This window comes from uncultured Bacteroides sp. (genome assembly GCF_902491285.1).
Taxonomy (GTDB): domain Bacteria; phylum Bacteroidota; class Bacteroidia; order Bacteroidales; family Bacteroidaceae; genus Bacteroides.
Genome location: NZ_CABUHK010000022.1, coordinates 1 through 57,671 on the forward strand (window position 1 = coordinate 1; position 57,671 = coordinate 57,671).

Consider the following 57,671-nt stretch of genomic DNA (forward strand, 5'->3'; position numbering starts at 1 on the left):
TTTTTGAAGAGTCCCCTTGATTCATTAAGAGTCAAGGGGATTTCTGTTTTTATACACTTATACCGCTTCTCTATAACTTTCCAAAATAACATACATCTCTGAGTTTGTGCGCTTCTCCTTCTGCTTTTCCTGGCTCAGTTTGAAAACTTTCCTATCCGAATAACCATTTTTTGTTATTTAATCTTTAATATATCCGCTTTGGTATCCCATTTGTCGTTTTCGGTATTTACCCGTTTTCAGATGTCTTTTAGATTCCTTATATTTGCTTTCTCGCCTGATAAAATCAGAAAAAGTGTCATTTAGTTATTTTTTCTTTTCATCTTTCTCTTTTTTATCAAATTGATTTTTGTAAATTTGGCGAGAATCTAAGAAAGGTACACAATTAATATAGTAATAATACTAAATAACTCCTGTTGATATGGAAAACAAAATTCAAGAGTTGACCGATAAGATTTATCGTGAAGGCGTGGAAAAAGGAAACGAAGAAGCGCAGAGACTTATCGCGAATGCTCAGGAAGAAGCAAAAAAAATCATTGAGGATGCTCGTAAAGAAGCAGAATCAATTGTAAATTCCTCTCGTAAATCTGCCGACGAATTGGTGGAAAATACAAAATCAGAATTAAAACTGTTTGCCGGTCAGGCTGTAAATGCACTCAAATCTGAGGTCGCTACTATGGTAACTGACAAGTTAGTAACTACTTCTGTGAAAGATTTCGCACAAGATAAAGATTATCTGAATGCGTTTATCGTTGCACTGGCTTCCAAATGGAGTGTTGACGAACCTATCGTTATCTCGACAGCCGATGCCGAATCACTGAGAAAGTATTTCGCAGCTCATGCGAAAGCTTTATTGGATAAGGGAGTGACTATACAGCAAGTAAACGGTATCAAGACTTTGTTCACCGTTTCTCCTGCGGACGGTTCCTATAAGGTGAACTTCGGAGAAGAAGAATTCATGAATTACTTCAAAGCGTTCTTGCGTCCTCAATTAGTAGAAATGCTATTTTAAAAGAAGCGACTATGAGTAGTAAGTACTATTACTTGGTAGCAGGTTTGCCGGAACTTTCGCTGGAAGACAGCAAACTGAGCTATACAGTAGCCGATTTTAAAACTGAAATCTATAACGGATTGTCTGCTTCGGACCAGAAGTTGATTGACTTGTTTTATCTGAAGTTTGATAATGCGAATGTGCTGAAACTTCTCAAAGATAAGGAAGCGGAAATCGACAAACGGGGAAACTACTCTGCTGCGGAACTCACCGAATACATTTCTATTCTAAGAGAAGGCGGAGAAATCAGTCCCAAAGAATTTCCGGCTTATCTTTCTACATTTATCATCGATTATTTGAATACACCGGCTGAAAGCACGGTATTGCACGAAGACCATCTGGCTGCATTGTATTATGAATATGCTATGAAATGTGGGAATAAGTTTGTTTCTGCCTGGTTTGAATTCAATCTCAACATTAATAATATCCTTGTCGCGTTTACGAGCCGTAAATTCAAATGGGATATTGCTTCCAATGTCGTAGGAAACACGGAGGTATGCGAAGCTTTGCGTACGTCGAGTGCCCGCGACTTCGGATTGTCCGGCGAGGTGGATGTTTTTGAATCGTTGGTGAAAATCAGTGAGATTACGGAACTGGTGGAGCGTGAGAAAAAACTCGACGCTTTGCGGTGGAACTGGATGGAAGATGCCATCTTCTTTGATTATTTTACCATTGAACGTATTTTCGCTTTCTTGTTGAAGTTGGAAATGATTGAACGGTGGATTTCATTGGATAAGGAGAGAGGTAATCAGTTGTTCAGAAGCATCATCGAATCGCTGAAGAACGAAGTGCAGATCCCTGCAGAATTCAGATAATAAATTATTAAAAATATATGGCAACAAAAGGAACTGTTAGTGGCGTTATTGCCAACATGGTGACCCTCGTCGTTGACGGACCGGTAGCTCAGAATGAGATTTGTTATATCTCGACCGGTGGCGATAAGTTGATGGCGGAGGTGATTAAGGTTGTAGGTTCACATGTATATGTCCAGGTGTTTGAAAGCACCCGTGGACTGAAGGTGGGAGCCGAAGCCGAATTTACAGGACACATGCTCGAAGTGACATTAGGTCCGGGTATGTTATCAAAAAACTACGATGGTCTGCAAAATGACCTCGACAAGATGGACGGAGTTTTCCTGAAAAGAGGACAATATACGTATCCGTTGGATAAAGAGCGTGTATGGCATTTCGTTCCATTGGTAAGTGTCGGTGACAAAGTGCAGGCTTCTGCATGGTTGGGACAGGTGGACGAAAACTTCCAGCCGTTGAAAATTATGGCTCCGTTCACTATGGAGGGAACGGCTACCGTTAAGACCATCATGCCGGAAGGTGACTATAAGATAGAGGATACGATTGCTATCCTGACAGATGAGGAAGGAAACGATATCCCTGTGACTATGATTCAGAAATGGCCGGTAAAACGTGCTATGACGAACTACAAGGAAAAACCGCGTCCTTTCAAATTGCTGGAAACCGGTGTGCGTGTAATTGATACGTTGAATCCGATTGTGGAAGGTGGTACAGGCTTTATCCCCGGTCCGTTCGGTACAGGTAAGACAGTGCTTCAGCACGCTATCTCCAAACAGGCGGAAGCGGATATCGTTATTATCGCCGCTTGCGGTGAACGTGCGAATGAGGTTGTGGAAATCTTTACGGAGTTCCCCGAATTGGTTGACCCGCACACAGGGCGTAAGCTGATGGAGCGTACCATCATCATCGCCAATACTTCCAACATGCCGGTAGCTGCCCGTGAAGCATCTGTATATACAGCGATGTCACTGGCGGAATATTACCGTTCAATGGGATTGAAGGTTCTGTTGATGGCGGACTCTACTTCCCGTTGGGCGCAGGCTTTGCGTGAGATGTCCAACCGTATGGAAGAGTTGCCCGGACCGGATGCATTCCCGATGGATATTTCGGCTATCATCTCCAACTTCTACGGCCGTGCGGGATATGTGAAACTCGGCAATGGTGAAACTGGTTCCATTACATTCATCGGTACGGTATCTCCTGCCGGTGGTAACTTGAAAGAACCGGTAACTGAGAATACGAAGAAGGTGGCCCGTTGTTTCTATGCCTTGGAACAGGATCGTGCCGATAAGAAACGTTATCCGGCTGTGAACCCGATTGATTCTTATTCCAAATATATCGAATATCCGGAATTTGAAGAATATATCAAGAACCATATCAACGGTGAATGGATTGGCAAGGTAAATGAACTCAAGACCCGTCTCCAACGCGGTAAGGAAATCGCCGAACAGATTAATATCCTCGGTGACGACGGTGTACCGGTGGAATATCATGTTACTTTCTGGAAGTCGGAATTGATTGACTTCGTTATCCTGCAACAGGATGCTTTCGACGAAATCGACGCGGTAACTCCGATGGAACGCCAGGAAGATATTCTGAATATGGTGATTGACATCTGCCATACGGAATTCGAGTTTGATAACTTCAACGAAGTAATGGATTATTTCAAGAAGATGATTAATATCTGCAAGCAGATGAACTACTCGAAGTTTAAATCAGAGCAGTATGAAGGATTCCAACAGCAACTGAAGGAATTGATTGCCGAAAGAAGTATCAAATAGTAAATAGTAACTAGCTAAATAGTAAATATATAGATGGCAACAAAAGCTTTTCAAAAGATATATACCAAGATTACTCAGATTACCAAAGCTACCTGTTCGTTGAAAGCGACGGGGGTAGGGTATGACGAGCTTGCCACTGTGAACGGTAAACTGGCACAGGTGGTTAAGATTGCCGGTGACGATGTCACTCTGCAGGTATTTGAAGGTACGGAGGGTATTCCTACCAATGCCGAGGTGGTGTTCCTTGGCAAATCGCCTACATTGAAAGTAAGCGAGCAGTTGGCAGGACGTTTCTTCAACGCTTTCGGTGACCCGATTGACGGCGGTCCGGAGATTGAGGGACAGGAAGTGGAAATCGGCGGACCTTCCGTGAATCCGGTTCGACGTAAACAACCGTCGGAACTGATTGCAACGGGTATTGCCGGTATCGACTTGAACAATACGCTGGTATCCGGTCAGAAGATCCCGTTCTTTGCCGACCCCGACCAGCCTTTCAACCAGGTAATGGCAAACGTGGCGCTGCGTGCCGAAACGGATAAGATTATCTTGGGCGGTATGGGTATGACGAATGACGACTACCTGTACTTTAAGAATGTATTCTCCAATGCAGGTGCGCTCGACCGTATCGTGAGCTTCATGAACACGACCGAGAATCCGCCGGTAGAACGTCTGTTGATTCCGGACATGGCACTGACTGCCGCCGAATATTTTGCAGTAAACAACAACGAGAAAGTTCTGGTACTGTTGACGGATATGACCAGCTACGCCGATGCGTTGGCAATCGTGTCCAACCGTATGGACCAGATTCCTTCGAAAGACTCTATGCCGGGTTCGCTTTATTCGGATTTGGCGAAGATTTACGAGAAGGCGGTACAGTTCCCTTCAGGCGGCTCGATTACGATTATTGCGGTGACTACTTTGTCCGGTGGCGATATTACGCACGCTGTGCCTGATAATACGGGTTATATCACGGAAGGTCAGTTGTTCCTGCGTCGTGACAGCGATATCGGTAAGGTTATTGTCGACCCGTTCCGTTCGTTGTCCCGTCTGAAACAGTTGGTTACCGGTAAGAAGACACGTAAAGACCATCCGCAGGTGATGAATGCTGCCGTACGTCTGTATGCCGATGCCGCTAACGCCAAGACGAAGATGGAAAACGGTTTCGACCTGACGAACTACGACGAACGTACGTTGGCTTTCGCGAAGGATTATTCGAATCAGTTGTTGGCTATCGACGTCAATCTGGATACTACTGAAATGTTGGATGTAGCCTGGGGCTTGTTTGGCAGATACTTCCGTCCGGAAGAAGTGAATATCAAGAAAGAACTGGTAGATCAATACTGGCCAAAAGGCGAATAATAATAAACTTGTAATTAATAATTTATCATTAGTAATTAACAACGTGGCTATAAAGTTTCAATATAACAAAACCTCTCTTCAGCAGCTTGAAAAGCAACTGAAAGTGCGGGTGCGTACGCTTCCTATCATTAAGAACAAGGAAAGTGCTCTCCGCATGGAAGTGAAACGCTGCAAAACGGAAGCGGCTGATTTGGAGGATAGGCTCGAACAACAGATTCAAGCCTATGAAGCCATGTTCGCCCTTTGGAATGAGTTTGACGCTTCATTAATAAAGGTAAATGATGTTCATCTTGGCGTGAAGAAAATTGCAGGTGTACGTGTGCCGTTGCTCGAAAATGTAGAATTCGAGATACGTCCGTACAGTATGTTTAACGCTCCCAAGTGGTATGCCGACGGTATCCACCTTTTGGAGGAGCTTGCTCATACGGCAATTGAACGTGAATTTATGCTCGCCAAGCTGAATTTGTTAGAACATGCAAGGAAAAAGACCACTCAGAAAGTAAATCTTTTTGAGAAGGTGCAGATACCGGGCTATCAGGATGCATTGCGAAAGATCAAGCGATTTATGGAAGATGAAGAAAACCTGTCGAAGTCTTCGCAAAAGATCATGAAGTCCCATCAAGAAAAAAGGAAGGAGGTAGAGGCATGATTACAAAAATGAAGAAACTCACATTCCTGGTTTATCACAAGGAGTACGAAGGATTCCTGAACAGCCTGCGCGAACTTGGTGTGGTTCACATTGTGGAGAAGCAGCAAGGCGCTGCCGATAACACGGAACTGCAAGAGAATATTCGCTTGTCCAACCGCTTGGCGGCTACTTTGAAGTTGCTTCAGAATCAGAAGCATGAAAAGAATGCTGTGATTGCTGCGGAAGGTGGAACGGCTGCCCGCGGTATGCAAGTACTGGACGAGGTGGACGCCCTGCAGACGGAACACGGAAAGTTGTCCCAGCAGTTACAAAGCTATGCGAAAGAGAAAGAAGCGCTGGAAGCTTGGGGTAACTTTGAACCGGACGGTATTCAGAAACTGAAAGATGCCGGTTATGTGATCGGTTTCTATAGCTGTTCGGAAGGAAACTACAAAGAAGAGTGGGAAACGGAGTACAATGCAATGATTGTAAACCGCATTTCTTCCAAAGTATTTTTCGTGACCGTAACGAAGGCCGGACAAGAGGTGGACTTGGATGTGGAGCAGGCGAAACTGCCCGCATACTCTCTGTCGCGTCTTGAAGCGCTTTATGATACGACCGAACAGGCGATTGAAGAGAATGAAAAGCAGCTCGTCGCACTTTCCGAGACGGATATTCCTTCTTTGAAGGCAGCTATAAAGGAATTGCAGAGTCAGATTGAATTTTCTAAAGTCGTATTGAGTTCCGAACAGACTGCCGGTGACAAACTGATGCTGATTGAAGGATGGGCTCCTGCTTACAGCAAAGTGGAGATAGAGGCTTATCTGAATGACGCGCATGTATATTATGAGATTACAGATCCGATGCCGGGTGATGATGTGCCTATCCGACTGAATAATAAGGGATTCTTTGCCTGGTTCGAGCCGATTTGCAAGCTGTATATGCTTCCGAAGTATAATGAACTGGACTTGACCCCGTTCTTTGCCCCGTTCTTTATGATCTTCTTCGGGCTTTGTCTGGGAGACTCGGGCTACGGTTTGTTCTTGTTCCTGGGAGCTACGGCATATCGCTTACTGGCAAAGAAGGTAACTCCGTCAGCGAAGTCGATTATTTCGCTGATACAGGTCTTGGCTGTTTCAACTTTCTTCTGCGGTCTGCTGACGGGTACATTCTTCGGAGCGAATATCTATGATTTGGACTGGCCTATTGTTCAGCGTCTGAAACATGCTGTCCTGATGGACAACAATGATATGTTCCAGTTGTCGTTGATTTTGGGTGTTATTCAGATTCTGTTCGGTATGGTACTGAAAGCTGTGAATCAGACGATTCAGTTTGGGTTCAAATATGCAGTAGCAACGATTGGATGGATTATCCTGCTGGTTTCAACAGCCGTTTCGTTTTTATTCTCTTCTTCGGAGATGTTGCCGAGCGTGTTGTGGATAGGAGGTACGGCATATAAGGTTGTTCTGTGTATCTCAGGTGCTATGATATTCTTTTTCAATAGTCCGGGAAAGAACATATTTATGAATATCGGACTCGGTTTGTGGGATTCATACAACATGGTTACCGGCTTACTTGGAGACGTTTTGTCCTACGTTCGTTTGTTTGCCCTCGGACTCTCCGGTGGTATCCTGGCGGGAGTATTCAATAGTCTGGCAGTAGGTATGAGTCCGGATAATGTAATAGCAGGCCCTATCGTGATGGTGCTGATTTTCGTTATCGGTCATGCAATCAATATCTTTATGAATGTGCTCGGTGCAATGGTTCACCCGATGCGTCTGACATTCGTTGAGTTCTTCAAGAACTCCGGATACGAAGGCGGTGGCAAGGAGTACAAGCCGTTCAGAAACTAAAAACTGAAAATTAAAAATTAGAAATCGAGAATTAATATTTTAAGAATTAAACAATAAAAAATAGAATAAGATTATGGAAATGAATTTGTTTATCGCCTACATTGGCATCGCGGTTATGGTTGGTTTGTCAGGCATCGGTAGTGCTTACGGAGTAACTATTGCAGGTAACGCTGCTATCGGAGCTTTGAAGAAGAATGATAGTGCATTCGGTAACTTCCTTGTATTGACTGCTCTTCCGGGTACGCAAGGTCTTTACGGTTTTGCCGGCTACTTCATGTTTCAGACTATCTTTGGTATTTTGACTCCTGAAATTACAGCGATTCAGGCATCTGCAGTTCTTGGTGCAGGTATTGCTTTGGGACTGGTTGCCTTATTCTCTGCTATCCGTCAGGGACAGGTTTGTGCAAACGGTATCGCAGCTATCGGACAGGGACACAATGTATTTAGTAATACTTTGATTCTTGCCGTATTTCCCGAGCTTTATGCAATCGTTGCTTTGGCTGCAACCTTCTTGATCGGTAGTGCACTCGTTGCATAATTTTAGCAGGAATATTTCCTATAAAAGACTTTCAATCCCCTTGTGCATGCTGCTTTGCATGTGCAAGGGGATCTTCTTTTTTCTTTGTATGACAACGTTTCTTTCTTCTTCTTAACTCATATTTTTCGCATAAAGTATTATTTTTCAAAGAATAATGTGTACTTTTGCACTCGCATACTAAAAAGAGTTTTAATATATTATATGGTAAAAGATTTATTAACCCCCGATTATATCTTCGAGTCCAGCTGGGAAGTATGTAATAAAGTGGGAGGGATATACACTGTCTTGTCTACACGGGCAAATACGTTGCAGGAGAAGTTCCGTGACAGAGTTTTTTTTATAGGTCCTGATGTGTGGCAAGGAAAAGAGAACCCTCTATTCATCGAGTCGGATAATCTATGTGCTGCCTGGAAAAAGCACGCACTTGAAAATGACGAACTTTCTGTCCGTATAGGAAGATGGAATATCCCCGGTGAACCCATAGTCATTCTAGTCGATTTCCAACCTTTTTTTGAGAAAAAAAACGATATATACACAGAAATGTGGAATCGTTATCAAGTAGATTCGTTGCACGCTTATGGCGATTACGACGAAGCTTCTATGTTTTCGTATGCTGCGGGCAGAGTAGTGGAGAGTTTCTATCACTACAACCTGACAGAAACGGACAAGGTGGTATATCAGGCGCATGAATGGATGACGGGAATGGGAGCACTTTATGTACAGGAAGCTGTGCCCGAGGTGGCTACTATCTTTACGACCCATGCTACTTCTATCGGTCGTTCTATCGCTGGTAACAACAAACCGTTGTACGACTATCTCTTTGCCTACAATGGCGACCAGATGGCCGAGGAACTGAATATGCAATCGAAACATTCGATTGAAAAACAGACCGCGCACTATGTGGACTGCTTTACTACGGTTAGCGAAATCACCAACAACGAGTGTAAGGAACTGCTGGACAAACCGGCGGATGTAGTCCTTATGAACGGTTTCGAGGATGATTTTGTGCCGAAAGGAAGTACATTCACCGGAAAGCGTAAGCGTGCGCGTGCCTTGATGCTGAATGTGGCGAATAAGTTACTGGGAACAAATCTGGATGACGATACGTTAATTATCGGAACCAGCGGGCGATATGAGTTCAAAAACAAAGGAATTGATGTATTCCTGGAATCGTTGAACCGCTTGAACAGAGATAAGAACCTGCATAAGAATGTATTGGCATTTATCAATGTTCCCGGTTGGGTAGGCGATCCCCGCGAGGATTTGCAGGAACGCCTGAAGAGCAAGAAAAAGTTCGATACTCCGCTTGAAGTGCCGTTCATTACTCATTGGCTGCATAATATGACACATGACCAGGTACTGGATATGCTGAAATATATGGGAATGGGAAATCGTCCGGAAGATAAGGTTAAGGTTATTTTCGTGCCTTGTTATCTGGACGGTCGCGACGGTATCATGAATAAAGAGTATTATGATTTATTGCTCGGACAGGATTTGAGCGTGTATGCTTCTTATTATGAACCTTGGGGATATACCCCGTTGGAAAGCGTAGCATTCCATGTGCCGACAATCACTACCGATCTGGCGGGATTCGGACTTTGGGTGAACAGCCTGAAAAACCAGCATGGCATTAATGATGGGGTGGAAGTGTTGCATCGCTCGGACTATAACTATTCGGAAGTAGCGGATGGTATCAAGGATACGATTACGCTGTTTGCCGATAAGACGGAAAAAGAGGTGAAGGAAATCCGCAAGCGTGCCGCTGAAGTGGCGGAACAGGCTTTGTGGAAACACTTTATACAATATTACTATGAGGCTTACGACATTGCTTTGCGCAATGCTATGAAGCGTCAACTGAGTTAAAGGAAAAATTTATTCATCAATAAGTAAACAAAAACATTATGAAAATTAAAGTTAGTAATGTGAATACTCCCAACTGGAAAGAGGTTACTGTAAAATCACGTATCCCGGTAGAGTTGGAGAAGTTGTCTGAAATCGCACGCAACATTTGGTGGGCATGGAATTTTGAAGCGACTGAACTGTTTAGAGATCTAGATCCGGAACTTTGGAAAGAATGTGGACAGAACCCGGTGCTGCTGTTGGAACGTATGAGCTATGAAAAGCTGGAAACTCTGGCAAAAGACAAGGTGATTCTGAGAAGAATGAATGAAGTTTATACGAAATTCAGAGATTACTTGGATGTGAAGCCGGATGAAAAGCGTCCGTCCGTTGCCTATTTCAGTATGGAATATGGCTTGAGTAGCGTCCTGAAAATATATTCCGGTGGTCTGGGTGTGTTGGCCGGTGACTACTTGAAAGAAGCTTCCGACAGCAATGTGGATTTGTGTGCGGTAGGTTTCTTGTATCGTTACGGTTACTTTACTCAAACATTGTCCATGGACGGACAGCAGATTGCTAACTACGAAGCGCAAAACTTCGGTCAGCTTCCTATCGATCGCGTAATGGATGCGGAAGGCAAGCCGTTGGTAGTGGATGTTCCTTACCTGGATTATTATGTTCATGCTAACGTATGGCGTGTTAATGTAGGACGTGTCTCTTTGTATCTGTTGGATACGGATAATGAAATGAACAGTGAGTTCGACCGTCCTATCACTCACCAGCTTTATGGTGGCGACTGGGAAAACCGTCTGAAACAGGAAATCCTGTTGGGTATCGGTGGTATCCTGACACTGAAAGCATTGGGTATCAAGAAAGATATTTATCATTGTAATGAAGGACATGCTGCTTTGATTAATGTTCAGCGTATCTGTGATTACGTAGCTACCGGATTGACTTTCGATCAGGCTATCGAGTTGGTTCGCGCTTCTTCTCTTTATACGGTTCATACACCGGTTCCCGCAGGTCACGACTATTTTGACGAAGGCTTGTTTGGTAAATATATGGGTGGTTATCCTGCCAGAATGGGTATCACTTGGGACGACTTGATGGATCTCGGACGTAACAATCCGGGTGACAAGGGCGAACGTTTCTGTATGTCTGTCTTTGCTTGCAACACTTCCCAGGAAGTGAACGGTGTGAGCTGGCTGCACGGAAAGGTTTCTCAGGAGATGTTCTCTTCTATCTGGAAAGGTTACTTCCCCGAAGAAAGCCATGTAGGATATGTGACGAACGGTGTTCACTTCCCGACTTGGAGCGCAACGGAATGGAAAGAACTGTACTTTAAATATTTCAACGAAAACTTCTGGTTCGACCAGTCTAATCCTAAGATTTGGGAAGCTATCTACAATGTGCCCGATGAAGAGATCTGGAAGACCCGTATGACGATGAAGAATAAGTTGGTTGACTATATCCGCAAGTCATTCCGCGATACTTGGTTGAAGAACCAGGGCGATCCTTCACGTATCGTTTCGCTGATGGATAAAATTAATCCGAATGCATTGCTGATTGGTTTCGGCCGTCGTTTCGCTACTTACAAACGTGCACACTTGCTGTTTACCGACTTGGAGCGTCTTTCTAAGATTGTGAACAATCCTGACTATCCGGTACAGTTCCTGTTTACAGGTAAAGCTCACCCGCACGATGGAGCAGGACAGGGCTTGATTAAGCGTATTATCGAGATTTCCCGTCGTCCCGAATTCCTGGGCAAGATTATCTTCCTCGAAAACTACGATATGCAGTTGGCCCGTCGTCTGGTTTCCGGTGTTGATATCTGGTTGAATACTCCGACCCGTCCGTTGGAAGCATCCGGTACATCCGGCGAAAAGGCATTGATGAACGGTGTTGTCAACTTCTCCGTATTAGACGGATGGTGGCTGGAAGGTTACCGCGAAGGTGCAGGTTGGGCGTTGACTGAGAAACGTACTTACCAGAATCAGGAACATCAGGATCAATTGGATGCTGCTACTATTTACAGCATTCTTGAAACTGAAATTATGCCGTTGTATTATGCACGCAACAAGAAGGGATATTCTGAAGGCTGGATCAAGGTAGTGAAGAATTCTATCGCTCAGATTGCTCCTCACTATACAATGAAACGCCAGTTGGATGATTACTTCAGTAAGTTCTATTGCAAGCAAGCTAAACGTTTCGCTGCTTTGTCTGCTGATAACAATGCGAAAGCAAAAGAAATTGCAGCTTGGAAAGAAGAAGTGGTTGCTAAATGGGATTCTATCGAAATCGTATCTTCAGATACAGTAGAAGAACTGAAGAAAGGCGACATCGAAAGCGGAAAAGAATATACTATCACTTACGTGATTGATGAAAAAGGCTTGAATGATGCAATAGGACTCGAACTGGTGACGACTTATACGACTGCTGACGGTAAGCAACACGTTTACTCGGTAGAACCGTTCAACGTAATCAAGAAAGAGGGTAACTTGTATACATTCCAAGTTAAGCATAGCTTGTCGAATGCCGGTAGCTTCAAGGTGTCTTACCGTATGTTCCCGAAGAACCCGGAACTTCCACATCGTCAGGACTTCTGCTACGTACGTTGGTTTGTCTAATTGAAAGTAAAGTAGGGGAGAGTGAATCTCCCTGCTACTTTTATATATAAAATCAGCCCCTGCATTCTCAAAGATTGCAGGGGCTGACTTTTTTCAATCAAGAGACTGTTTCAATGCATGACAGTCTTTTTTTATTTTACAACTTCTGCAATTTTAGCTTGCAGCTCTTCTCCGTGCAGACCGCGGGCGATAATTGTACCGTCACCGTCGATCAATACTGTATGAGGAATACTGTTTATAGCGTAGAGTTGTGCACCTTTACTTTGCCAGAACTTCAGGTCGGACATTTGCGGCCAAGTCATGTTCAGTTTCTTGATGGATTCTTTCCAGGCAGCACCGTCCTGATCGAGAGATACGCCTACGATTTCAAAGTTTTTGCCTTTGTATTTAGCGTAAGCTTCTACGAGGTTAGGCATTTCGCGGCGGCAAGGCCCACACCAGCTTGCCCAGAAGTCAACCAATACAACTTTGCCTTTGCCTACATAATCAGACAGTTTCACTGCTTTTCCATCCGGTGTTTCCATTTCGAAATCAATGAACTTGGTACCTACGGCAGTTTTTTTCTGTGTTTCAGTCAGTTCTTTGATTCTTACGATTGTTTCATCGTTCTGGAAGTTAGCCGGAACCTGTTGCAGTAATGCTTCGTTTTCGGCAGTAGAGTTATTGTAGAAAGTCTGTTTGAACAAGAATACGCCAACCGGGTTGGTGATGTTCTTCTGTACAGCTTCCTTGATTGCGTTCTCGTACTGTTCCTGCAACTCGGTACCTTCTTTTTGCTTGGCTTCTTTTTGCTCGTCGCTCAAAGTGGAGTCTCCCATTGATTCGTAGATGGCATTCAGCTTTTTGCTGATGTCATTGATTTTGCTTCTGAGTTCCTGGTAAGCATCGTTGTTTGCAGTACCGGTGGCAGAGTCATTGCCTTTGGCCAGTGCAACGTTGATTTTCCCGTTTTCGAGGAAGAAATCAACCATCAAAGGTGTTCCGTTTACTTCACAAGTGACATAACGGCTGACAACGGAATCTTGTGTACCTTTGAAGGTGAAAGTTCCTTTGGAGATTACAGCAGTATCGAGTTTTGTTAAGTTTCTACCTGTAGCTTCCTGGAGATAAACGGTGTCACCATCGGCTGCGCCCTCTACTGTACCTGTAACAACATAGCCGGCTTTGTTTCCACCGGTACAAGCCACCATACCCAGGGCTGCTGTTGCAATAACTAAATAAGTTAATTTTTTCATGCTTTTGTAAGATTAGTGAATAAATATTTATGCAAAGATAGATTATTTTTCTCTCGGCCACCGAAAAACACTGTTATATTAGATTAACACGTAGGTGAAAACCGCAGAAATGTGTACCTTTGCAACCCAAACTTTAGTATGAATATGCAAGAAGATAAATCCATCATTGAGGTGAGCCATGTATCGAAGTACTTTGGCGATAAAACAGCATTGGATGATGTGACTCTGAACGTGAAAAAGGGCGAGTTTGTGACTATCCTTGGTCCTTCCGGTTGCGGTAAAACCACGTTGTTGCGTCTCATTGCTGGTTTTCAGACAGCTTCGGAAGGCGAAATCCGAATTTCGGGGATGGAAATAACACAAACTCCGCCCCATAAGCGTCCGGTGAACACGGTATTCCAGAAATATGCCCTGTTCCCGCATTTGAATGTTTACGACAATATTGCTTTCGGCCTGAAACTGAAAAAGACGCCGAAGCAGATTATCGAGAAGAAAGTGAAAGCCGCCTTGAAAATGGTAGGCATGACGGATTATGAATATCGCGATGTCGATTCTCTTTCCGGTGGTCAGCAGCAGCGTGTTGCCATCGCCCGTGCCATTGTCAACGAGCCGGAAGTGCTGTTACTTGATGAACCGCTGGCAGCGCTCGACCTGAAAATGCGTAAGGATATGCAGATGGAACTCAAGGAAATGCATAAATCTTTGGGAATCACGTTTGTTTACGTCACTCACGACCAGGAAGAGGCTCTTACGCTGAGCGATACGATTGTCGTGATGAGTGAAGGAAAGATTCAGCAGATCGGTACGCCGATTGATATTTATAATGAGCCTATCAATTCGTTTGTTGCGGACTTTATCGGAGAAAGTAACATTTTGAACGGTACGATGATTCATGACAAGCTGGTACGTTTCTGCGGTACGGAGTTTGAATGTGTGGACGAAGGATTCGGTGAGAATGTTCCGGTAGATGTGGTTATCCGCCCGGAAGACCTTTATATCTTCCCCGTTTCGGACATGGCACAGTTGACAGGAGTGGTGCAGACTTCCATATTCAAGGGGGTGCATTATGAAATGACGGTGCTTTGCGGCGGCTATGAATTCCTTGTGCAGGATTACCATCATTTTGAGGTGGGGGCGGAAGTCGGCCTGCTGGTGAAGCCTTTCGATATTCATATCATGAAGAAAGAGCGTATCTGCAATACTTTTGAAGGAAAGTTGCTGGATGCCACTCATGTGGAATTCCTCGGTTGCAACTTTGAGTGTGCTTCGGTAGCGGGTATAGAACCCGACACGAATGTCAAAGTGGAAGTGGACTTCGACAAGGTGATTCTTCAGGATAATGAAGAAGACGGAACGCTCACAGGTGAGGTGAAATTCATCCTTTATAAGGGTGACCATTATCATCTGACGGTGTTTTCCGACTGGGACGAGAATGTGTTTGTAGATACGAATGATGTATGGGACGACGGTGACCGCGTGGGTATTACCATCCCCCCGGATGCCATTCGTGTAATTAAAATAACCGATTAACAGGAAAGGAAGTGAATAAGAGGTTTTTAGTCTTTTTGTCATCACGTAAGAGTTGGACTCTCCCTTACATTATTTTTTCGGCGATCTTTGTGGTCATACCGTTGTTCTTGATTGTCGTGTATGCGTTTACCGACGATAACGGTCATTTGACTCTCGCCAATTTTCAGAAGTTCTTCGAACATCCTGAAGCGATCAATACCTTTGTCTATTCGATAGGTATTGCTATCATCACCACCCTTGTTTGTCTTTTGCTGGGTTATCCTGCTGCCTGGATACTGAGCAACAGCAAGCTGAACCGTTCCAAAACGATGGTTGTCCTGTTCATCCTGCCGATGTGGGTGAATATCCTGGTGCGTACCCTGGCTACGGTTGCCCTATTCGACTTTTTCAGCGTGCCGCTGGGCGAAGGAGCTTTGATATTCGGTATGGTGTACAACTTTATCCCCTTTATGATTTATCCTATCTATAACACGTTGCAGAAGATGGATCATAGTTATATCGAAGCTGCGCAGGACTTGGGCGCCAATCCCGTACAAGTCTTTCTGAAAGCGGTTCTTCCGCTTTCCATGCCGGGGGTGATGAGTGGTATCATGATGGTGTTCATGCCGACTATCTCGACTTTCGCCATTGCCGAGCTGCTGACGATGAACAACATCAAACTCTTCGGTACGACGATTCAGGAAAATATCAATAACAGTATGTGGAATTATGGAGCAGCGCTTTCACTTATCATGCTGTTGCTGATTGCGGCTACTTCCTTGTTCAGTACCGATGATAAGGACAATTCTAACGAAGGGGGGGGGCTATGGTAAAGAAAATATTTGCGCAGGCTTACTTGTGGATATTGCTGTTGCTGCTTTATTCTCCTATCGTGATTATCGTCATCTATTCCTTCACCGAAGCGAAAGTGCTGGGCAACTGGACCGGTTTCTCTACCAAACTTTATACTTCGCTTTTCACCACGGGCACGCATCATTCTTTGATGAATGCATTGGTTAATACGATTACTATCGCCTTGCTGGCTGCAACGGCATCTACCCTGCTGGGTAGCGTGGCTGCTATCGGCATCTTTAATCTGAAATCCCGTTCGCGCAAAGCGATTAGTTTTGTGAATAGCATTCCTATTCTGAACGGAGATATCATCACCGGTATTTCGCTTTTCCTTTTGTTTGTTTCTTTGGGAATCACGCAAGGATATACCACCGTAGTGCTTGCACATATCACTTTCTGTACGCCTTACGTTGTGTTGAGCGTTCTGCCCCGCTTGAAGCAGATGAATCCGAATATTTATGAAGCTGCCCTCGATTTGGGGGCGACTCCCATGCAAGCCCTGTGGAAAGTCATTGTGCCGGAGATTCGTCCGGGAATGATTAGTGGCTTTATGCTTGCGTTGACACTGTCTATTGATGATTTTGCCGTAACAGTGTTTACCATCGGCAACCAGGGCTTGGAGACGCTTTCTACTTATATTTATGCTGATGCCCGCAAAGGTGGTCTGACACCGGAGCTTCGCCCGCTTTCCGCTATTATTTTTGTGGTGGTGTTGGCGTTGCTTATTGTAATCAATTACCGGGCAGGGAAAGCGAAGAAAAAATAGTTATTCAATATGCCAATGCGCTGATATGCTAATTGCATGGCAGTACGTTTTCAGTATTGGCATATTTGCACATTGTAAAATTATTAATTATGAAAAGAATAATTCCTGCTATCCTGTTATTGCTGAGTTTGACGGGATGTTATAATTCCGGCGAGCCTCGCGAACGGGTTCTCAAAATCTATAACTGGGCGGATTATATCGGGGAAGGTGTTCTCGAGGATTTTCAGGCATATTATAAGGAACAGACTGGTGAAAATATCCGCATCGTTTATCAGACATTCGACATTAATGAGATAATGTTGACCAAGATTGAGAAAGGTCATGAGGATTTCGACGTGGTTTGTCCTTCGGAATACATTATTGAGCGTATGTTGAAGAAGCACCTGCTTCTGCCTATCGACACGAACTTTGCTCATTCTCCCAACTATATGAGAAATGTGTCTCCGTTCATACGGGAGCAGATTAATAAACTGAGCCAGCCGGGTGAAGAAGCCAGCCGTTATGCAGTATGCTATATGTGGGGGACTGCGGGAATCCTTTATAACCGGGCTTATGTTCCTGATTCGGTCGCAGCATCCTGGGATTGTCTTTGGGATAAGAAATATGCCGGCAAAATACTGATGAAGGATAGTTACCGTGACGCTTACGGTACGGCCATTATCTATGCGCATGCCAAGGAACTGGAAGAGGGGACTGTGACGGTGGAAGAACTGATGAACGACTATTCTCCGCAGGCTATGGAACTTGCGGAAAAATACCTGAAAGCCCTGAAACCGAATATAGCTGGCTGGGAAGCTGATTTCGGCAAGGAGATGATGACGAAGAACAAGGCTTGGCTGAATATGACCTGGAGCGGTGACGCTATATGGGCGATTGAAGAAGCCGATGCGGTAGGTGTGGACTTGGATTACGAGGTTCCGAAGGAAGGAAGTAATATATGGTATGACGGTTGGGTGATTCCGAAATATGCGAGGAATCCGGAAGCAGCCAGTTACTTTATCAACTTCATGTGCCGTCCGGACATTGCTCTGAGAAATATGGATTTCTGCGGATATGTAAGTTCGATTGCTACTCAGGAGATTCTGGAAGAGAAGATAGACACGACACTTACCTATTTTGCTGATTTGAGTTATTTCTTCGGACCGGGTGCCGATAGCATACAGATTGACAAGATTCAATATCCCGACCGCAAGGTAGTGGAACGATGCGCTATGATTCGTGACTTCGGTGATAAGACGAAAGAAGTTCTTGATATCTGGTCACGTATTAAGGGGGATAATTTAGGAGTAGGCATCACCATTCTCATCTTTGTCGTTGTTGCTTTGATGAGCGGCTGGATGATATATAAAAGATGGCAACGTTACAGTCGCCGGAAACAACAAAGGCGAAGAAGCAGAAGAAAAAAGGTAAAGAGGAATTAACGTTGGTTTTTTGGTACATATTAGCAATAAGACTCGGTAAGCAGAATGTTTGCCGAGTCTTATTTTTATGGTGTCATTATCGCCGTTTCATATTGCGGAGTACGTCTTTTGTTTCCTTGTCTACACGGAGAGACTCGATAGTTTTCTGTAATGCTTTATTGTAAGTCCAGTTGTCCAGTTTGCTCTGTTTCAAGTATTCCATTGTCTTTTCTGGGAATTTGATGAAGCAGATGGATAGCATCCAGGCCATAGCCATTCGTGCATAATAGGCATCATGGTTGAAAGTGTCTGCGTATGCCAGCAATGCATCAATATGTCCTTCATCTATATAATGGAAAAGCATCACAATCCCGAAGCGGATTTCGAACTCTTTGGGAGATGCGAGGTAAGGCTGAATAAACTGCCATACTGTTTCTTTTCCTTTCTTCACGGCTGTTTTCAGTTCACCGCAAAAGATGTCGCATACCGCCCAGTTGTCGATACGTGGAACGAACATGCTTACGTATCTCATCCGTTCGTCCAGCTCCATTTTGGCCAGTCCGATAATCATTCCCTGAAGCATTGTTTCTTCATAATATTTGGTATCGTTTGCTTCCACGAATATGCGCCAGTCTTCTCTCTTTGTGATTTCTTTAGCCAGTGTCCGTAACTGCGGGATACGTATGCCGAGGATATTTTCCACTCCGGGGACTAGGGCAGAATGAAATTCCTGATACTTGGAATCTACTAAATCCTGCAATTCTTTTCGAATGTTTTCTGTTGTTGTCATTTTGTACAGTTGGTTATATTTCACAAATATATAGAAAAAGAGCATGCCTTGCGCGCAGACATGCTCCATTTTAGTTTTTTCTTCCAGCGAAGGTTTATATTACTTCTTGACCATGCTGAAAGTGAATGTTGTAATAGGGAAATCGAGATAATTATCTTCTCCGATTTTTACTTCTGTTGCTTTGATAATGAACGCAAGTTTTTTGCCTTCATAAGTGTAAGCACCGTTCTTTTCTGCTTGAATCGTTACTGTTATAAGAATTTCAGCAGGTTCTTCACCCTCTTCCTGTGCTTGCACCGGTGCAATGAATTCTATTTTTAGTGGTTCAGGTTTTAGTTGAAGTAAGATGTTGTTTTTATTTTCATCGAAAGTCGGCGTATAGGAGATATTGTAGTTGATTTCACCAAGATTAGCAATGATGCCTTCTGCCACTTCATCGTTATCAATAATGCTTTTAATCAGGTCGTCAACCGGAAGTTTCTTAATCATAATCTGATTGTCTTTTACTTCGGCGGTAACTTCGGCGCCTGCCGGTTTCTCTTCCTCTTTTGCATTTTCCGGTGAATTGACAGGCTCGGATTCCGTCAGCATTGTGCCGGAATAAGTACCATCAACATCTTTTAGGGAATATACGGGAATGTTTGAATCATTGTCATCACTGCTACATGCTGTAAAAGAAGAAACTATGCTCAGTGCCATTGCAAACAAGACAAAGCGATTAAAACAACAAACTTTTTTCATTTTAGTTAAAGTTTTCATACTGTTTAAAAAATTAGATTATTAATTCTCAAAATTAAGGTGTACGTACATAGTGTAAATGCTACGGCTAATAGAATACTGCATGAAAGAATAAAAAAAGAAAGAATTTTTTGGATGAGTATTGTTATGAAGATCCCTGTTTATGGGATCTTCGGCTATATAACTCAGTATTTGTTTTATTGTTTTTTCGTGATAGACTCGCTCGGCGTTATCCCAAAATACTCTTTGTATTTATGACGGAAGTTCTTGAGGCTCTTCAGCCCGATCATTTCCGGAAGAACGCTGACGGAGTATTTCCCGCTTTCCAATAGCTCACGTGCTTTTTCCATGCGAATCCGGTAAATCAGGTATTTGGGTGCTTCTCCTGTCAGTGCTTTCCATTTATTAAAGAAAGCGGTTCTGCTCATATATAATTCAGAAGCGATTTCATCTATCGTCAGATTTTCCTTATCTATATTTCTTAGAATAAATTCTTTAACCTGATTGATGAGGTCGTAATTGCCCTCATCTAAGATTTCCTCTTCCTCAACCTCCAGAAATTGCTTTCCGAATATTTTTTGCAGGAATGATTTTCTGAGGAAACGGTTGTTTTTGATAAGGACATTCATTTCAATTTTTAAATCTTCGATATGGAAAGGTATACATAAGAATATGTCGGCGAGGGAACTTTCTCTTTTGCTGCGTTGTCCTATGTCTATGCGTGAACCATAAAGAATGATTGGAATAACAGAGGTTTCTCTCGATGTTTTTAGCCTCGATGATAGTTCGTTGCCATACATTCCATGAAGCATGATGTCGCAAATCACTAAATCCGGGTATTCCTCTTTTATACATTCTAAAGCATCCGTGCCGTTTCCGAAGCCTTTTACAATAAAATCCTTTGATAGACGTTCTTCCAGGTATAATCTGAATTCTTTGTTGCTGTCAGCAAGAACGACCAACGGTTTGGCGGAATTTCTCTTTTGTGAGTCCTTGCCGAACAAGGTATCTATTTTTTCTTCTACCGGATTTGACGCAATTTGTATGGCAGCATGTTTGGAGGCACTTTCCGGTGAATCTTTTGAAGGGAATACCAGAGTAATGGAGCGGTTGGAGTGATTAATCATAATCTTTCCATTGCATAATTTTATCAGCTTTTTGCAGAATATATTTTTCGCGAAATTGTATTCGAGTTCTTCTTTTCGTTTAGGCAGTTGCCAGTTTTTGCATTTGTAGCATTGGACTAGTTTCTTGTTTTCGAAATCAGCTATTTTTATTTGCCAGTTTTTGGAATTTGAGGTGATTAACAGGGTAATCGTTTTTTTTTGATCGGTATGGTCTATGGCATTTTTTATGAATTTGTCGATGACCGGTGATATTTTACTTTGGTCGAACCAGACGCTGGTATAACTGAAGTCTGTTTTTATATTCAGTTCTACCAGATTGTTGGCAGCATGTGTCTGTAAAGAATCAATTCTGTTTTTAATGAATATCCCCAATTCGTATTCTGAGGAATCCAGCTTTTCAGAATTTATGAACAATTGCTTCAAATCCATTAATCTGGTTAAATGTACATTGAGGTAAGCTATGTTTTGGATGGCTAATGATAACTCTTGTCTGATATTTTCGGTGCATATGTCATCATACGCTGTTTTTAGTGGCGTATGGATTAATGTAAGTGGCGTACGGATATTCTCAAAAGAGTCTATGAAATATTGGCTGCTTTCTTTCAGAAGATTTTTCTCTTTCTGTATCGTAATAATGTGGGCTATAATCCAATAGATTGTGATTCCTCCTGCCAGGAGTATTGAGGTGAAGTTGAGTTGATAAAGAATGAGTACCGCTATGCCGCCGGAAACGAGGGATGACGTTTGTATTAAGTATTTCATGTTAATTTGTTTTTTAGTGACGTCACTCAGATGAAATAGCCCCATTTCTTTCGTTGAGAAAAAAAGAGGAAATTCACTATCCTAATATTTTACATCATTTTTTGAGAAATGGTGAATATCCTCTAAGTAACAATTATTAATCAGTTCTATTTGTTGAACACTTTGTTTACTGTATAAAATTGATACGTTGGAGAGCGTATTGTGTATTGGGTATTATTGAGGAATAACTCAATAAATACCATTCTGTATTTTCCCATATATATATAAACTGAACAGATAATGCAGGTCAGGTTTTTATAAAAAGGTATGATTGGTCTGTTTCTACGAAGTAAAAATAATGATAAGTTCTAATAAGTAGATGCTACTGTTAGTCTTGAATGTTGAATAGTCGTGTTTTGGTATTAAAAATACGATAAGAGGTATGGTTTAATTAGGTTCTGTTGGTAGAATATCGTTTGATAGCCTGCAAAATAGCAAAAGAGATGTACCATTTTTCCATTAGGATGTACAAGTGCAACTCTATTGTTGTTTTATTACTTGGTAAGTTGTGCTATAAAAATGCAGTTTTCTTCTGATAAAAAGTGAAAAGACTATAGATGATTTTTGTAAACTTATAGAAAATAAGGGGCTAATGACTTAAAATGTTGATTATTAGCGCTGCCACATTTTTGTTCTTCCCCGTATAATACTTAAGATAAGAACAAAAATGTGGCAGTGTTTAAAGGTGAAAAATCTTCGGTTGTTACTACTCTTATTTGGGGCTCGAAGCTTTCCCACCAGTTAATCATATGAGCGTTGGAAGAGTTAGTAGCTTCCGAAGGATGATTATTCTTTATTTTTCTGTGTCACTTCGATACCTGCAGGCCATAGTACTGCTTTGTTGTAGGCTTTCGCATCATTTCCGTGACCGGAGTAATCTTTGGCTATGTCGCCTTCGCCTTCGTTAAACTTCCAGTAGGCGCAGAGACCGGGAGCGTTCTCGGGATCTTCTACGTTGTACATATTCTTGTAGATTTCCTGTTGTGTGCGGGCTGTGTTCCATATGCGTACTTCACAGATTTCACCATCGAGCTGTCGGCTCATGTCATCGGGTTCGCCGTAGGAGTGACCTATTTTGAACATGAACTGTTTGCCGCGTTCCTGCAGGCCGAGGTTGATGGCTTCGCCACTTCCGTAGTCTTCGGCGTGGCTTTGTTCACGTCCGTCAACGTAGATGGAGGCGGTGCGCGCTTCGGTGTCGTAAACCACGGCTACGTGATACCATTCATTGGGGAGCAGCAATTTGCTGTTGTCGGCATTGGGAATTTTGTTTTCCTGGGCGGCGAATTGTAATTGCTGCAAGGGGAATCCGGCATCACCGAGGCGCAACAGGCAGTATTGCTCGATGCCCATGATGGTACAGATGTTTTTCGTTTCGGAACCGTATTTGAAGTCGTTCACACGGATGATGGCTTCAAAGGTGAGTTGTTTCAGACCGTTCACGATGCCGGCAGTGGGACTGTTTTTGTCGAATCCGGGCACTTCGAAATAGTTATCCTTCAGGTTGACGGCGGTGGTGATGGCGCTGGAACGTCGGATGATGTAACAAATGGTTTTCGAGCCATCGAGGATACCAATTCCTCCTGTCGCTTGACTGATGGTGACGGGCAGTAGGTAGCCGTTGTCGATGGTGAGTTCAGTGAGGGCGGCGAAGTCGATGTTGACGGGGGCAGAGGTGGTTTTACCTTGCGGGATGATGGCTTGCTCGGTGGAGAAAGTGTAATATTTGGAGTCGAGCAAGGTGTAGTCTGTTTCTAGGCGGGCGTTGTAGGAACTTACCAAGGTGGGGTCTACTTTGAAGCTGACGTTGACATCGCTACCCGTCGGTTGCGAGAGTTGGGCGGCGATTGTTTGTTGTCCGGTTTCAATGAGACGGTTGAAGGTGAAGTTTGCCACGTCCTTCTGTTGGGCGACGTCGAGATAGACTACGTTGTCGAAAGGAGTGGCGTTGCTATAGTCTTTGTTGTCGCAGGCGGCTACGGATAGTAGCATAGCTGCTGCAAGGCTTGCGAAGGAGGCGTTAGTTAGGATGCCTCGGAGGGTTCTTGTTGTTTTCATGGCATTTGAATTTTTGTTTTTTTACGGGATTGATAAATATATGTCGTTTCGAATTTCTTCGTTGGGTTTTCTGTTTTCGTTAATGTCCGTCCATCGGGTGTTGCCGATGGGTGGACGGTATGTTGTTGATACTTTCTCTTACGGTGAAGCATTGTTATGAGAATTAGCTTTGTGCATAGCTGTGGGCTTTGGTTTTGAAATGAAAAAACGGGAGTGCTACCTGTGAAAGTATAGCTTTATGGCAATGCACTTTTGGACAGACACTCCCGTCTTTTTTTATTTGTTTCATTTGATGCAAGGACTGCTTTTAAATTCTTGCAAAAAAATCACCTCAGATAGGTGTACGCAACTCTGCTAGTAGTTTTTAGGATATGAAGTACCAGTATAGCTTACAGTTTTTCCACCCCATACTCGTGAAGCAAAATTATTCATTTTTCCGGAAGCATCACTATTGCGTACATTGAACATCATGATAGCGCCATAGCCGTCATAGTAATCTGCAGCTTCTTGAATTTGCCAGTCAGCAGGATAGCCTTGGGTGTATTGTATTGACATACTTGCCCACTTGCTGTCTGCAAATCCGGAAGGAGCGCTCCAATCGGTACCGAAGTTAGGCCACATGTAGTCAAGGGCATTCTTTGCATTCTGGTTGAAGCCAGTGGCGTAGCCGTAATGGAAAGCGGTAATCAATTTGCCGGACATTTTACTATTTGCACGTAATGCTGTGATCAATGCACTGAAGTTAGTACCACTAGGTGACGGAGTACCTGAAATTTTGCCGTATTCAGCATATTCGTCATCAAAGTCTACACCGTCAAGTCCGTTATCATAGACGCAATCAGCTACCTGGTTTGCAAATGACGTTATTTGACTGCTAGTTAAGTTTGCGAAACCAACACCTGTATGGTCGCCCAGCAAACCTAGTAATACCTTGATACCTTTAGCCTGCAAAGGTTGCACCAATGTGTTTTTATGATTCAAAATGTAAGTCTGGTTCGGGTTGTGATACAACTCAACAGTTGAAACTGTACCGCGAATGTTTGATGCGAACAATATCACATGATCCACTACATAGTCTTTCTCCGCTTCTGTACCGGTGAAGTAGTATTCACCCATATTCAACGGATTAATATCGTTTGTCTCGATATACGTCGTCAACTTCGGGGTTTTAAGGCTTACGGCACGAGTGCTGGCTGTTTCAGTATTCTGAGATTCTGTCAATAAATCTTCGTTGTTGCTGCAACTTGCAATAAACAACGCCATGAAAAGAACTAATAAATAATTTTTCATCTTTTTCTTTTTTTAAGTTAATAACTGAAATGAAAAAATGCAGTTTCTGTTTTTGTACACCTCCTTTTTTAAATGTTGCTATTGATATAAAGATTATGTATTTACTACTATAATATTAAATGTGTTTTCGTATTTACCAATCTTTTCTAAAAGGGTTCGCGTCAGGACCGGAGCTTGCTGTCGCATACAGTCTACCTGCTGTATAACGTGTGGTTCCGGCTTTTTGAGTGTCACTATCGAAGTTCCATGTATAACCGTCATCCATAAATCGGGAAATGCTATATCCGCTTATCATGTTTTCAGTCGCAGTTTCATAACCAGCATACTCTTGACCGATTAGGTCATTTCCGTAAACCAGAATATTGCTCTTTTTATTTCCTATAGTTTTCCATTTGGTTATAATTTCTGATGCGGGATCTCTAATTTCTTTATCATTGTCATTATAGCAAGGGACATTTACACTTCCGTAACATGATGCGTTCAATCCGGCAATGGACTTGCGCGTATATTTACTATAATCCTGGGGGCTACCTTCGAGATTTGGGTTAATGACTTGCAAGATTTCTGTTGGCGAAACGTATCCGTGCCATGCGTAGTCTATGTAGCTGCCTACTTTGATGCCTCCACATTTGTCGACATCATAGAAATATTCTGTTGCGTCTCCTTTATCAACTAGTGTCAGTAATTTGCCGGGCAAGGCTTCACTCAATTTCTTGATTAGCATGGGGTATGAAGTGGTGTTCATTTCCGGTATTCCTGTTTTGCCATATTTGCTGTCTTCGTCCCATAGGTTTATGCCGTCAAGGTCGTAACGTTCTACCACAGCTTTTACTTGGCGGACGAAGTCGGTTATTTGCGTAGCATTCATGTTGCAAAAGCCTATGCCTTGACCGCCATTCTCAATACAAATGCATATTTTACGATTGTGTACTTGAATCGGACGGAGATATTTATTACTATGTTCCAATACATAACCTAAATCAGTACCTAAAGTAAACATAACACGCTGACTGAGAGCATCGTAGTTTATCGTTGCTCTTTTTAAGTTTATAATATTCCCCAAACTATAAATCTTTCTGGATTGGCCCTTGGGCTGAGCAGTGATACCAAAAGCGTTGGCAATGTATGGCTGGTAGGTTTCTGTATTCACATAAAATACAGAAGTCAGATTGGGTAATAACTCCGGTATATCTTCCGGTATTCCCGGATTAGGTTCGATAGTTGTCGCTTTCTTTTCAATATATATTCTATAATATAGCGCTTGTTTTTCTGCTTGTGCTTCTACATTTGTTGCGGCTTTTTCTATGGTGAGTGCCAATAGATAAAGCGTTCCGATCTCCAATCCATCGGTAGAGATTGTCGCTTTTATAGCGGCAGATGTTTGCTTTCCGGCGGCTATGGTGAGTGTGCCATCGTTTTCGAAGCGCATGTTGGCAGTGGGGAACGTTTTTGTTTCGAGATTGTATTTTTCGTTGTAAGCGTCTGCCAACGCTTCGTTGGCAATCGCTTTCAGGGTGACAGTACTTGTAGCGGGCTTAGTCAATGTATAGCTGATGTATTCGTTGCTTTCCTCGTCTTCTTCATACAAGTCGATGTCTATTAGATTCGACAAGGTTCTTTCACTGCGTAAGATTCCTCCTACACTGTTCATTGGCGTTTCATCGGGTAGCGTACCACCGATTTGTGTGATATCTTCTGCGGTGCATCCCATCATTGCTAACAGTAACATGGAGAGCGCGAAGTATTTGAATGAGTTATTCATAAGATTGATTTTATAGTATTTATACATTGCTTTTTTATCATTAGTCTTGGTTCTCGGCAAACTAATATTCCATAATTACTATCCTCTTACTTTCGTTTTACATTGACGGGTTCATCGTCTGTATAGCCGTCCGGCAAGTATGATAATTTTTTTCAGGTTGATAATAATCTTCGCCTATGGAATATATTGCCATTCCCGCCAAAGGACCTAAACCGACTACGCGATTGGGCATTTCGAGCACGGCATTATGCCATTTCCCGTCTTCATCCGCTAATTTGCCGTTCATCTTGGTAGCGAGTACCAGTTGTGCCTTGGATAGCGTTGTGTGCATCTCTAGCGTATTTGCCACTAGCAGTTTCAATGCTACGGCTCTCTCTATATAGGCAGTGTTGAGCACCACGTAGTCCAGCTTTTCCATGTCGGCGGCATCCACAAAGCTAGGATCTCCTTCAAATACGAGCGCTTTTCCGGTAGCGGATAGTTTAGAGACAATCAGCCGTGCAGATGCCTTGCGGGCAGCCTGTTCGTCATCCGTTCCGCCGTAAAGAGGTAATCCGCTGAAAGCGAAACCATCCATTTTTAGTTCTGCAACAGTGGCTACCGCTTTGTCCAGCCATGCGCCCAGAGTAGCGTCATCGGGGAGTTCCGCCATCTTCTTGGCGTAATCTACGTGGTAAAGCACGCGGGTGCTTTTCTCTTGTAGTCCGGGAATGTCCTCACGGTCGGAAGCAGTGATGTTCTCTGAGTTTGCCAACGTGACAAAGTCCAGCGAATCGGGCAGTGAACGGAGATATTCGCCTTCGTTCTTTGAAGGCTCAACGCCGTTGTTGAAGTTGGCGTAGGTGATGTAGTGCGGACGTTCGAGTTTGTAGACGCGCAGTGATTCCGTATAGCGTGCCCAAAGTTCGGGATTTTGCTTACTTGGGTCCTGAATGGTGTAGTCCACTTCTTCCGGGTCTGTCCAGTCTTCGCAAGACGTAAACAGGAATCCTCCGGCTATTGCGACTGTCAGGAGACAAGCCATCAAATTGGATTTCAAATATCTGTGTTTCATATCTTTTTGTTTTTCAAGGTTTTACTTTCAATTAATTGTTCGGTTTGCAATCCCACCAGAGACGGATGTTTATTCTGTCTCCCCCCAACATATCTACGGCTTCTTCTACGTGTCCCCCGTTGAGGCTGTATTCACTGCCAGGGTATTGCAGGCGACGTATACCGATGTCGGTAAGTTCGGAATATGAGCTCTTATTGTCGACGATGGGCAGCATTTTAGGATAACCCGTGCGGCGGCGTTCGCTCCATGCTTCGATGCCCAGCGGGTAGATGGCAATCCATTTCTGCGTGATGATGCGTTCGAGATTCTCTTCGAAATGATCTGCTTTGGTGTCTGTGTTCCACGCGATTTTGATGTTGGACGGGGCACTGGTGTCGTATTTGCCCAGTGGGTCGGCATAGGCTGCGGGCACCATGCTGTTGTCGGCAGCATAAGCTTCAGCTCCCGATGCTCCGTGTTGGGCAAAGGAGAGGGCGATGCCTTGCTCGTAGAGGTCTTTGGCTTTTCCACCCATTGCCCATCCCCGCAACGCACCTTCGGCACGGAGGAATGCCACTTCGGCGGCAGTCATCCAGGTGTAAGGGTCGGTGGCGGTCATGAGGCGGTTGGAGTAGACGCTCTTCAGTTGGTCGTCGGTCACGCCTGTCGGCAGTGTGCCGATGCGGATGCCGTAGTAGCCCTCCTTGCTGCCGGCGGTGCCGTCTGTCTTGCCGTTGCCTTTGCCCATGGTGAAGTACTTTTCGCGGCGGGAATCCTGATAGCCGTTCATATAGCATAGGATGTCGGCGCCAATCCGATAGTCGTTCCAAGTATTGAAACAGAGGGCAGAACGGTTTTCGGCTACGTGAAACAGGGCGTTGTCGGCATTGTCCGTAATTACGCCCGCCGTCACTGCCGCTTCGGCTATCCGTTGCACTTCTTCTTTCATCTCAGGCACGTAGCAGAGGCGCATTGCCATGCGGAGTTGCAGAGAATGAAGGTATTTGCGCCATTTCTCCACGTCTCCGTAATAAACGTCGTCAAGCTTCTTCAGGGCATCGGGGGCGAGTGTGAGGTTGTCCTCAAATGCTTGGTCGGCCTCATCCAGTTCCTTGAACATCTGCTTGTAGATAACATCCTGCGAGTCGTAGGGAGAACTCAACGCGGCGGCTTCTCCTTCCACCACTATCTTGCTGTAGGGGATGGGACCGAACATGTCAGTAGTGCGTTGCATGATGGCCACACGCAGTACTTTGGCGATGGCTTGCGGAACGGGCACGTCACTCAACTTCATCAGATTGCGATAGTTGGGGTAGGTGTTGGTGAAGATGGTGGAAAAGGCTCCTTCCAACCAATCCGACTTGGGATTGTATGTTGAGAATTTTTCAATCCATCCGGTGTGCGTATCACTGAAATATCCGCCATAAGCGCCACCACACATGGCTTCCATGAATTGATACAAATGTTCCTGTGTAGGGATGACCTGTCCTTCAAGAGTTTTGAGCTTGGAACCTACATTATAATTGTCCCGCCCCATCTCTTCCTGAGTGGTTTCAAAAGGGTTGCGGTTGATATCACTGTCCATGCAACTACCTGCAATAAGTAGTGTGACGAGTGACATCACTGTCAGATTGAACTGTTTTATGTATTTCATGCTATTCATCGTTTTAGAAGTTAAGCTTAATGTTAAACCCGATGTTACGGCTGCTAGGCATCATGAAGTAGTCGATACCCTGGTAGAAGTTGCCGGTAGTGGCCACGCTTTCGGGATCGAACGGCGCTTTATTGTATATCATCCAAAGATTGCGGCCTACAAGCGATACATTGATGTCGCATACATTGCCTATCCAGCGACGGGGGATGGTATAGCCGATGCGCGCTTCCTGAAGGCGGACGTTCGTCGCGCTATACGTATAGTATTGGGGCAAGCCGCTGGAACCGGCAATGACCTCAAACCATTTTTGTGCATCTACTATGGTGCGTCCGTTGACGAGTACTCCACCGGCATCGCGGGCGGCGGCAGTTCTTTCGGAAACCCCGTACTCGTCCATGGCTGCCTGGGTAGCTGAATATACAATACCTCCGATGCGGGCGGAAATCAGGAATCCTACGTTGATACCTTTGTAAGAGAAGGAGTTGTTCCATGCCAGATTGGCTTTCGGGAATACGCTTCCTAGTTTGATGTCGTTCAGATTGCCCACTTTGGAGACGTTGCCGGTGGCGTCTATCTGGACTTTTCCCTTGTCATCGCGCACCACATCGGAACGGGTGTAAAGATCGCCCAACGAACCACCTTCTTTCAAAATGAATTCCGCTTGTGCCAATCCGCGTCCGTCAGATGTTTTCAGCGGAAGCCGGTCTTTATTGATGATTTCTCCGGTTTCGGGATGCACATAGTTTCTTACCAATTCGGTCAGTGTGTTCTGGTTGCTGGAAATGGTGAAGCTGGTGTCCCAGTTGAAACCGCTCCAAGTATGCCCGTAGCCTAACATACCTTCCACGCCCACGTTGCGCACGGAGCCTGTCTGCACATACAACTTCTCGTAACCGGAAGAGACCGAAAGCTGCGGGTCGAATGTCTGGTTGTGTGTATTGGCGTAATAGAAGGAAGCGCTTACTTTGAAGTCGCGGAACAGCGTTGCGTCTACGCCCACTTCCCAGGAGTTGGTACGTTCGGGATAGAGCGTGCCGATAGGGTAGATGGATTTCTCTTTCCATTGTTGCGAGGTAGCATCGTATGGGAAAGTCGGTATAGTCAGATAACGGGGGTAGGGAGAACCTACGGAACTGTACGAACCGCGCACTTTCAGGTAATCTACCCATTGGGGCAATTTTACCATTTCGGTGATTACTGCCGACAGACCTACCGACGGATAAAAGAAGGAAGGATCTGTAGTGCCGTGAATTTGTGAAGCCCAGTCGTTACGTCCCGTCAAGGTGAGGTAGAGCATGCTCTTCCAGCCTACTTCTACGTTGGCGAAGATGGAATACGTCACGTCTTGCCATGCTTCTTGGACGGCACGCTTCTTCACATTGTCGAGGTCGAACACGTTGAATAAGTTGGGGATTCCGTTTTCTTGTATCGGTCCACCGTAACTAAAGGTACTGCTGATATTGTTGCTCAAACTGGTACCGATATTGGCTACAAGGGTGAAGTCTTTGATGCGTTTGTTGATGTTCACCAGGAAGTCGGCATACGTTTGGCTGGTTTCATTCTTGGCAATCGTGTAGTGTCCTTGATTACCGTCGGTGAGCGTGGCGATGGTTCCGGCATAGAGTTTCTGCTCGTACGTGTTGTTGGAGTTGTCGATGCGAATACGTCCCGACAGGTTCAACCAGTCCAGTACATCGTAAGTTAGTCCGATGGACATCATGTAACGCTTCTTGTCATTCTCGTGGAGATTACGGTACGAAATCCAATAAGGGTTCTGCATGCGGAGATTACCTTCGCCCTGAGGCCAATATGGCAAGTTGATCTTGCGCGCATCGCTCCAGCGTTCAAAGACTTTCACCAATGAGAAGTCGTCGCTTCGAGGGAACAGGTAAGTCGATACCAGCGGGTTAGAATATACACCCTGATTGACCATATTACGGTCGTTCTGAATGATATAGCTAGCTCCGACATCGAGCTTCATCTTGTCGTTGAGGAGACTGGTTGTGTTGCGGAAAGTGAAATTATATCTGTTATACCTATTGTTGGGAATCATTCCGTCGGAGTTGGTCGCTGCTGCGGAGAAGAAAGTCTGGTTCTTTTCCGAACCGGCAGACAAGCTGACGGAATTGGAGTACACTGCCCCCGTTTCAAAAAAATCAGTGGGTTCGTATCCCGTACGGCTCGCGTTGTTCAGCTTCGGTCCCCAACTGAGGGTTGTAGAACCGTTTGCTTTGCCATAGCTTCCTGTTCCGTAGCGATTCTGGAATTTGGGCATTACGAATGGATTCATCCAGTCGATGCCGGTGGATACGCTTGCTTGCAGTTTTCCTACTTTTCCCTTTTTGGTGGTGATAACAATAGCTCCATTCGCTGCGTTGCTACCGTAGAGGGCAGCAGCTGCCGCACCTGTCAGTACGGAAATGCTTTCGATGTCTTCAGGATTGATGTCGGCAATGCTTTCTGTAGCACCTTTTGAATCGAATTCTGTGCCACCACCGCCACCGAAATTGAACATCGGTATGCCGTCGATAACATACAGCGCGTTACTGCTCTGCTCAATGGACTTCGTTCCGCGCATCACTACTTTACTGGCGCCACCTACACCGGATGAACTTGAATTGATCGTGACACCCGCTACTTTACCGTTCAGGCTATTAACGAAGTTTGCGTCCTTGATTTGAGTCAGTTCGTCCGATTTTACTTGCTGTACATTATAACTTAACGCCTTTTGTTCGCGTTTGATACCGAGGGCTGTCACTACTACTTCATTCAATTGCTTAGTGTCACTTTGCAATTTTACTTCATAGGTGTTCCTGTCTGTTATTCTCATAGTTTGGGGCGTGTATCCTACATACGTAAAACTTAATGCATTGCCCGGAGAAGCGGTAATTGTGAAATTGCCATCCATATCGGTGATAGCTCCTTCAGAGCTTCCTTCTACCTTGATATTTACTCCAATTAAAGGTTCATTGCTTTCGTCAACTACCTTTCCCGTCACTTTTTTGACAGGGGTTTCTTTAGGCTTGTTGTCCGGAATAATCATGATGTATTTCCCTTTGAACTGATAGGCGAACCCGCTACCTTTGAGTATTTGTACAAGGGCGTTTTCTAATGTTACGGCTCTTAGGTCAAGATTTAAAACAGGCTTGTTTTTTAATTGGGAATCGTTGAAACCGACAGAGAAGTCGGATTGTCTTTCTACTTCTTTAAGTGCCTCTATTACAGATATATTTTTCTTTTGAATAGTAATCTTGGCACTGTTTTGCGCAAAGGTGGGTGCTTGCATCAATAACAAACAGAAAAAAAGTAAAAAACTTCTTCCCTTTGCAGACTGGTTTACTATAAATTCGTAAATTTGTAGCATTTTCTTAGTATTAGATTATTAACTAATTTATTTCACGGTAATTAAGAGTAAAACTCTAATATTGAGAATTTTGATTTCATATCCGGGATAGAGTTCGGGCTCTGTTCCGGATACTTTTTTGCATGTTTGTAAAGGGTTAAAAAGGTTATTGGTATTGTTGTTCGTTTTTACTGTGATTTTGATTTCTGGATTATTTAGGAATCAGGTAACAGCGGTCCTCTTTTATTTTATAGTCTATCTGACCTACTACATTAACTATCACATCCATTACTTCCGATAGTGTTGCCCGGTCTTTAAAACGGAAACTGTATTTATCTTCTTTCAGATTCTTCAGGCGATACTCGAAAGTATATGGATATTTACGTTCTAATATGGTTATAATCTCTTTTATACTCATCTCTCTGAATACCAGCTCGCCACGTTGCCAGGCTGTGACATCATTCATATCGGGAGTGTCCAAATGGTGCTGGCGGGTGTATTTATGATAGGCCAACTGTTCGTTAGGATTTAAAATAACTTGAGATTTTAAATCATCATATTCCACGAGTACACTTCCCGAAATCAAGGTTGCCGCTACTATCGGATTCTCAGGGTATGCAGCTACATTAAATTCAGTTCCGAGTGCTGTTACCTGAAAATCATTCGACTTGACGATAAACGGGTGCTTCTTATCCGGCTTCACTTTGAAATTGGCTTCACCGATCAGAAATACGCTACGGTCTTTGCCTGTGAATTCCTTCGGATATAAAAGGGTGCTTTGTGAGTTCAGTTGTACTTTGGTCCCGTCGGGCAAGGTGAGAGTCCGTACTTCTGCTGTCGGGATATATTGCTGTAATAAATTAGGCTCTGTCTTTTTTCCTATGGTAGAAAGGTAGATGGAAGAAGCAGCTACTATAAAGAATACGGCTGCGGCTGCCTGCCAGATGTGGATCGGACGGATTCTCCGTTCTTCCCGTACGGAAGGAATACCCGCATTCTTTCTTAATTGTTCGTATGATTGATGTATATTGGGAGCTTTCCCTTGCTTGTATCCTTCTTCCCACAGATATTGCAATGCTTCGTCTTTCTCGGACACATATTCTTCGTCTACCAACCATTGGTAGAACTCCTGTCGGGTGGCTTCCGGGTAGTCATTCCCGGTAAATAAGGCTAGTATTTTTTGAAAATAGTTCTTCATTTTGAGATATTAATTAGAGCTGTTACATTAATATCTCAATTAACTAAGGCGGACTACTTAAAAAAAAGTGCGAAAAAAAGTAAAAAAGATATTTTTTTCATTTCAAGCAGGGTTAGATAGATGTGATGTTCTACCGTCCGGACTGAAATGTTCAGCTTTTCGGCAATTTCATTATTGCTCATAGTTTCAAATCTACTCATTTCAAAAACTTTTCTGCGCTGTTCGGGAAGACGGCTGAGGGTTAGTTTGATGATTAGTTGAATTTCTTTGTAGTATATGTCGTTAAGAGGATCTTCTGTTTGGGAAAGTTCTTCTACTAAGCTTTTCTCTATTACTTTTTCCTGATAGGCTGATTCTATTCTTTTATGTTTGATAAAATTGAGAGTCGTACTTTTGGTAAGAGTATAGACATAAGGTTTCAAATTGGGAACTTTTGTCCATATCTCGGGTTGAGTCCATAATTTTGTGAAAACATCTTGGGCAATGTCTTCTGCATCTTCTTCGGATTTAAGCAACATAAATGCGAAATATTTTACTACTGAATAATACTCAGCGAATATTATTCCGAATTGTTTTGCTAGTAATATGTTGTCTTGTTTTGTGGGCATTGAATTTATAAATTATTGGGAATCAAAAGCAAATGTAGACAAATAAAATTGAGATACGAAGAAAAAGCAAATTGTTTATGAAAAAAGGTAAATAAAAATAGTGACGCTATCCCTTGCGGATGGCGTCACTATACGAGTGGGATAGTGACGGTATCACGATGGGATAGCGTCACTATTTTTAAGTATGTTTTCTACCAGTTCCTTTTCACTGTGCGGTAGCCATAACAGGTGATTACAAGAAAGCAGATGAACGGGAGAATGAATGACACATTGACTGCCGGTAACCAGCCGATTTCTTTCATGTCGATGATGCTTGCCTGCAATGGAGGAAGGATAGAGCCACCGAGGATAGCCATTATAAGACCGGCTGCTCCGAATTTGGCATCATCTCCAAGACCTTTCAAGGCAATGCCGTAAATAGTGGGGAACATCAGAGACATACAGGCTGAAACGGCTATCAGGCAATATAATCCGTAGATATTCTGAAGAAAGATAGTGCCTAAAGTGAAAATTCCACCGAAAATAGCCAGAATCATCAATAATTTACCCGCATTCAGATAACGCAGAATAAAGGTACAGATGAAACGGCTGATACAGAAAATAACCATTGCGATGATGTTGTATTGCTGCGAGAGTACTTCCGCACTCTTTTCATCCATACCGAATTCCGGTGACATAAACAGACGGGTACCATATTGGATGACAAATGTCCAGCACATGATTTGTGCACCTACGTAGAAGAATTGGGCAATCACACCTTCGCGATAACGTGTTTGGGTAAAAATACGTTTTAATGTCGGGAAGAAATCTATTTTGTGGTTCTGATCCCCGTTCTTCGGCATTTTTACGAAGCGTATCAGAAGCAGCATCGCTACGATAACCAGCCCGATGATAAGATAAGGGGCGATTAGAACAGCAAGGTCGCTTTCTTTGATGGCCTGAAATTCATTTTCATTGAGCAGGGCGCGGTCTTCAGTACCCATCGGGTGTAATTTGGCTTGAATGAATTGCATGGCTACATACATTCCAAGCAGCGAACCCATAGGGTTGAAAGACTGGGCAAGATTCAAACGTCTTGTGGATGTTTCTTCCGTTCCCATGGAAAGGATGTATGGGTTACAGCTTGTTTCCAGAAATGAGAGTCCGCAAGTCAGGATGAAATAGGCAATCAGGAACGGGTAATATTCTCCTGTCATTTTAGCGGGGAAGAATAGGAACGCACCGAAAGCGTATAAACCGAGACCTAGCAGAACGCCTGCTTTATAAGAATATTTACGGATGAACATTGCTGCCGGAAAAGCCATGGCAAAGTAACCGCCATAGAAGGCTACTTGTACCAGTGCTCCATCAGTAGCACTCATCCGGAAGATTTTAGAAAATGCTTTCACCATCGGATTGGTAATATCATTTGCAAATCCCCATAACGCAAAACAAGAGGTAATGAGAATAAAAGGGATAAGGTAACTGACGCCATCTTTGGATAGGATGGACTGTTTGATGTGTTTCATGGTTCTTTCTGCTTATTTTATTAGGTATTATATAGATGGAACATTCTTTCCATTGGTTTCCATTTTTCCGCGGAACTCATTCCGGGAGCGGCTTGTTGGAAGATAGCCATGTATTCCTCCCATTCCTGTTGGCGGGGAAGAGTATTCAGGCGTGCCATTGCTGTGTCCCAGTCGAAGTCAACGGGAGTTTCGACAATCATAAACAAGCGTGTGCCAAGAATATAGATTTCCATTTCGAGGATGCCTACTTCCCGGATACCTGCAAGGATTTCAGGCCATGCTTCCGCTTCACTATGTCTTTTACGATATTCGGCAATCAATTCCGGCGAATCGCGTAAGTCAAGAGTCTGGCAATATCTTTTGACGGGGACGTTGTAAGATTGAACTTGATAACCGGTTTTGGGTGTTTCCATATACTTTTATTTTTTAGGGTAATATACTTGTGGTGTAACGCTTCGGCTTACAATCTCCCTTAGCTCCTGCAGGTTGCTGATTTCTCCCTTGGCCATTGCCTGTGTCAGGATATTGCCTATGGCTGTGGCTTCTACGGGACCGGCATAAACAGGGATATTGAGTGCGTCGGCTGTAAGTTGGTTGAGTAATTTATTCTGCGAACCTCCTCCAATGATGTTTAACTGGCGAATCGGAGAGGGGAGACAACGGTTGAGCTTTTCTACCGCCTGCTGATATTTGGATGCTAATGACTGGAGCACGCATTTAACAATTTCCGCTTTATTCTGGGGAATCGGGAGAGCGTGGTTTCTGCAATAATTCAAAAGGGCAGTCTCCATGTTCTCCGGGTTCATAAATTCCGGATCATCGACAGGGATGATTGTATTAATCTCTACTTCGGCGGCTTGTGGGATGATTGCATCATAACTTTGTTCTTCACCGCGTGCTTTCCATTCACTCATCAGGCGTTGTAGAATCCACAGTCCCGTAATATTTTGCAGGAACCGGATGCGACCTCCTACGCCCCCCTCATTAGTGAATTCGGCTTTCCGTGCTTCTTCTGTCAGTATAGGCTCATCCGTTTCAACGCCCAGGAGCGACCAGGTGCCGGAACTTAAAAAGGCGATAGGAGCTTCTGTTGCCGGAACGGCTGCAACAGCACTGGCTGTGTCATGTGAACCTACGGCAATCACATCTACTGCACCTAGTCCGGTTTCCCGTGCGATGTCTTCTTTTAACGTTCCCCGGATAGTGCCCGGTTGGATGATTTCACCAAACAGATGTTCGGGAAGTTCCAGTGCGTGAATTGTGTCTTGCGACCAGTCCCGACGTTTTGCGTCAAGCAGTTCCGAAGTGGAAGCGATGCAGTATTCATTATTAGCTGTTCCGGTCAGGTAATAACTGAAAAGGTCGGGCATGAAGAGAAGTTGGCGGGCAACTTCCAGTTGCGGGTCCCGGTTCCGTTTCATGCTATACAGTTGGAATAGTGTATTGATAGCCATGACTTGTATTCCGGTGGCAGCATAATGTTTCTGTTCATCCAGGATTTTGAAAACCTCTGCCGGCATTCCGTCTGTTCTTGCATCCCGATAACAGATAGGGTTACCTAGTAGATTTCCGTTCTTGTCAATCAATCCGAAATCCACTCCCCAAGTGTCGATGCCAATTCCTTTGACGGTATATCCCTTTTGTGCGGCTAATTTTAGTCCGGTTTTCATGTCTTCAAACAGGGCAGGGAAGTCCCAGTAAACATGATTCCCCAGTTTAACCTGGCGGTTGGAGAAGCGGTGAATTTCTTCCAATTCCAGCTTACCGTGGAGAAGGAAGCCGGCGATAACCCGACCGCTTCCTCCTCCAAAGTCTGCTGCTAAATATATGTTTTTGTTGGTATCTTTCATGGTATGGTATGTACGGATATTATTTTGTCTTCTTTCCTAATACATAGATTTCCAAATCTTCAATTTCTGCCGGTGTCAATACTGAATAATCACCGCCGGACTGAACAATGATGCGGCACGCCATTTCGAAGAAGGTAGCGCGTTCGTACACTTGGTCGAAGTCTTTTCCGCAGACCACTTGTCCGTGGTTGGTCAGTAAGACAGAGTTGTGTTCGAGCATGGCTTCCACTACTGCTTTGGCCAGTTCCGGTGAACCGGGGCGATAGTAAGGAATCACGGGAATCTCTGAGCCTACGTGGCAGGGGATTTCTGCTGTTACATTAAAATTGGTCGGTTTGTTTTTCATGCAGGAGATAGCTGTGGCATACTCCGACTGGAAATGAAGTACTACATTGACATCCGGGCGTTCGCGGAGAATACCCAGGTGGAAAGTACTTTCCATTGAAGGTTTTACACCGTTAGTAGGTGTTCCGCTTGCGATATTGCAAATAGAAACTTTCTCTTTTCTGAGGGTAGGAACCCAGGAGCCTGTGCCGGAAATAAGTGCTTCCTCACCGATTCGCCAAGAGAGGTTTCCGCTGCTGCAAAGCATTAGTTTAGCGTCTCCGTAACGATGCGCTTGTTCTATAAATTGTTCGATATGTTCGTTAGTAATCATAGTGTAATTTATTAAAGCCGTTTGTAGGGACAGAGGTAATCCGTCCCTATACATACGGCAAAGTTAATTTATTAATTGATATGGGGCGACTACTTTTTATTTATTTGTAGATAGGACCGTAAGTGGTACAAGCTCTGTAATCTGCTCCCTCTTTATCCATGCCGAATGCATTCCATGCTGCCGGACGGAATATTTCGTTATCTTCTACATTGTGCATGCATACCGGGATGCGAAGCATAGAAGCAAGAGTGATTAAGTCCTGACCGATGTGTCCGTAGCTGATAGCTCCGTGATTAGCTCCCCAGTTATTCATTACTGAATATACATCTTTGAAAGCTGGTTTGTCACACAGACGGGGAACAAACCAGGTAGTAGGCCATGTCGGGTCTGTACGCATATTCAGTTTCTGGTGGATTTCAGGGTCAATCTCAACTGTCCATCCTTCTGCGATTTGCAGGACAGGGCCAAGGCCTTTAATCAGGTTCAGACGCATCATAGTAACGGGCATACCGCCTTTTGACAGGAAGTTGGACGAGAAACCTCCTCCACGGAAGTAGTCACGGTCTGCCGGATACCAAGTGGTCGCTTTCAGACAGTTTTCTACGTCTGCGTCAGTCAGGTTCCACGGTTCTTTCATTACCGGGTTGCCTTCTGCATCCAATGACTGGCCGGAACCGTCGAGAGTCGTTGCACCGGAATTGATAAGATGGATGATACCGTTTGCTGCCAGACCGGTCAATTCTTTGCCGGTTACACGTTTCACGGCTTCAGGGCTCCAGTAAGTACGTACATCAGAGAATATTTGAGCACGGTTGGTCAGCAAGTGTCCGAACAGCATAGCTACACCGTTGCAGGCATCGTTTTCAGTAGCAACGACAAATGCTTCGCGGATACCGTTCCAGTCGAAAGAGGTATTAAGCAGGGCTTCGGGATAGTCACCGTTCGGATAGAAGTCTGTCCATTGGCGTTGTCCCTGGAAACCGGCTGCGATAGCGTTGTGTCCTAAAGCCTCTTCTTTGAATCCCAGCTCTTTCAGTTTGGGGTTGCCGGTCATCAGGTCGCGCATGATGATTGTCATTTTCACGATAAATTCCCAGTCAGCGTCTTTCTGTTCACGGGTTTTGCGTTTTTCGGGACGGTTTTTGAAGTCATCCCCTTCATTTACCTTGCAGTTCTTTTCTGTCCATGCCATTGCTTTCGCATATTCTTCATGGTCGTAGATACCTTCGTCCATACGGCGGATGATTTCTGTAAGGTCGATGGACTCATTACGCATACCCAAATATTCCTGGAAGAAATCAGGATTAACGATTGAACCGGCAATACCCATAGATACACTACCCATAGACAGGTAAGATTTACCTCTCATTGTAGCTACTGCCTGTGCGGCGCGGGCAAAGCGAAGAATCTTTTCCGCAACATCTTCCGGAATTGTATTATCATCCAAATCCTGAACGTCATGTCCGTAGATGCCGAATGCAGGAAGACCTTTTTGTGCGTGTCCTGCCAATACGGCTGCCAAATATACAGCACCCGGACGTTCTGTTCCGTTGAATCCCCAGACTGCTTTCGGATAATGAGGGTTCATATCCATTGTTTCAGCACCATAGCACCAGCAGGAAGTTACAGTGATAGTAGAACCTACCCCTTCTCTTTCGAACTTGTCTGCACAAGCTGCGCTTTCGGCAACACGACCGATAGTGCTGTCGGCAATAACACATTCCACAGGACTTCCGTCACCGTTTCTCAGATTGCTGCTGATTAATTCGGCTACTGCTTTAGCCAGATTCATTGTCTTTTCTTCAAGGCTTTCACGAACGCCACCCTGGCGACCATCGATGGTGGGACGAATCCCGATTTTCGGATACTTTTTCATGGTTTCTTTTTTTTTTATTATATAGTTAATTAATACCTGTGCTGAACTGTGCTGATAGTGTGGCAAAAAAAATTAGAGTGACTTTCGAAGCCTGACTTCAGTAGAAAGATACTTCTGTATAGGCGCATCGTTGAGGACGAAATTTGCCGCTTCGTTCCCCATCATTTCCCAGTCAATACTCAATGAAGTAATTCCTTCATCGATAACTTCGTAAGAAGGAATATCATTGTATGCCAGCAGACCGAAATCTTTTCCGCATTTCAGTCCTTCCAGCCTTCCTTGTTTCACTACCTTTACTACATCTTGTTGCTTGATAGCAATATAGGCTGTTTCTTTTCGTACCACCAGGTTTTCAATATCTTCCTGTATTTCATACGAGAATCCCTGCTCTTCGCAAAAACGGATAAAATATTCTTTGCTGCTTTGCGGGTGTTTCAGTCCTTTAGAGAACAGGAAAACGATTTGGCGGTATTTGTGCATTTTTTCTTTCAGTGACAATAATGCCTGATAGAATGACTCGTCAAAGTCCTGACAGATATAGAAATACTTCTTTTTTTCGAATTTGCCGAAGTCAAGTAGCAGTAACCTGGCAGGATTAATTTTGTTTAGGGCGGTGCTGAATTTCTCGTTATCGAAATTCATCACTATATATTTATTGTATTTTCCTACGGATTCACGGATGATGGTATTGAACAGTCGTTCGTTGTATTGATGAAACAATAAGTCTACCTTATAATTAATAGGCAGATGCTTGACGAAACTGTTGTATAGTGCTTCTTTAAAAGGAGTGTATTGGTCGAGGAGCAGTAAGACGTTTGTTACCTGACTCGTCACATAGTATCCTTTTCCGGGAGTGGAGTCAATCAATCCCCGTTCGCGTAAATCAAGGAAGGCTTTAAATACCGTATCACGCGATACTCCGTATTGTGCACTCAACTGATTGATAGAAGGCAAAGAATCTCCTTCAAGGAATTCTTTCCTGGAAATAGCCTGACTAAGAGTATCTGCTAATTGCGTGACCTTACTCGACTGTTGTCCGAATGTTGCTTTTCTATCAGTTCGTTTCATATTAATTTTATAAAAGATAACTGTGCTGAACTATGCTGATGCAAAGAAAGGCATTTTATTCTAAAAAGGACTAATTATTTATTATGTTTTATAGCATAAAATGAAATAAAAAAATCCCCTCCGGCGAACCGGAGAGGATTTATAGCTTTTTCCTGATTTCTTATTCGGAATCTGCCGAAAATTATTCAGCAGCAGCTTCTGTTGCAGGAGCCTCTTCAGCCGGAGCTGCGGCTTCTTCTGCAGGTGCTTCAGCAGCAGCTTTTTCAGCAGCCTCAGCAGCTTTCTTTTCAGCGAGTGCTTTTGCTTTCACTTCGTTGATTTTCTTTTCTGCTTCCAGACGTGCTTTTGCTTCAGCTTTCTTAGCTTCGTCTTGTTTAGCCTTCAAAGCAGCCAGACCTGACTGTTTGTTGTTTTTCCAAGCTTCGAATTTAGCTTCTGCTTCTGCTTCTCCGAATGCGCCTTTTGCTACACCGCCCAGAAGATGTTTCTTCATGTAAACTCCTTCACGAGAAAGGATGTTACGTACAGTGTCGCTTGGTTGTGCACCTTTCAGTACCCATGCCAATGCAGCGTCGAAATTCAAATCTACTGTAGCAGGATTGGTGTTAGGGTTGTAAGTACCAATCTTCTCAATAAATTTACCATCACGTGGTGCTCTGCTGTCTGCAATTACAATTGAATAGAACGCGTAACTTTTACGTCCGTGTCTCTGCAATCTGATTCTAGTTGCCATTTTAAATAATTGTTTTTAATGATTGATTTGAATTATGCTATTATCTCGTAATAGCGGGCGCAAAGATACGGCTTTTCTTTTGATTGACAAACATTTTGCCTCTTTTTTACGAATATCGTTTCGGATATCGGAACAGGATAGCGAGTAATGCGCAGGTTCCCATCGTGAAAGGATAGTAGAGATTGCCGATGATACTGATAGGGGAGATATTGGCGAGTCCCGCCGCAATCAGCATTTGCGCTCCATAAGGGATAATCCCTTGTATCAGGCAGGAGAACGTATCGAGAATACTGGCGGTCTTTCTCCGGTCGAGATGGAACTTTTGGGCAATATCCCTGGCTATCGGTCCTGTGGTGATGATGGCGATGGTGTTGTTGGCGGTACACAGGTTGGCGATACTTACCAAGGCGGCGATGCTCAATTCTGCGCCCCGTTTGCCGTTGACGTGGCGGGTCAGTTTCCGGATAATAAAGTCAATGCCGCCGTTATAGCGGATGGTTTCCAGCATACCGCCTGCCAACAGGGTGATGATGATGAGTTCTCCCATTCCCGTTATTCCGGTTCCCATAGCTCCGAACCAGTCGAAGACTCCGAAGCTTCCAGTAGCGATGCCGATGATTCCGGTCGTCAATATACCTATAATTAATACGAGCATTACATTCATGCCGGCAACGGCTGTTCCTAATACTATTATATATGGTATAACCTTTATCCATTCGATAGTCTGTATCTGCACGGGTGCGGTGATGGATAATCCCTGGAAGATATAAATGCCCAATACGATGATGGCTGCCGGAACTACTATCATGGAGTTTACTCGGAATTTGTCACGCATCACACATTCCTGTGTTTTCGTTGAGGCGATGGTTGTATCTGAAATAAACGACAGGTTATCTCCGAAAAAAGAACCGCCGACCACGACAGCTACCATAAAAGGAAGGGCTATCTCTGTCTTTTCCGCCAGTCCGACAGCAACGGGGGTGAGGGCGACAATGGTGCCTACGCTGGTCCCGATGGACAGGGAGATGAAGCAGGCGGCGATAAATATTCCTGCCAGCAACAGGTTATCGGGGAGAATATGCAGCGTCAGGTTGACGGTCGCGTCGATGGCTCCCATCTGCTTGGCGCTCTGCGCGAAGGCTCCGGCAAGGATAAATATCCATATCATCAGGAGAATATTCTTATTGGCAGCTCCCACGGAGAACTGATAGATGCGTTGGTCCAGTTTCAATCCTTTGGTAATGGCGATGGCGTAGCAGGAAGAAACGAGGAAAGCAACCGTGATAGGTACTTTATAGAAGTCGTTGACAAGGATAGAAGTCACGAGATAAAGGCATAAGAATACGAGCAACGGACTTAGTGCCCACCAGCTTCCGGTACGGTCTTTATGTATTTTTTCTTCAGTCATAAATAGAATATATAGTAATCGTTTTTCTGTTATTTTAAACGATTGTGCAAAAGTAATGTTTTTCAAAGGAAGTCGCAAATTATGAATGAGTATCATCAGGTCATAAAAATGAATGATAATTATTTGAGGAATCGATGATTTGCACTATCTTTGCTAATAAATGTGCATTTAATGAGGAAAGGAGTAATAATGAATACTATATCATTGGAATCAATGCAAAATGAGTTGATTCGTGAAATATTGAATACTGATAATATGCAGGTGCTGGAAAAATTGAAGAAAGTGCTCAAATATGATATAAAGGGAAGTGAAGCGATGCCGAATGTGGTTGCTGAAGCTGCCGAACCTTATAAAACAAAGGCCGAAATCATAGCTGATTTGAAAGAAGTTTGTAAAGACATGAAGTTGGCACGTGAAGGCAAATTAAAAGGCCGTCCGTTTGAAGATTTACTCAATGAATTATAAGATTAAAGTATATCGCTGTTTTGAAAAAGAAGTAAAGAAGCTGTCTAAGCGATATAAGTCGTTGAAGCAGGATTTGTTGGCTCTTTCTGCTGAATTGTTAGAGAATCCGGAGAAAGGTGTAGATTTAGGAAATGGGCTGCATAAAGTACGTATGAGTATATCCTCCAAAGGGAAAGGAAAGAGTGCAGGAGCAAGAATTATTACTCTTATCGTTACTCTTTCTGATGAAGAAAAAGAAATAGGCTTACACTACATTTACGACAAATCTGATCGCGAAAGTTTGACAGATAAAGAATTGAGGAATATCTTGAAAGAGAATGGATCTGTCTGAGACTCCTCTTTCTTAAAAACATTAATATATTAAAAAAAGAAAGTGTCTTGCCTCACGGTATATTTTGTGTGGGCAGGACACTTTCTTTAGTTTTATTTCATTTTCTCTTTTTCCGTTTCATCTCCTTCTTTTTCCGTCTCGGAAATTAAAAAACGGATACTCTTTCCCTTTTCCTCTATTTTCGCGCCGTTGATAACATAACTTATTTAGAATAGAATGACAACGACTAAATTCTCAGTATGTATTTTTTGCCTTTGCCTGTTTGCTTCCTGTGGGGGAGAGAAAAAGGCAGATGAACCTGTACGGGTGAAGGTAGCGGAAGCGGAAACCCTGATGCCCTCATCGGAACGTGAGTTCTCGTTTATATCAAAACCATTCAAGGAAACAGAACTTTCTTTCAGGGTAGGCGGCCCGATTGACCGCTTCGAGGTGTATGCCGGAAATTTCTATCATCGCGGGGATATTATTGCTGAAATAGACTCCCGTGATTTCCGTATTCGCAAAGAGCGTGCGGAAGCTGTCTACAATCAGGCAAAAGCGGAGTTTGAAAGGATTAAGGTGCTGTATGAGAAAGATAATTTATCGGCAAGCGCCTATGAAAAGGCACGTGCCGATTATACTTCTGCCAAGACTGCTTTTGAAACGGCAACGAATGAACTGAGTGATACCCGGCTGGTTGCTCCTTTCGACGGATACGTCGGAGAGGTGTATATCGAGAAGTTCCAGGATGTAAAAGCAACTCAACCTGTCGTTTCTTTCATTGATATCACTCAACTGAAGATAGAGGCGTATATCACGCAAGATATAGCGTTTCAAGCAGAAAAAATAAAAGAAGTAGGCGTCCGTTTTGATGTTCGCCCGGATACCGTATATCCGGCAAAAGTAGTGGAAGTCTCCAAAAGCACTACGCGGAACAATCTTTCTTTTCTGTTGACTGCGTTGCTGCCTAACAAACAGGGAGAATGGCGCGCAGGCATTTCCGGGAAGATGCTGCTTGAACTTCCGTCTCCATCATCGGCTCCGATGGTGACTGTGCCGCAAACGGCTCTCAGCCATCGCCCTAGTGAGGGAGATTATGTCTGGACGGTAGATGATGCGACAGGAAAAGTTTCAAGGAAAAAAGTGGTGTTGGGTGAATTGCTTCCGGATGGAAAAGTGGAAGTGAAAGGTGGATTGCAGGCAGGAGAAACGGTGGCTGTCAGCAAACTGCGTTTTCTGTCGGAAGGAACGTCGGTAGAAGTCATGAATAAGAAACAGGAAAAACCGGTAACTGCTCAAAAGTAAGTGGAAAAGTATGAAATTCGTTAAATATTTCTTGCAGAAAAAGTCGGTGACTATTCTGCTGTTACTGCTCGTATTGGGCGGCGGACTGCTTTCCTATGTGAAAATGGGAAAGTTGGAAGATGCTCCCTTTACAATCAAACAGGCATTGGTGCTGACTCCTTATCCGGGAGCTTCTCCTTCCGAAGTGCAGTCGCAGGTGACAGATGTTTTGGAAGAGTCTATACAGTCATTGGGGGAATTATACTACCTCAAGACGGAAAACCGCGCAGGGCTTTCTAAGATAACGGTTTACGTAAAGAAAGAAATCCGTGCGGACGAGATGCAGCAGCTATGGGACAAGCTTCGCCGGAAAGTCAATGATGTACAAACGAAACTTCCTGCCGGGGCAGGCCCGTCAGTAGTAAACGATGATTTTGGTGACGTATTGGGTGTTTTCTATGGATTGACCGGTGAAGGACATTCTTACCGGGAACTTGAAGACCAGGCAAAGCTTATCAAGAATGAGTTGCTCAAAGTGAAAGACGTAGCGAAGATAGAAATTTATGGTGTACAGTCTCCTACGATTGATGTTATCCTCAGCCCGTCTGTGATGGCGCGGAGCGGCATTACTACGGCGGATATTTCCCGTGCTTTCGATGCGCAGAACCGGGTGGTGGATGCCGGTGGTATTGATGCCGGAGTGAACAGGATACGTATCGAATCAACCGGAAACTTCTATTCGTTGGACGATATACGGAATCTGACTATCGTATCTCGTACAGGAGAACATTTCCGTCTGGCTGATATTGCCGAAATAAAAGAAAGCTATCAAACACCGCCCGCCAATAAAATGCGGATTGACGGAAAACCGGCGGTCGGAGTTGCCATCTCTACCGTTCCCACTGGAAATGTGGTCGATATGGCTGAAGCGGTTAAAGTTAAGATAGACCAATTCTCGGAGACGATGCCCGAAGGGTTTGAGTTGCAGACGATTTACGACCAAGGATATGAATCGGCCGTGGCAAATCAGGGATTTATCTTAAACCTGATTATTTCTGTTGTAACGGTGGTTGCTATTCTGCTTTTCTTTATAGGATTCAAGAACGGCATCCTGGTTGGTAGCGGATTGGTCTTTTCTATTTTTGCCACATTGATAGTCATGCTGACACAGGGAATAGCCTTGCAGCGTATGTCACTTGCCGCTATTATCATTGCTATGGGAATGTTGGTGGATAATGCCATCGTGGTTTCCGATTCGGCATTGGTCAATATGCAGCGGGGAATGCGTAAGCGGGTGGCTATCATGAGGGCTTGTTCCGCGACGGCATTACCGTTATTAGCGGCAACAATCATTGCTATTTTAACTTTTTTACCTATATATTATTCGCCGCACATTACCGGCGAGTTGTTGTCATCCTTAGTTGTAGTTATCGGCGTTTCGCTGATGTTCAGTTGGGTCTTTGCGCTGACGCAGACTCCTTTCTTTATTCAGGAGTTTGTCCGTCGGCCAAGACCCGACGAACTAAAGGCTGCTCTTTTTACAGGTAAATATTATGATAAGTTCCGTTCGGCTCTGGGGTGGGTGATTAATCACCGGTATGCCACTGTAGGATGCATGGTCGTGATGCTGGTATTGTCTGCCTGGAGCTTTAAATTTATCCCGAAAGTGTTTGTGCCCGCATTGGACAAGCAATATTTCACGCTGGATATGTGGCTGCCCGAAGGGACACGGATAGAAGAGACGGATAAGATGGCAATGGAGATGGCGGATTTTATTCGCGGGCAAGAGGAGACGGAGATGGTATCTACGTATGCCGGAAGGACACCGCCGCGTTATTATCTGTCTAATGTATCTTTCGGTCCTCAGTCCAATTATGCGCAGATACTGGTAAAATGTAAGACGTCGAAACTTTCCCGCCAGTTACATGCCCGTTTGCAGGATTCGATTTCAATCAAGTTCCCGGAACCGCTGATTAAAGTAAATAAGTTCGAACTGAGCCCGTTGACGGAAGCGGTTATCGAAGCCCGCTTCCTGGGGCCGGACCCTGCCGTGCTCGATTCGTTGGTCGGACAGGCGATAGAAGTGATGCGGCGTAATCCGAAAGTTGCGGATGCCCGTAATGAGTGGGGTAATATGTCGATGGTTATCCGCCCGGTGTACGACCCGGTGAAAGCCGGAGCGCTAGGTATCACCAAGGCTTCTATGATGGAATCAGTGAAGTCTATTAATGACGGATTGCCCGTTGGCATCTACCGGGATGATGAAAAGAAAGTACCCGTACTTTTGAAATCGGGCAATGTAGATATAACCGACACCGGCTCTTTAGGCGATTTCTCTATCTGGAACGGAGAAAGGTCGGCTCCGCTTTCACAAGTGACGGAACGGATAGAGACAACTTGGGAATTTCCACAGGTTCGAACCTATAACCGCCAACTTTCAATGGCTGCCATGTGCGGTGTGAAACCGGGATATACGATGGCAGAAGTACATGGGGAAATCCGGCAGGAAATCGAGAATATGCAACTTCCCGAAGGTTATACTTTCTTCTGGGACGCACAGTATAAAGACCAGGGAGAAGCAATGCAGGCTATCGCAAAATATTTTCCATTAGCATTTCTGGCATTGATTGTTATTTTGGTCGCTTTGTTCGGCAACTTCCGCGAACCGGTTATTATCATTTGCATCCTGCCCCTCTCGCTGATAGGTATCGCTGTCGGCATGTTGCTGACAGGCTTTGATTTCGGTTTCTTTCCGATAGCCGGTTGGCTGGGATTGCTCGGAATGATTATCAAGAATGTAATCGTACTGATTGATGAGATTAACGTGCAGCACCGGAGCGGGATTGACTTGTACACTTCAATCGTTGAGGCTACGGTTTCCCGAACCCGTCCGGTATTGATGGCGGCTACGACAACCATTTTCGGTATGGTTCCTCTGTTGTTTGATGTAGCGTTCGGCGGCATGGCCGCTACCATTATCTTCGGACTGACGTTTGCTACGGGGCTGACTCTGTTTGTCACTCCTGCACTGTATTCTATGTTCTATAAAGTAAAAGGAAAGTAAAAATGAAGAAAAGAATATTTTATCCATTGTTTTACTGTTGCGCTTTTCTGGCTTTACCCGCCATGGCGCAGCAAAGTCCCCTGCTGGAGAAATACCGGATGATGGCATTGGATTATAATCACGACCTGAAAGCGGCAGAAAAAAACATTGCCGCCAGCGTAGAAATAGAGAAGTCCGCACGCGCGGATTTGAAACCGAAACTTTCGGGAGCCGCCAACTTCCAGTACACAGGCAATCCGTTGGAACTGACCTTGGATGTCCCTTCCCTGGGATTGTCGAAGACGGTGGAAGGAAAGAACTTGAACTATGGAGCTTCTCTTTCCATCCTGCAACCGGTATATACAGGCGGGCGTGTACTGGAGTCTATCCGTATGGCGCAACATCAGCAGTCGTTTGCAAGCAACCAGGCGAACGTGCTGAATGATGCAGTCTGTTATCAGACGGATATGCAATACTGGAGTGCCGTAGCCCGGCGGGAGATCGTGTCCGTTGCCGAAGACTTCCGTAATTCGATAGCCTCTCTGGTAAAGACAATTAAGGAAAGGGTGGAAGTCGGGCTTGTAGACCCGCAGGACTTATTGATGGCGGAAGTGAAGCTGAATGAAGCGGAATATCAACTGCTCCAGGCACAAAGTAATTTTGAAACGGGCAGGATGGCATTGAACTCTATGATTGGAGTTCAACTGGAGAATACGACAGAACTGGATTCCCAGATACCATTGGTGGCAATGAACGATTCTCTATGGTTTTCCACCGGAATGACACGTCCTGAAATCCGGATGGCTTATGACCGTATCCGCATAGCTGAGAGTTCTAAAAAGTTGAACGATTCGCAATTCAAACCTCAATTCTATGTAGGAGTAGATGGCAGTTACTCGTCTCCCGGTTATAATTTCAAGAAAGACTTAGACCCTAACTATGCCGTTTACGCCAAAGTATCCGTTCCTATTTTTGAATGGGGAAAACGGAAAAGCGAGAAACGTGCTTCTTCCTTACGCATCGGAATGGCGGAAGATAATCTGAACAAAGTCGTAGATCAGGTGGAACTGGAAGTGGGTGTAGCGCGTAAGGCATTGTCACAAGCCATCGAACGTGTCCGTTTGAGTGAAAGTTCGTTGGCAAAAGCGGAAGAAAACGAGGCAAAAGCAGTGGAGCGTTACAATGAAGGAAAGGTGTCTGTGGTGGAAGTTATCGATGCGCAGACCTACCGGCAGACTTCCCAGGTAAACTATGTGCAAGCGAAAGCGGCGGCGCAAGGACATTACTCGGAATTAATAAAAGCCCTTCATGGCTATGATTATCGCTAAAAAATAGTAATTTTGTATGAGAAGAACCGGTTGTGATATGAATATGAAGTTGAATACCTTATTATATGTAGCGTTATTTTCAGGACTGGGAGTATTCTCTTTTCTGTTATTGATTAATTATGCTACCCTTCCCGATAAGGTTGCCGATGTATTTCATTCTGCCGGCACACTGACTTTCTTCATACTGGCATTTAATGTATTGGGATATGCGACGATGCGATTGAGTACATGGATGGATAATCAGTACGCGCTGAACCTGCACCGTCGTTGGAAATTAATATCCGTCTATATGGTCGTAATGGGAATGTTTTTCTTATTGAACTACGGTTTGCTGATAACAGCCAAACTGCTGGCGGGAGCGGCCCGTCCGTTTGTGTTTCCCAATGGCGGATGGCGGATTCTGATTACCGTGTGGCTGGTGGAACTGGTCATTTTGGGATTGCTGTTAGCCAATCGTTCCATGCGGAATGCATTGAAACTGCAACGGGAAGCGACCGCCCTGCAAAAAGAAAACAATACGGCACGTTATACTGCATTGCAAAACCAGTTGAATCCCCATTTCCTGTTTAATAGCCTGAATACATTGATTTCTGAAATCCGTTACAACCCTGCCAATGCGGAACTGTTCACCCAGCATCTTTCAGACGTGTATCGCTATACGCTTCAGTGCCAGAATCAACGGCTGACAACTTTGCGGGAAGAACTGGATTTTCTGAATTCTTATATTTTCCTGCACCGGGTGCGGCTGGGAGACTGTATCCATATTGATAACCGCCTGCCGGAAGTCTGCCTGGACTCTCAGATTCCACCGCTCACTATCCAACTGTTGGCGGAAAATGTGATAAAACACAATGTTATCCATATGGGAAAGCCGATGACCATTGAACTTTTTTATCTCGAAAAGGAGAAAGAACTGGTGGTCAGAAACCGGATACAGGCTAAGAAGAGTGCGACCGCTTTCGGTACAGGATTAAAGAATCTTTCTGCCCGCTATAAATTGCTGTGTAATCGTGATATTGTGATAGAGAATAATTTGCAAGAGTTTACAGTCAAAATACCTTTGCTCCATGAGTAAGATAAAAGCTGCTATAATAGAGGATGAGATTCCGGCTGCCCGTTTGCTTCGTGACACTTTGTCGGCTTTGCGTCCCGATTGGGAAGTACAGTTATTGCCGGGGAATATCGAAGAGGCAGTGGAGTGGTTCGCCCGGCATCCCCATCCTGACATTCTTTTTCTGGATATTCAGTTGACAGACGGTAATTCGTTTCTTTTTATAGAACAAGCCCGTCCTGAAAGCATGATTGTGTTTACCACTGCTTATGATGAATATGCGGTACGTGCTTTTACGGTGAACAGCATCGATTATCTTTTGAAGCCGATTCATGAGGAACGGCTGTTGCAGGCTATCCGGCGTTTTGAGGGACTGAGCAAAAACTATATCCATGATTTCAAATCTGAAAGCAGGATGATGGAAGTCTTGCAGCAGCTTGCTGTTGCGCAGGAGTCTTCTTCGTCTGCGCATAAAAAGTACCGCACACGTTTTTTGATTTCCAGTGGCGAGAAACTGCTTACTCTGCAAGTCAGTGACATTGCTTATTTTTATTCAGAGAATAAATTGACATTTGCCGTGACGCACAAGAACCGGGAATATCTTATTGATTTGGCTTTGGACAGATTGTGTGAGCAACTGGATCCCGACCGGTTCTTTCGCACGAACCGTCAGACGCTGGTCTGTATCGATGCCATCCAACGTATCGAATCCTACTTCCTGGGGAAATCAGTCGTCCATGTATTGCCGCCTTTCAAGGATAAAATCATCGTCAGCAAAGACAAAATGGCTTCTTTCAGAATGTGGCTGAATTATTAGACGACTGCTTGCCTTACAGCAGGATAATACGTTTCTGCATGATGTCGACAAGTTGTGCTTTCAACAAGCGGGCATTGATAGGCTTGGGCATATAACCGTCAAATCCGCTTTCCATCACCCGTTGTTCGTCCGAAGCAAAAGCAAAGGCTGTGATGGCTATAATCGGCACCTTGGCCGAATATTTTCGTATCTCCTTGGTAGCTTCATATCCATCCATGACCGGCATATTGATGTCCATCAATACGATTTGCGGATTGTACTCCTTAAACAGATTGACAGCTTCCAGCCCGTCCCAGGCATGTATCAGGTGATATTCATATTTTAGAATAGACTCGAACAGTTTGTAATTGCTTTCGTTGTCTTCGGCAATCAGAATCACCAGTTTGTCTTTCTCGATGCTGATGGTTTGCATTTCCTTTTGCGGAGCTTTTACTGCCGCCTCCGCCGGCTTGTAGGGCAATGTGAACCAAAACGTGGAACCGTTTCCCACCTCTGATTCCACGCCGATTTTACCACCCATATTATCGACGAGAGTCCGGCAGATTGAAAGTCCCAGCCCTGTGCCTTGCGCAAACGAGTTCAGCTTGACAAAACGCCCGAAGATACTGTCCTGTTTGTCCTGTGGGATACCACAACCGGTATCCGTGACATAAAAGTATAATTCATCATTTTGCCGTTTATAGCCGAAACGAATGCTGCCCCGGTCGGTGAACTTTATCGCATTTGTTATGAGATTGATGATTAACTGGGATAATCTGTTTTTCTCTATATGTGCGCAACAAGGCTTTTCTGGAGCTATAAATTCCAGTTTTACCTTATTCGACTTGAGCTTTAGCTGGCAACTGCTTTCCAAATCGCTCATTAAATCATTAATCTCGACATTGGAATAATTAAAGTCCAGTGTCCCTGCCTCTATCTTGGATAAATCCAGGATATCGCTGATAAGTTGCAGCAACAAAGTGTTATTGCTTTCAATGATACTCACGTATTCTTGTTTTTCCTCTTCCTCTTCGGTAGAGGCCAATATGCCTGAGAAACCGACGATGGCGTTGAGAGGAGTGCGTATTTCATGACTCATGTTTGCCAGGAAAGCAGATTTCAGACGATTTGATTCTTCCGCACGGTTTTTGGCATTCACCAACTCCTGTTCCATCTTCTTGCGTTCGGTTATAATCAGCGAAGAACCTACCAAAGTCAACGGATCTCCTTTTTCGTCTCGGGTTTCAACAGCAGCCTGGGCTTCTACCCAGTCTATCCTGTGAAGCCCCTTGTGGACGTTGACTATGCGGTATTCTTCCTTCACCTTATTCGAACGCCCCTCTATCAAGTCTTTGTAGGCTTGTTCTACCCGCATGCGGTCTTCTTTGAATATTTTGGAGAAATATTGATTGTCGGGCACTGCCAGTTGTTCCTCGGATATATCTCTCCCGAATGTGCTAAGTTCTATCGGTTTGTTGATGTCGCACAAAATCGTGCGGCTTTGCAAGTCCCATTTCCACGGCACGATATTGGCCACTTCGAGGGACATGGAAAGTTTATTGTTGATGGTACTTAGCTTTTGTTGTGCTTTGTGCAATTCCGTACTGTCCAAGCAGAATATGTCGATGATATTGCTATGTTGTGTCCCTTTGAGTATTACGTCATAGAAAATATCTATTTTCTTGAAGTAATAGGGGAAAGTTACCGCCTTGTTATCGTCGAGCGCTTTCTTGATGAAATGCAGAAATTCCGGCATCGACTCCGGGAAAATCTCACTTACCTTCTTTCCGATTACTTTTTCTTGGGGAAGGAAGTTCTTCTCGAAATGGGCATTGACTTTTCGATAAATCAGTTCGACAGGCATGCCTTTTTCATCCGTAACCAGTTCTTCCTGCATATACAGGATAGGCATATTGTTTATCAGGTTTTTGTAATTAGCCATGGCATCTATCTCCTTTTGTTGCATTTTCTTTATGATATTCAGGCTGTGGATACGATAGAAGAAAAACAAGGCAAGTATAAAGATAAAAGATAAAGAGCCTATGATGAAGTATTGGTTTTGTTCCCAAAATGAAAGTGGCTTATGTAGAAAGCGTGTGTTCGAAGGACACATGGAAGGGGAGAACCCTTTGCGGAGTAATATTGTATGATTGATAATAGGACGACCGTCTGACGGTATGTAGAAAGGAAGCTCCCTCGCTTGTTTTCCCTGAAGAATGGATGAAATGGCGTGGACTAATTTCTGATTGTATTTCTTTTGGTTGTAGGTATAGCCGCCTATCATTCCCCCGTTTTCTTCGGTAATATCTGTCATGTTCAGCGTGAAGAGAGGTGCGGTGGTTGTCACGATAAGTTTGTGGTCATTAGCTACTAATGACGAATTGCCGGCAAATGTAGTTTTATAAAACCAGGATGCGAATAATACGCCAGTCGTTTTGCTGTCGATACGATATAGGGAGTCGAGCAATTGATTGGTCGTCATTTTCTTGGGTGTTATAAACTGATACTCGATATGCGGATGGGACGTTTTTAATTCGTCCTCTATATCCAGATTGTTACTTAAATTGATTTCCCGTTCATCGCCGATAAATATAAATTTCTTGAGATTGGGATTTATGTGATTGATTAGCTGTACATTTTCACGAAGATAGAGATTGGAATACAGGAAGACCATATTATACGGATCAGCGAACTGAGCGATTGGAATACGGTCAGCCGGTGCAATTGCCTGTTTTTTAAAATAGGATTTCTGTGGTCCTTGAAAGTCTTCTTCCGAACAGAGAACAATAGGTATATCTCCCCAGAATTTTCTGTATTCATCTCTCAGTGTGAATGCAGGACTTCCCAATAACACCAATAACCGGGGGCGTGGCTGTGAGTATTTTTGAGAAATCATATTCCTGAAATCCTCCAAAATGGAATCGTTGTCCGTCATCAGTGTGTTCATATGTTCCGCATACATTGCCAGTTGAGAGTCCTTTTGGACATATTCCGATATGGTAGAAATCATGCGGCTACTCCATGGTGCAGATTCTGCATAAGAATTAATACATAAGATGTAATTCGGAATATCTATGTAGTTTCTTTGGGCTAAAAGGGATGGCGTAGACAAGAAGCATAGAAAAAAGAGCCATAGGCATTTTTTTATATCCATGAGAAATGTTTGTTTGTGGGAGCTTTATTTTATAGTTTTTATTATAGCAGTACAAATGTAGTGAAAAAACGGATTGAAAAACTATTTCTATGATTAATTTTGCCGGAATGCCTGTTTTAGTAGTTACTTTAAGCCTTTTGATATTTTTTAGGACAGAATTTACAGTCCCCTTTCTTGTCGGTATAAAGTGCTTCCATGCACTTCTTTTCTCTGAATTGTAGAATTTTAAGTGCTTGAATATTAGTGAAATATATCTATGGGCTTTCTTTTAAAACCAACAGGCCGTTCATTTAAAAGGAACGACCTGTAGCACACTGAGGAACGTACTTCCTCATAGGAAGAGTTTGTGAAATACTTATTTATTTTTCTGCCTTGCTTTTACTTTGTCCGGCATTATTTCAATACTTCGATAACTTGAGGCAGTATTGTCCAAATCGTATTTTCATCCTGTGTGGTAAAGAAATTACCGTCTATCTCTGATTGTTCATCAGTAACTGTTCCGTTTTGGATAGCCGGTTTCGCTAATGGATGAACTGCCACTTTTTTACCTTTCGTTACGCCTGCGAAGTCAAACATCATTGCACCGGCACAGTGTCCGACCATTATTTTCCCCTTATCTCCGAAGGCTTTGATTACTTCCATTAAATCTATATTATAAGGTTTGTCCGCATTCTGTTGAAATACAGGTACGGCATCGCCACAAGAGAAAACGAGTACATCGAATTCATCTTCGTGGCCTTTCAAATTAGCAATCACATCGTCTACTGTCAGGCTGATTCCTGAATTTGTTTTAATATCCTTCGTGTCCGATACGGCAAATACTTTATACGGAATGCCATTTTCGAAAAACGCTTCCAAATATTGGAATAATCCACAACCATTTACCGGATTCACTGCTAAAACTGCTACTTTCTTTGCCATAATCATAATTATTTAAATGAAACAATAGTTATTTTTAGTAAGTTTATTACTTTTGTGATGCAAATGTATCTTCCTTTGTGAAGAAAAGCAAGAACGCACCTATAAATAAGGAAGTTACATGGGAGTAACTATTGTTGTAACTCAACTAAATACAAAACGTTAAAAGATGAAAAACTTTCACCCGACAGGAAATTGTCCCGTAAGAGATGTGCTCAGCCGCTTGGGAGACAAGTGGTCGATGCTGGTGCTTATTACCTTGAACGCAAACGGCACTATGCGTTTCAGCGATATTCATAAAACAATAGAAGATGTTTCTCAGAGAATGCTGACGGTTACTCTCCGTACTCTTGAAGCTGACGGCTTGGTGGAACGGAAAGTATATGCGGAAGTCCCTCCTCGTGTGGAATATAACTTGACGGAGGTAGGAGGGACTTTGATTCCTCATATTGAAGGTTTAGTTGGGTGGGCTTTGGAGAATATGAATACTATTTTAGATAATAGGAAAATCAATCAATAGTGTTATCCTTTTACTCCCATAAATTTGAAAGGGACTGCTGTTTTAAACTCCTTGGATGTATTCCCATGATATGTCTCTCCGTTAGCGATAGATAATTTAAGTACCGGAGCTCCTTCCGATAAATCCAAATCCCGAAGATTTACCCAAAAGGTATTAGGAGTCAGACTTGATTCGAAAAAATATCTTAGGTTCTTGCTTTCTGAAACTGTTCGCCATTGTGTGGTGGAGATTTCAGGACTTTCGGGAGTTGAAATTCCATAAGGAACGGAAGCATTGCGCACGACACTGAAGACACTGGCAACGGCTATTCTTTCGTCATCGGTCTTAGGGACTGCGTTAATGTAGAAGCTGGCTCTGGCAAAACGGTCGGCGGCACGATTCGTTCCGGGGAGAAAGCTCAATCCACCTATTGATTTCCAGTATTCGCTAAGGGCTAACTGTTTGTCGTAGGTGGGGGAGTTGGTCATAACTTTATATTCTTTGCTATGATATACAGTCAGTTTTCCGCCTACATATTCAAAAATAGCACAGTCGCTTGTAGCGTCCGAAATAGACAAATGTAAAGTTGCCAAACGGGAACCGTCCGGCATCATATCCGAAACGACCTGAAAGGTGTCTTCGTCAATATAAGCAACAGCTTCTTCCACGGTTGCAAAATTATCCAGCATATATTGCACCCATGCTGTAATGGCAAGTCCCGGTTTATTTTTATCTCTTACCGGATACTCGGTTTCGGGTAGCCAAAGCAGATTGGCGACTAGTCCCTTCTCATTCATCCCGTCCGTACTGGCTATCTCGAAAGCAGAAGTCACTACGCTGCCGTATTTGGAAGTCCATTCCAATGAGTTTTCTCCAGTTTCTCCATTACGTTTCATTCCTCTGGGAAATACCCAAAGATTACTATGCATATCTGTTTTCCAATCCATAGAACGACCGGTGGCTACCATACCATTGGTTCCTGCGTAAACGACTCTAGTGCACATAATTTTAATTTTTAGTTATAGGTTTATTATTGGTTATTATACCTTGCGGTGACAAGTTAACAAGAATGTGCT

44 protein-coding genes are annotated in these 57,671 nt (G+C 43.9%); 21 read left to right on the plus strand and 23 right to left on the minus strand.

Features of this window, described 5'->3' with window-relative positions:
- The first annotated feature begins 418 nt into the window (after window positions 1-418).
- From RDN93_RS07805 to RDN93_RS07845, 9 genes are all read left to right on the plus strand, one after another.
- Entirely contained in the window at window positions 419-1,009 is a 591-nt protein-coding gene (locus RDN93_RS07805) for a V-type ATP synthase subunit E family protein (protein ID WP_308744978.1), read from the plus strand.
- 11 nt (window positions 1,010-1,020) lie between these two features.
- Window positions 1,021-1,863, plus strand: coding sequence for a DUF2764 domain-containing protein (locus tag RDN93_RS07810; protein ID WP_308744979.1), 843 nt, complete (start codon window positions 1,021-1,023; stop codon window positions 1,861-1,863).
- A 17-nt stretch (window positions 1,864-1,880) separates the two neighbouring features.
- On the plus strand, window positions 1,881-3,638 hold the full coding sequence (locus RDN93_RS07815) for a V-type ATP synthase subunit A (protein WP_308744980.1): 1,758 nt from the start codon (window positions 1,881-1,883) through the stop codon (window positions 3,636-3,638).
- A gap of 33 nt (window positions 3,639-3,671) precedes the next feature.
- Window positions 3,672-4,997 (plus strand): V-type ATP synthase subunit B, encoded by a 1,326-nt coding sequence (locus RDN93_RS07820; protein WP_308744981.1) that lies wholly within the window; start codon window positions 3,672-3,674, stop codon window positions 4,995-4,997.
- A 43-nt stretch (window positions 4,998-5,040) separates the two neighbouring features.
- Window positions 5,041-5,646: a V-type ATP synthase subunit D gene (locus tag RDN93_RS07825; protein WP_004297640.1), complete on the plus strand. Its 606-nt coding sequence runs from the start codon at window positions 5,041-5,043 to the stop codon at window positions 5,644-5,646.
- Window positions 5,643-7,478, plus strand: coding sequence for a V-type ATPase 116kDa subunit family protein (locus RDN93_RS07830; RefSeq protein WP_308744982.1), 1,836 nt, complete (start codon window positions 5,643-5,645; stop codon window positions 7,476-7,478). The genes RDN93_RS07825 and RDN93_RS07830 overlap by 4 nt, the downstream gene beginning before the upstream one ends.
- Window positions 7,479-7,551: 73 nt before the next feature.
- The gene (locus RDN93_RS07835; RefSeq protein ID WP_308744983.1) at window positions 7,552-8,016 is read left to right on the plus strand and encodes a V-type ATP synthase subunit K; all 465 of its coding nucleotides are present in this window, start codon (window positions 7,552-7,554) and stop codon (window positions 8,014-8,016) included.
- Between the two features lie 201 nt (window positions 8,017-8,217).
- Window positions 8,218-9,879, plus strand: coding sequence for a glycogen/starch synthase (locus tag RDN93_RS07840; RefSeq protein WP_374047377.1), 1,662 nt, complete (start codon window positions 8,218-8,220; stop codon window positions 9,877-9,879).
- A gap of 38 nt (window positions 9,880-9,917) precedes the next feature.
- Window positions 9,918-12,482, plus strand: a complete 2,565-nt coding sequence (locus tag RDN93_RS07845; RefSeq protein WP_308744984.1) for a glycosyltransferase family 1 protein — start codon at window positions 9,918-9,920, stop codon at window positions 12,480-12,482.
- Between the two features lie 131 nt (window positions 12,483-12,613).
- Here RDN93_RS07845 and RDN93_RS07850 read toward each other — a convergent pair whose 3' ends face one another.
- Complete coding sequence (locus RDN93_RS07850) at window positions 12,614-13,717, minus strand: TlpA disulfide reductase family protein (protein WP_308744985.1); 1,104 nt, start codon at window positions 13,715-13,717, stop codon at window positions 12,614-12,616.
- Between the two features lie 138 nt (window positions 13,718-13,855).
- On the opposite strand from RDN93_RS07850, the gene potA reads away from it, so the two are divergent.
- From potA to RDN93_RS07870, 4 genes are all read left to right on the plus strand, one after another.
- Window positions 13,856-15,247, plus strand: coding sequence for a polyamine ABC transporter ATP-binding protein (gene potA / locus RDN93_RS07855; RefSeq protein WP_308744986.1), 1,392 nt, complete (start codon window positions 13,856-13,858; stop codon window positions 15,245-15,247).
- A gap of 11 nt (window positions 15,248-15,258) precedes the next feature.
- On the plus strand, window positions 15,259-16,059 hold the full coding sequence (locus tag RDN93_RS07860; protein WP_022137161.1) for an ABC transporter permease: 801 nt from the start codon (window positions 15,259-15,261) through the stop codon (window positions 16,057-16,059).
- Window positions 16,053-16,844 carry an ABC transporter permease gene (locus tag RDN93_RS07865; RefSeq protein ID WP_308744987.1) on the plus strand — a complete coding sequence of 264 codons (792 nt, stop codon included), beginning with the start codon at window positions 16,053-16,055 and terminating at the stop codon, window positions 16,842-16,844. Before RDN93_RS07860 ends, RDN93_RS07865 begins: the two co-directional genes overlap by 7 nt.
- Before the next feature lie 89 nt (window positions 16,845-16,933).
- Window positions 16,934-18,265, plus strand: a complete 1,332-nt coding sequence (locus RDN93_RS07870) for an ABC transporter substrate-binding protein (protein WP_308744988.1) — start codon at window positions 16,934-16,936, stop codon at window positions 18,263-18,265.
- Between the two features lie 76 nt (window positions 18,266-18,341).
- On the opposite strand, the gene RDN93_RS07875 is transcribed toward RDN93_RS07870, so the two are convergent.
- The 19 genes from RDN93_RS07875 to RDN93_RS07965 all read right to left on the minus strand — a co-directional run bounded on the left by RDN93_RS07875 (window position 18,342) and on the right by RDN93_RS07965 (window position 43,747).
- Complete coding sequence (locus RDN93_RS07875; protein ID WP_308744989.1) at window positions 18,342-19,034, minus strand: DNA alkylation repair protein; 693 nt, start codon at window positions 19,032-19,034, stop codon at window positions 18,342-18,344.
- Between the two features lie 99 nt (window positions 19,035-19,133).
- Window positions 19,134-19,793 (minus strand): DUF4840 domain-containing protein, encoded by a 660-nt coding sequence (locus RDN93_RS07880; protein ID WP_308744990.1) that lies wholly within the window; start codon window positions 19,791-19,793, stop codon window positions 19,134-19,136.
- 176 nt (window positions 19,794-19,969) lie between these two features.
- Entirely contained in the window at window positions 19,970-21,661 is a 1,692-nt protein-coding gene (locus tag RDN93_RS07885; protein ID WP_308744991.1) for a helix-turn-helix domain-containing protein, read from the minus strand.
- Window positions 21,662-22,486: 825 nt separating this feature from the next.
- A complete protein-coding gene (locus RDN93_RS07890; RefSeq protein WP_308744992.1) occupies window positions 22,487-23,758 on the minus strand; it encodes a DUF1735 and LamG domain-containing protein in 1,272 nt (423 codons plus the stop codon).
- Between the two features lie 354 nt (window positions 23,759-24,112).
- Window positions 24,113-25,048 (minus strand): glycosyl hydrolase family 18 protein, encoded by a 936-nt coding sequence (locus RDN93_RS07895; protein WP_308744993.1) that lies wholly within the window; start codon window positions 25,046-25,048, stop codon window positions 24,113-24,115.
- Window positions 25,049-25,181: 133 nt separating this feature from the next.
- On the minus strand, window positions 25,182-26,810 hold the full coding sequence (locus tag RDN93_RS07900; protein ID WP_308744994.1) for a BT_3987 domain-containing protein: 1,629 nt from the start codon (window positions 26,808-26,810) through the stop codon (window positions 25,182-25,184).
- A 97-nt stretch (window positions 26,811-26,907) separates the two neighbouring features.
- Entirely contained in the window at window positions 26,908-27,864 is a 957-nt protein-coding gene (locus tag RDN93_RS07905; RefSeq protein ID WP_308744995.1) for a glycoside hydrolase family 18, read from the minus strand.
- Window positions 27,865-27,895: 31 nt separating this feature from the next.
- The gene (locus RDN93_RS07910; RefSeq protein ID WP_308744996.1) at window positions 27,896-29,497 is read right to left on the minus strand and encodes a RagB/SusD family nutrient uptake outer membrane protein; all 1,602 of its coding nucleotides are present in this window, start codon (window positions 29,495-29,497) and stop codon (window positions 27,896-27,898) included.
- A 13-nt stretch (window positions 29,498-29,510) separates the two neighbouring features.
- A complete protein-coding gene (locus RDN93_RS07915) occupies window positions 29,511-32,861 on the minus strand; it encodes a SusC/RagA family TonB-linked outer membrane protein (protein ID WP_308744997.1) in 3,351 nt (1,116 codons plus the stop codon).
- Window positions 32,862-33,051: 190 nt separating this feature from the next.
- Window positions 33,052-34,038, minus strand: a complete 987-nt coding sequence (locus tag RDN93_RS07920; RefSeq protein ID WP_308744998.1) for a FecR domain-containing protein — start codon at window positions 34,036-34,038, stop codon at window positions 33,052-33,054.
- A gap of 53 nt (window positions 34,039-34,091) precedes the next feature.
- The gene (locus RDN93_RS07925) at window positions 34,092-34,646 is read right to left on the minus strand and encodes an RNA polymerase sigma-70 factor (protein ID WP_308745000.1); all 555 of its coding nucleotides are present in this window, start codon (window positions 34,644-34,646) and stop codon (window positions 34,092-34,094) included.
- Window positions 34,647-34,837: 191 nt separating this feature from the next.
- Complete coding sequence (gene fucP / locus RDN93_RS07930; RefSeq protein WP_308745002.1) at window positions 34,838-36,154, minus strand: L-fucose:H+ symporter permease; 1,317 nt, start codon at window positions 36,152-36,154, stop codon at window positions 34,838-34,840.
- Between the two features lie 20 nt (window positions 36,155-36,174).
- A complete protein-coding gene (locus RDN93_RS07935; protein ID WP_308745003.1) occupies window positions 36,175-36,567 on the minus strand; it encodes an L-rhamnose mutarotase in 393 nt (130 codons plus the stop codon).
- 6 nt (window positions 36,568-36,573) lie between these two features.
- On the minus strand, window positions 36,574-38,004 hold the full coding sequence (locus tag RDN93_RS07940; RefSeq protein ID WP_308745004.1) for a rhamnulokinase family protein: 1,431 nt from the start codon (window positions 38,002-38,004) through the stop codon (window positions 36,574-36,576).
- A 19-nt stretch (window positions 38,005-38,023) separates the two neighbouring features.
- The gene (locus tag RDN93_RS07945; protein WP_308745005.1) at window positions 38,024-38,662 is read right to left on the minus strand and encodes a class II aldolase/adducin family protein; all 639 of its coding nucleotides are present in this window, start codon (window positions 38,660-38,662) and stop codon (window positions 38,024-38,026) included.
- Window positions 38,663-38,762: 100 nt separating this feature from the next.
- On the minus strand, window positions 38,763-40,538 hold the full coding sequence (gene fucI, locus RDN93_RS07950) for an L-fucose isomerase (protein ID WP_308745006.1): 1,776 nt from the start codon (window positions 40,536-40,538) through the stop codon (window positions 38,763-38,765).
- A 72-nt stretch (window positions 40,539-40,610) separates the two neighbouring features.
- Window positions 40,611-41,606, minus strand: coding sequence for a GntR family transcriptional regulator (locus RDN93_RS07955; protein WP_308745007.1), 996 nt, complete (start codon window positions 41,604-41,606; stop codon window positions 40,611-40,613).
- 181 nt (window positions 41,607-41,787) lie between these two features.
- Window positions 41,788-42,339, minus strand: coding sequence for a 30S ribosomal protein S16 (locus RDN93_RS07960; protein ID WP_007761788.1), 552 nt, complete (start codon window positions 42,337-42,339; stop codon window positions 41,788-41,790).
- A gap of 106 nt (window positions 42,340-42,445) precedes the next feature.
- On the minus strand, window positions 42,446-43,747 hold the full coding sequence (locus RDN93_RS07965) for a Na+/H+ antiporter NhaC family protein (RefSeq protein ID WP_308745008.1): 1,302 nt from the start codon (window positions 43,745-43,747) through the stop codon (window positions 42,446-42,448).
- A 171-nt stretch (window positions 43,748-43,918) separates the two neighbouring features.
- Here RDN93_RS07965 and RDN93_RS07970 point away from each other — a divergent pair, with 171 nt between their 5' ends.
- From RDN93_RS07970 to RDN93_RS08000, 7 genes are all read left to right on the plus strand, one after another.
- Window positions 43,919-44,212 carry a hypothetical protein gene (locus RDN93_RS07970; protein WP_308745009.1) on the plus strand — a complete coding sequence of 98 codons (294 nt, stop codon included), beginning with the start codon at window positions 43,919-43,921 and terminating at the stop codon, window positions 44,210-44,212.
- On the plus strand, window positions 44,202-44,543 hold the full coding sequence (locus tag RDN93_RS07975) for a type II toxin-antitoxin system RelE/ParE family toxin (protein WP_308745010.1): 342 nt from the start codon (window positions 44,202-44,204) through the stop codon (window positions 44,541-44,543). Before RDN93_RS07970 ends, RDN93_RS07975 begins: the two co-directional genes overlap by 11 nt.
- A gap of 216 nt (window positions 44,544-44,759) precedes the next feature.
- On the plus strand, window positions 44,760-45,827 hold the full coding sequence (locus tag RDN93_RS07980; RefSeq protein WP_308745011.1) for an efflux RND transporter periplasmic adaptor subunit: 1,068 nt from the start codon (window positions 44,760-44,762) through the stop codon (window positions 45,825-45,827).
- Between the two features lie 10 nt (window positions 45,828-45,837).
- Window positions 45,838-48,870 carry an efflux RND transporter permease subunit gene (locus RDN93_RS07985; protein WP_308745012.1) on the plus strand — a complete coding sequence of 1,011 codons (3,033 nt, stop codon included), beginning with the start codon at window positions 45,838-45,840 and terminating at the stop codon, window positions 48,868-48,870.
- A gap of 2 nt (window positions 48,871-48,872) precedes the next feature.
- The gene (locus RDN93_RS07990) at window positions 48,873-50,177 is read left to right on the plus strand and encodes a TolC family protein (RefSeq protein ID WP_308745013.1); all 1,305 of its coding nucleotides are present in this window, start codon (window positions 48,873-48,875) and stop codon (window positions 50,175-50,177) included.
- Between the two features lie 43 nt (window positions 50,178-50,220).
- On the plus strand, window positions 50,221-51,252 hold the full coding sequence (locus RDN93_RS07995) for a histidine kinase (RefSeq protein ID WP_308745027.1): 1,032 nt from the start codon (window positions 50,221-50,223) through the stop codon (window positions 51,250-51,252).
- The gene (locus tag RDN93_RS08000; RefSeq protein WP_308745014.1) at window positions 51,245-52,045 is read left to right on the plus strand and encodes a LytTR family DNA-binding domain-containing protein; all 801 of its coding nucleotides are present in this window, start codon (window positions 51,245-51,247) and stop codon (window positions 52,043-52,045) included. The genes RDN93_RS07995 and RDN93_RS08000 overlap by 8 nt, the downstream gene beginning before the upstream one ends.
- 13 nt (window positions 52,046-52,058) lie before the next feature.
- Here the strand turns inward: RDN93_RS08000 and RDN93_RS08005 are convergent, their stop codons facing one another.
- Both RDN93_RS08005 and RDN93_RS08010 read right to left on the minus strand, forming a co-directional pair.
- Window positions 52,059-55,178, minus strand: a complete 3,120-nt coding sequence (locus RDN93_RS08005; protein ID WP_308745015.1) for an ATP-binding protein — start codon at window positions 55,176-55,178, stop codon at window positions 52,059-52,061.
- A gap of 393 nt (window positions 55,179-55,571) precedes the next feature.
- Window positions 55,572-56,099, minus strand: coding sequence for a DJ-1/PfpI family protein (locus RDN93_RS08010; RefSeq protein ID WP_308745016.1), 528 nt, complete (start codon window positions 56,097-56,099; stop codon window positions 55,572-55,574).
- 166 nt (window positions 56,100-56,265) lie between these two features.
- Here RDN93_RS08010 and RDN93_RS08015 point away from each other — a divergent pair, with 166 nt between their 5' ends.
- Window positions 56,266-56,616 (plus strand): helix-turn-helix domain-containing protein, encoded by a 351-nt coding sequence (locus tag RDN93_RS08015; RefSeq protein WP_308745017.1) that lies wholly within the window; start codon window positions 56,266-56,268, stop codon window positions 56,614-56,616.
- Window positions 56,617-56,618: 2 nt separating this feature from the next.
- Here RDN93_RS08015 and RDN93_RS08020 read toward each other — a convergent pair whose 3' ends face one another.
- Window positions 56,619-57,599, minus strand: coding sequence for a linear amide C-N hydrolase (locus RDN93_RS08020; protein WP_308745018.1), 981 nt, complete (start codon window positions 57,597-57,599; stop codon window positions 56,619-56,621).
- Window positions 57,600-57,671 lie beyond the last annotated feature (72 nt).

Coding starts and splice junctions, on each gene's coding strand:
- RDN93_RS07805 (WP_308744978.1), top strand. CDS start 419: ATGGAAAACAAAATTCAAGAGTTGACCGATAAGATTTATCGTGAAGGC.
- RDN93_RS07810 (WP_308744979.1), top strand. CDS start 1,021: ATGAGTAGTAAGTACTATTACTTGGTAGCAGGTTTGCCGGAACTTTCG.
- RDN93_RS07815 (WP_308744980.1), top strand. CDS start 1,881: ATGGCAACAAAAGGAACTGTTAGTGGCGTTATTGCCAACATGGTGACC.
- RDN93_RS07820 (WP_308744981.1), top strand. CDS start 3,672: ATGGCAACAAAAGCTTTTCAAAAGATATATACCAAGATTACTCAGATT.
- RDN93_RS07830 (WP_308744982.1), top strand. CDS start 5,643: ATGATTACAAAAATGAAGAAACTCACATTCCTGGTTTATCACAAGGAG.
- RDN93_RS07835 (WP_308744983.1), top strand. CDS start 7,552: ATGGAAATGAATTTGTTTATCGCCTACATTGGCATCGCGGTTATGGTT.
- RDN93_RS07840 (WP_374047377.1), top strand. CDS start 8,218: ATGGTAAAAGATTTATTAACCCCCGATTATATCTTCGAGTCCAGCTGG.
- RDN93_RS07845 (WP_308744984.1), top strand. CDS start 9,918: ATGAAAATTAAAGTTAGTAATGTGAATACTCCCAACTGGAAAGAGGTT.
- RDN93_RS07850 (WP_308744985.1), bottom strand. CDS start 13,717: ATGAAAAAATTAACTTATTTAGTTATTGCAACAGCAGCCCTGGGTATG.
- potA (WP_308744986.1), top strand. CDS start 13,856: ATGAATATGCAAGAAGATAAATCCATCATTGAGGTGAGCCATGTATCG.
- RDN93_RS07865 (WP_308744987.1), top strand. CDS start 16,053: ATGGTAAAGAAAATATTTGCGCAGGCTTACTTGTGGATATTGCTGTTG.
- RDN93_RS07870 (WP_308744988.1), top strand. CDS start 16,934: ATGAAAAGAATAATTCCTGCTATCCTGTTATTGCTGAGTTTGACGGGA.
- RDN93_RS07875 (WP_308744989.1), bottom strand. CDS start 19,034: ATGACAACAACAGAAAACATTCGAAAAGAATTGCAGGATTTAGTAGAT.
- RDN93_RS07880 (WP_308744990.1), bottom strand. CDS start 19,793: ATGAAAACTTTAACTAAAATGAAAAAAGTTTGTTGTTTTAATCGCTTT.
- RDN93_RS07885 (WP_308744991.1), bottom strand. CDS start 21,661: ATGAAATACTTAATACAAACGTCATCCCTCGTTTCCGGCGGCATAGCG.
- RDN93_RS07890 (WP_308744992.1), bottom strand. CDS start 23,758: ATGAAAACAACAAGAACCCTCCGAGGCATCCTAACTAACGCCTCCTTC.
- RDN93_RS07895 (WP_308744993.1), bottom strand. CDS start 25,048: ATGAAAAATTATTTATTAGTTCTTTTCATGGCGTTGTTTATTGCAAGT.
- RDN93_RS07900 (WP_308744994.1), bottom strand. CDS start 26,810: ATGAATAACTCATTCAAATACTTCGCGCTCTCCATGTTACTGTTAGCA.
- RDN93_RS07905 (WP_308744995.1), bottom strand. CDS start 27,864: ATGAAACACAGATATTTGAAATCCAATTTGATGGCTTGTCTCCTGACA.
- RDN93_RS07910 (WP_308744996.1), bottom strand. CDS start 29,497: ATGAAATACATAAAACAGTTCAATCTGACAGTGATGTCACTCGTCACA.
- RDN93_RS07915 (WP_308744997.1), bottom strand. CDS start 32,861: ATGCTACAAATTTACGAATTTATAGTAAACCAGTCTGCAAAGGGAAGA.
- RDN93_RS07920 (WP_308744998.1), bottom strand. CDS start 34,038: ATGAAGAACTATTTTCAAAAAATACTAGCCTTATTTACCGGGAATGAC.
- RDN93_RS07925 (WP_308745000.1), bottom strand. CDS start 34,646: ATGCCCACAAAACAAGACAACATATTACTAGCAAAACAATTCGGAATA.
- fucP (WP_308745002.1), bottom strand. CDS start 36,154: ATGAAACACATCAAACAGTCCATCCTATCCAAAGATGGCGTCAGTTAC.
- RDN93_RS07935 (WP_308745003.1), bottom strand. CDS start 36,567: ATGGAAACACCCAAAACCGGTTATCAAGTTCAATCTTACAACGTCCCC.
- RDN93_RS07940 (WP_308745004.1), bottom strand. CDS start 38,004: ATGAAAGATACCAACAAAAACATATATTTAGCAGCAGACTTTGGAGGA.
- RDN93_RS07945 (WP_308745005.1), bottom strand. CDS start 38,662: ATGATTACTAACGAACATATCGAACAATTTATAGAACAAGCGCATCGT.
- fucI (WP_308745006.1), bottom strand. CDS start 40,538: ATGAAAAAGTATCCGAAAATCGGGATTCGTCCCACCATCGATGGTCGC.
- RDN93_RS07955 (WP_308745007.1), bottom strand. CDS start 41,606: ATGAAACGAACTGATAGAAAAGCAACATTCGGACAACAGTCGAGTAAG.
- RDN93_RS07960 (WP_007761788.1), bottom strand. CDS start 42,339: ATGGCAACTAGAATCAGATTGCAGAGACACGGACGTAAAAGTTACGCG.
- RDN93_RS07965 (WP_308745008.1), bottom strand. CDS start 43,747: ATGACTGAAGAAAAAATACATAAAGACCGTACCGGAAGCTGGTGGGCA.
- RDN93_RS07970 (WP_308745009.1), top strand. CDS start 43,919: ATGAGGAAAGGAGTAATAATGAATACTATATCATTGGAATCAATGCAA.
- RDN93_RS07975 (WP_308745010.1), top strand. CDS start 44,202: ATGAATTATAAGATTAAAGTATATCGCTGTTTTGAAAAAGAAGTAAAG.
- RDN93_RS07980 (WP_308745011.1), top strand. CDS start 44,760: ATGACAACGACTAAATTCTCAGTATGTATTTTTTGCCTTTGCCTGTTT.
- RDN93_RS07985 (WP_308745012.1), top strand. CDS start 45,838: ATGAAATTCGTTAAATATTTCTTGCAGAAAAAGTCGGTGACTATTCTG.
- RDN93_RS07990 (WP_308745013.1), top strand. CDS start 48,873: ATGAAGAAAAGAATATTTTATCCATTGTTTTACTGTTGCGCTTTTCTG.
- RDN93_RS07995 (WP_308745027.1), top strand. CDS start 50,221: ATGAAGTTGAATACCTTATTATATGTAGCGTTATTTTCAGGACTGGGA.
- RDN93_RS08000 (WP_308745014.1), top strand. CDS start 51,245: ATGAGTAAGATAAAAGCTGCTATAATAGAGGATGAGATTCCGGCTGCC.
- RDN93_RS08005 (WP_308745015.1), bottom strand. CDS start 55,178: ATGGATATAAAAAAATGCCTATGGCTCTTTTTTCTATGCTTCTTGTCT.
- RDN93_RS08010 (WP_308745016.1), bottom strand. CDS start 56,099: ATGGCAAAGAAAGTAGCAGTTTTAGCAGTGAATCCGGTAAATGGTTGT.
- RDN93_RS08015 (WP_308745017.1), top strand. CDS start 56,266: ATGAAAAACTTTCACCCGACAGGAAATTGTCCCGTAAGAGATGTGCTC.
- RDN93_RS08020 (WP_308745018.1), bottom strand. CDS start 57,599: ATGTGCACTAGAGTCGTTTACGCAGGAACCAATGGTATGGTAGCCACC.